The sequence below is a fragment of the Hydrocarboniphaga daqingensis genome (assembly GCF_900129825.1).
GTDB lineage: Bacteria > Pseudomonadota > Gammaproteobacteria > Nevskiales > Nevskiaceae > Hydrocarboniphaga > Hydrocarboniphaga daqingensis.
The window spans coordinates 1-57,671 of the sequence record NZ_FQWZ01000005.1 but is presented as its reverse complement, the minus strand read 5'-3'; the positions used below and the strand labels follow the sequence as shown (position 1 = coordinate 57,671).

Genomic DNA, 57,671 nt, shown 5'->3' with positions numbered 1-57,671 from the left:
GCGGCGCATCGGCACGCCTTGGGCGAGCACCGCGTGGTAATGCCCGTCGGCACCGACGATGCGATGTTCTCGATACCAGGCATTGCCGGTGCGCACGCAATCCTTCCAGGCTGCGATCGTGGCTTCGGCATCGTCTGGATGCAGTGCACTGCTCCAGCCAAACTCGGTGCATTGCGCCTGGCTCAGGCCGGTCAGCGCGAGAAACGAATCACTGGCATACGTGCAGCGTCCCGAATCGTCGGTAATCCACACGCCGTAATCGATCGATTCGCCGATCGCGCGGTAGACGCTCTCGCTGTCGCGCCGCTGCTGCTCGGCCTGCTTCTGTGCGGTGATGTCGATCAACAGCCCGGCCAGTAGCTGCGGCTGCGCATCGGCATCGAACTGTACTTTGCCGCGGGCGATCACCCAGCGCACGCCGCCGTCAGGCTGCACGATTCGGAACTCCACCGACGTCAACGAGCCGCTGCGCAGCGCGTCGGCTTCAGCTGCCTGGAAACGAGCGCGATCCTGATCATGGATCTGCCGATAGCGGCGCTGAGGATCGAGCCGCAGCATCTCGTCGTCGGGATGCCCGTACAGCGCGGCGAAATTGCGATCGGGCGTGAACTCGCCGCTGGCAAGGTCGGTGATCCAACCGCCGATCTCGGCGGCCGCCATCGTCGACTCCAGTCGCGTATTGGCGCGGGCCAGCGCGGTTTGCGTGGCGTAACGCTCGGCGATCTGCGTCATCAACGACAGATTGGACTGTTCCAGAGCCCGGGTCCGCTCCTGCACTTCATCGAGCATCCGATTGAACGCCGTGATAACCAGGTCCATTTCGCCATCGCTGACGGCAGCAACCCGCACCGAGTAATCGCGCCGAACGACGATCCGTCGAGCCGCTCGCGTGATCGCCAACAGCGGCTCACTGACCGCTCGCTGCAAACCCAGCGACAGCCGCAGCGCCAGCAGCAGGCTGAACACGCTGACGACGATCACGGCAATCAGCACTGCCAGCATCTGTGCGCTGCTGAAGAGCGGGGCGCTCCAGGTCGGTTGTCGTCGCGCCAGTTCGTAGCTCAGCAGGGCCACGCCGGCCAGCAGCAGTGCCAGCGTCGTGATGGTCAGCACCAGCCCGATGAAGCGGGCGCGCACGCTGCCGGGCCAGCGCGGCTGATACGCGCTCACGGACGGCGCCCGCGGGACCCTAGGCCGGCGTGGTCATCAGGGCAACAGGGCATCGGCATGGCGCCGCAGACTCAGAAGGGATCCAGCCCAGTCTAAAGCACCGCCGGCTCGTCGCCCGACAACAGCAGCTTGAGCGCGCTGGACTCGAACTGACGGCGCGTGGTGATCGCGTAGAAGTTTTCGAACACTTTGGGCAGCACGCAGTACTGCTGCAGCGCGCCGTCGCGCAACTCGTCCTGGACCACGACCGACGGCACCACGGCGACGCCGGCCGAATCACGCGCCAGCAGACGCAGCATCGCCATGTCGTCGACTTCGGCATGAGGCTCGACTTCGATCCGCAGCGACTCGCATAGCAGGTCGAACTGCGCCCGGATGTCGCTGCTGCGGCCCGGCAGCAGCAGGCGCACCGTGGTCAGGTCCTCCGGATACCGGAACGGCTGGTCAGTCGCGCGCGGACGGCCGACCAGGCACACCGGCTGGCGCGCGACCCGCCGGCAGCGCCAAGCCTGCTGGGCATCCGAGGCCACCGCACTGTTGGACAGCACCAGATCGAGCTTGTGTACCGCCAGCGCGGCCAGCAACTCGTCGATGCTGCCCGACTGCAGTAGCAGCCGGACCTGATCGATACCGACCACCGGCCGCAGGAAGTTTTCCTGGAAGTTTCGCGACAAGGTCGACACGGCGCCGACCCGCAGTCGCTGAACCCCGCCGCCCTCGCCACCCCGGATCGTCGCCAGCAACTCGCTGCCCAGCGAAAAAATGCTGTCGGCATAGTCGAGTACGACGCGGCCGACCTCGGTCAACACCAGGCTGCGGCCCTCACGGACGAACAGCGGCCGTCCAAGTTGCTCTTCGAGCTGACGGATCTGCGCCGACAGCGCCGACTGCGACACGTGGAGTTGCTCGGCAGCGCGTGTCAGGTGGCCTTCCTTCGCCACGACCCAGAAGTACTGCAGATGGTGGTAGTTCAAGCGCCGCAAATCGTTCTCCTGAATCGAACGGTACGTTCTTATCAATCTATTTTATTAATTATTTGGCGGTCAACAGAATGCGCGTACCCCCACTACCCGGAGCGCATGGATGCCTGTTGAATCGCTACTCCCGCTGTTGCTGTCCATCGTCTACGCCGGGGCCGCGCTGCTGGCCTGGGCGCGCCCCACATTGGCCTGGCGCCGTGCTGGCGCTGCGACCACATTGGCCAGCTTGATCACCGCGGCCGGCATCGCCGCCAGCGCCCTCGACTGGATTCGCACGTCCGCGCTGGTGCTGTCGATGCTGACGCTGGTGAGCCTGCTTGGCGCGGTGATCGCGCATTACTCACAGCGCTATCTCGACGGCGAGCAGGGCCAGCCGCGCTATGTCGCGGCCCTGCTGGTCACGCTCGGGTCGGTCAGCACGCTGGTCGCGACCGACCATCTCGGTCTGCTGCTGGGTGCCTGGATCGTCAGCAGTTTTGCGCTGCACCACCTGCTGACCTTCTACCGCGACCGCCCTGCCGCGCAGAGCGCAGCACACAAGAAGTTCATCGCCAGCCGCCTCGCTGAGCTGGCGATGTTCGGCGCGCTGCTGCTGATCTACCGAGAAGCCGGCACGCTGTCGATCGAGCAACTGACCACCCAATGGCGCGCGCTGCCGACGCTGACCTGGTCGCTGCAAGCCGCCGCAGTCCTGATGGTCTTCGGCGCGATGCTCAAGTCGGCGCAGCTGCCGCTGCACGGCTGGCTGATCCAGGTCATGGAGGCGCCGACGCCGGTGTCAGCGCTGCTGCATGCCGGTGTCGTCAACATCGGCGGCTACGTGCTGATCCGTCTGGCGTCGCTGCTTGAGCTGGCCCCTGCGGCCCAAGCGCTGCTGGTCATCGGCGGCAGCCTGACCGCGGTGCTGGCCAGCCTGGTGATGATCACGCGAATCAGCATCAAGGTCCGTCTGGCCTGGTCCACCTGCGCGCAGATGGGCTTCATGCTGATGGAATGCGGCCTGGGCTTGTACGAGCTGGCATTCCTTCACCTGCTGGCCCACTCGCTGTACAAGGCCCACGCGTTCCTCAGCGCCGGCAGCACCGTCGACCAGCGCCGTCGCGCCGATCTGGCGCCGGTGATCCACCTGCCCTCACCCCGCCGACTGATCGTCGCCGGCGCGGTGGCGATGCCGCTGACGATGCTGATTGCCCAGGGGTCGGCGCTGCTGTGGCAGGTGCCGCTGCCCGGCGTCGAGCTGCCGGCGGTCGCCCTGGTGGTGGCCGCCCTGGGTCTGGCCCCGCTGCTGTGGCCGGTCCGGTATCGCGGACGGTGGCGCCTGGGCCTCGGCTTGGTGCGGGTGCTGCTGCTGACCCAGACCTTGCTGGCGCTGCATGCGCTGGCCTGCCTGCTGGTCCCGCCCGCTGCCAGCTCGCCGCCGCTGCTGCTGTCGCTGTGGGTCGCCGCACTGTTCACCGCGCTGTATGCAGCCCAGTTGTGGCTGACCGCCTATCCGCGCGGCCGCCTCGCGCTGGCCTTGCACCCGCGCGCCTACGCCGGCTTCCACCTCGACCAGCGCTTCACGCGCCTGAGCTTTCGCATCTTGCCGCCAGCCCGCGCCGCCGCCCACGACTTCGGAGATCACTAATGAACGCCGCCACCCTGCCCCGACCGCTGGCACCTCAACGTCTGGAAACGGATATCGAGTCCGCTTGCCAGCGCATCGCGCCGACCTGGCCGCTGGACCGCTACATCGCCGTCAACCCGCATTGGGGCCGTATCGGCCAGACACTCGAAGCCGTCGACGATGAGCTGGCGCTGCGTGCTGGCAGCCGGCTGACGATGCCCTATCAGTACTTTCGTGAACGCTGGCAGGCAGGCGCGATCCAGCGCAGCGATCTGCAACTGGCGCTTAACGAGGTCAGCAGCAGCGCAACGCCCGACGATCTGATCACCGCCATCGCGGGCGACGAGCCGCAGCGGCCGCGCTTGCCGCTGCTGTCGGATGCTCACGAGCCGCAGCGCCGGCGCCGCCAGCAGCTGCCCTGGGCCGACACGATTAGCCAGCAGATCAGCCAGTTCTGCGCGGCCTACTTCGATCAAGATCAGTCGGACTGGCGACCGGCGACCGGTGCGGGTCTTTATGCGAGCTGGCGCCAGGCGCTGATCGACGATCTGACGTTGGACGGGCACGAACCGGCTCTGCAGGCGCGTGCCGAGAAGCTGCCGCTCCACCCCCGTGCCACGATCGTCGCCGTACTGTCGATGTTCGATATCGACGACGCGGAGCGCGTCACGCTGCTAGAAACGGCGCTGCTCAGAATCAACGGCTGGGCAGCCTGGTGCGCCTACCTGCGCTGGCAGGCACGACTGGCCAACGCCGACGACGACCATATCGCGCAGTTGCTGGCAATCCGGCTGGCCTGGGAGCTGCTGATCGACGACGGTGCGCGCGGCGTCGGTTCGGCCTGGAGCCGCTGGTGCAGCAACTGGCACTCCGCGACGCTGGCGGCCAGCAGCAACGACGGTGGTCTAACCGGTGACGGCCACTCGATCCGCGGCCTGTGGTTGCGCGCGCAAGAGATTGCCTACCAGCGTCCGCTGGTCAGCGCGCTGTCGCAGCCCCGCGATCCGGAGCTGCCGATGACGCCGACGGTGCAAGCGGTGTTCTGCATCGACGTGCGGTCCGAGCCGATGCGGCGCGCCCTGGAAACCGTGCTGCCGAGCGCGCAGACACTGGGCTTTGCTGGCTTCTTCGGCCTGCCAGTTCGGTACACGCCGCTGGGCACTTCGTCGTCTCGACCGCAGCTGCCGGGCTTGCTGGCGCCGGCGATGGACGTCGTGGACCGCAGCAGCAGCAGCGCAACCGATGCGCTGCTCGCCACGCGGCGCCAGCAGCGACTCGCGGCCGGTGACGTCTGGGATCGGTTCGAGCGCATGCCGGGCACGGCCTTCACCCGGATCGAAACCACGGGTCTGGCGCTGGCGGGTGCGCTGCTGCGGCGCAGCCTGCCGCGCATCCGCGCGCCGCAGCAGCCGAGTTCGGCCGGCTTGAAACCCTACGAGGCGCAATTGCTGCGCCCGCTGCTGACGTCGGGCCCCGGCGCGACGCCGATCGAACGCGCTCAACTGGCCGCGCGCATCCTCAAAGCCATGAACCTGGGTCCGCGGTTCGCACGCATCGTGTTGCTGGTCGGCCACGGCAGTACCAGCGCCAACAATCCACACGCCGCCTCGCTGGACTGCGGCGCCTGTTGCGGACAGACCGGAGAAGCCAACGCCCGCGCGCTGGCGATGTTGCTGAACGACGCCGACGTTCGCGCGGCACTGGTCGCCGAAGGCGTCACCGTCCCGCGCACCACGCGCTTCATCGCCGCGCTGCACAACACCACGACCGATCAGATCGAGCTGTTCGACACCGATCTGGCGCCGCCGGGCAGCCCCACCGATCTGCGCGCCTTGCAGGCCACGCTGGACAGCGCCGGCCGCATCGCCCGCGCCGAGCGCTGCGGCAACGGGCAGCTCAGCGGGGCGCGGCTCGACCCGCGCCTGGACGCCGACCAGGCCGACAAGCGCCTGCTGCAACAACTGCAGCGGCGCGCCTGCGACTGGTCGCAAACCCGCCCGGAATGGGGTTTGGCGAACAACGCGGCCTTCATCGTCGCGCCGCGTTCGCGCACGCGCGGCCTGCGTCTGGCCGGCCGCAGCTTCCTGCACGAATACGATCCGCAGCGTGACGTCGACGGCAGCGTGCTGGAGCAGATCATGACCGCGCCGATGGTGGTCGCGCACTGGATCAACCTGCAGTACTACGCCTCGACGGTCGACAACCTGCGCTTCGGCTGCGGCAACAAGCTGCTGCACAACGTCGTCGGCGGCCGCATCGGCGTGTTCGAAGGCAATGCCGGCGACCTGCGGATTGGCTTACCGCTGCAGTCGCTGCATGACGGCGAACGCTGGCGTCATGAGCCACTGCGGCTGTCGGTGTTCATCGAAGCGCCCCGCGAACGGATCACCGCCATCACCGCTCGCCATCAGGTGGTTGCGCAGCTGGTCGGCAACCGGTGGCTGCATCTGTTCCGGATCGACCCGCTCGACCGCCACATCGAGCACTGGAACCAGGGCCGCTGGGAGACCTGGTTGCCACAAGCCAGTGAGGCCCGCGCCGCGTGAATCCCGCCGGCACCCCCGCCACAGATTTAGGCAATCGATAACGATTGCGATTTAGACTCGCACTTGCCGATAATCGCGGCGCCCGGTCCAGCCGGGCGCCGCGCCGGGAATGCGGCTCTATAAAACCTAGAACCTGACGGGGTTACGCCATGAACTTGCTGAAGTCCGCGCCCTGGGCGCTCGCCTTGCTGCCGGCTGCCGTGCTGGCCCAGTCGAACCCGACACCGCCGAAAACGGACGCGCCCGCCGCCGTCGTTCTCGGCGCCGTTACCGTGCTCGGTGACGAGGCCGCATCCGACGAACTGCCCGGCGCCACGACGCTGATCGACCAGGCCACGCTCAAGCAGAGCCGCGTTTTCACCACCAACGAGGCGCTGCGCAAGGCGCCGGGCGTCAATGTCCGCGACGAAGAAGGCCTGGGCCTGCGGCCCAACATCGGCATCCGCGGCCTGAACCCGACGCGCTCGACCAAGGTGTTGCTGCTCGAGGACGGCATCCCGCTCGCGTACGCGCCCTACGGCGACAACGCCAGCTACTACCACCCGCCGGTGACCCGTTTCGAACGGATCGAAGTGCTGAAAGGCTCGGCGATGAACCAGTACGGCCCGCAGACGATTGGTGCCGTGATCAACTACGTGACGCCGACGCCGACGCAGGAAACCCAGGGCGTGTTCAGTGTCGCCGGCGGCAACCGCGGCTTCTTCGACGCCCAAGGCCGCTTTGGCGCCAACGGTTTGCTGCTGGATTTCTCGCGCAAGATCAGCGACGGCGCCCGCGACAACACCGACAGTAAGCTCGAAGACTTCAATCTGAAGGGCTTGTTCGAGCTCAGCGCCAACCAGACGCTGGTGCTGCGCGTGAACCAGTACCGTGAAGAATCCAACGTGACGTACACCGGCCTGACCGACGCGGAATACGCGAACTTCGGCCGCGAGTACAACCCGTTCGACAACGACACCTTCGACGCCACGCGCTACGGCGGCTCGGTGACCCACGAGCTGAGCTTCGGCAGCGACGACCTGCTGACGACCAACGTTTACGTCTCGCATTTCACGCGCGACTGGTGGCGCCAGTCGAGCACGACCACTGACACGCAGTGCAATGCGACGACCTATACCGTCGGCGACCAGACACTGAACTTCCAGCAGGCGCGCTTTGCCGGCGTCGCCGTCGACCCCGACCAGTGCAACTCGGCACAGGGCCGTTTGCGGGACTACTACACCTACGGCGTCGAGCCGCGCGTGCGTATCACCCACGCCAGCTTCGGCCTCGACAACGAACTGGTCGCCGGCCTGCGCGCTCACCGCGAAACCCAGGATCGCATCCAGGAAAACGCCACGACGCCGCAAGGTCGCGGCGGCGCGCGCAGCGAGAACAACAAGCGTGAGCTGACTGCGTATGCGGCCTTTGCGCAGAACCGCTTCGGCTTCGGCCGGCTGGCGGTCACGCCGGGCCTACGCCTGGAATCGATCGACTACACGCGCCGCAACCGGCTGCTCGGCCGCGAAGGTGAGGAAAGCCTGAGCCAGCTGATCCCCAGCCTGGGCGCGACGTTTGCGGTCGACGAGCGCTACACGCTGTTTGCCAGCGTGCACGAAGGTTTTGCACCGCCGCGCGTCGAAGACATTCTCAGCAACGGCAGTGCGACGGCCGACATCACGGCCGTCGAGATCGACGCCGAGAAGAGCATCAACGCCGAAGCCGGCGTCCGCGCCCGGCCGTTCGACGCGCTGCGCTTCGAGCTGGTTGTGTTCCGCAACGACTTCGACAATCTGATTTCGGTCGGCTCGATCGCCGGTGGCGGAGTGCCGCTGTCGCAGGGCGAAGCGCTGTTCCAGGGTGTGGAACTGAGCGGCCGCGCCGATCTGGGCAAGTTGATCGGCTGGAGCGTCAACCCGTTCGTCGAACTGAGCTACACCGGCCTGCCAACCGCCCGCAGCGAGGGCGCATTCACCCGCGCCGACAACGGCGCCGTCGTGCCGGGCACCGATGTCAGCCGCCGCCTGCCGTATGCGCCGCGCCATCTGTTCACCGGCACGCTCGGCTATGAACTGCCGCTGGGCATCACCGCGCGGCTCGAAGCGGTCTACATCGGCGACCAGTACGCAGACTTCTTCAACGCGCGCTCACCCGAGGACACGGCGATCCCGACCGCGTCGCGCGGCTCCGGCCAGTTCGGCGAGATCGACGACGTGCTGGTCTGGAACGCGGCGATCAACTGGCGTCGTCCGGGGTCACACTGGACGCTGTTTGCGACCACCAAGAACTTCACCGATGAGGACTACATCGTCGACCGCACGCGTGGCATCCAGACCGGCTCGCCGCGTCTGATTCAGGCCGGTATCGAATACCAGCTATAAAGACGCCCCGACACCGCAAGGACTCTGCATGGCCGCCCCCGTCACCGACCCCGCCGTCGCGCCGCTGATCGAGCACGCCGCGCTCGGTGACGTGACGCTGGGCTACGTCAGCCGCGGCCAAGGGCCGCTGGTGATCTGCCTGCACGGGTTCCCGGACACGCTGGACGGCTTTCTGCCGGTGCTCGACGCGCTGGCCGCTGCCGGTTTTCGCGCCGTGGCCCCCGGCATGCGCGGCTATCTGCCGAGCAGCCGCGCGATCAGCGGCCGCTACCGGGTCGAAGAACTGGCGCAGGACGTGGTCGGCCTGGCCGATGCACTCGGCGCCGATACGTTCTCGATCATCGGCCACGACTGGGGCGCGGTCACGGCGTACGCGGCGGCCAATCTGGCGCCGCAGCGGGTGCGCCGGCTGGTCACGGCTGCCGTGCCGCATACCGCGCATTTCCTGCGCAGCCCGACGCTGCAACAGCTGCGGCGCTCGCATTACATCTTCCGCTTCCAGCTGCCGGGCTGGGCCGAGCGGCGCATCCCGCGCGACGACTTCGCGTGGCTGCGCGGCCTGATCCGCAGCTGGTCACCGGACTGGCCGTATCGCGAAGCCGACCTCGCCCGTCTGCTGGCGACGATGTCGGACCCGGCACGACTGAAGGCCACGATCCAGTACTACCGCGAACTGCCGCGCGGCCTGGCCAGTGCGCAGACTCGCCGCCTGGTGTTCGGCACCGTGGCGGCGCCGACGCGGATCATCTACGGCGGCCGCGACGGCTGCATCGGCAGCGAGATGTTCCCTGGGCAATCGGCCCATTTCGCGACCCCGCCCGATCTGTGTTTGATCCCGGACGCCGGGCACTTCATGCAGTGGGAGCAGCCGCAGCGCTTCGCCGAGCTGGCGGTCGAGTTCCTGTCCCGCTGAGGGCGGCCGGGGTGCGCCCCGAGGCGCGCGCCGGCAACGCCGCCTGACGTGGATCGAACGCAGCGACCGCGATGCGGTCCCAGCCTGCGGATGCTCGATCCACCGTCGTTAGTGAAAAACTAAGTAGTGAATCGTTAAATTCCATTTCACCTATCGCCCCGATCTGTCTACGATGCGGGCTCCCAACATCCATTACGGGTTGCACACATGTCTCTGATCAACACCAAAGTCCCCGAATTCAAAGCCAACGCTTTCCATAACGGCAAGTTCGTCGAAGTGTCCAACGAATCGATCAAGGGCAAGTGGTCGGTCGTGATCTTCATGCCGGCGGCCTTCACGTTTAACTGCCCGACCGAAGTCGAAGACGCGGCTGCCAACTACGCCGAGTTCCAGAAGGCCGGCGCCGAGGTCTACATCGTCACCACCGACACCCACTTCTCGCACAAGGTCTGGCACGAAACCTCGCCGGCCGTTGGCAAGGCGCAGTTCCCGCTGGTCGGCGATCCGACCCACAAGCTGACGCGCGCGTTCGGCGTGCACATCGACGAAGAAGGCCTGGCGCTGCGCGGCACGTTCGTGATCAACCCGGACGGCGTGATCAAGACGATGGAGGTTCACTCCAACGAAATCGCCCGTGACGTGTCCGAGACGCTGCGCAAGCTGAAGGCCGCCCAGTTCACCGCCGCCAACCCCGGCCAGGTCTGCCCGGCCAAGTGGAAGGAAGGCGAGAAGACGCTGAAGCCGTCGCTGGATCTGGTCGGCAAGATCTGATCACCGGGCCTTCGGACCCCGCGGCACGCAGTACAGAGCCTCACCCGTCATTCCCGCGCGAGCGGGAATCCAGGCAACGAAGCAGCGCAGCGGTCCCCGCCCTGCGCTGCGGACTGGATGCCCGCCTTGCGGGCATGACGGGCTTTTTTTGCCCGACGGTTTTCAAGCCGGCGGGGCATGACCCCAGTTTCACTACCCGATGCAACGGAAGCCTGATCTGGTCAGGCTTTCGAAACGAACAGGAGCTTTCCCATGTTGGATGCCGATCTCAAGGAACAACTCAAGGCGTATCTCGAGCGCGTGACGCGGCCGATCGAGATCACGGCTTCCGTGGACGACAGCAGCGGCTCGGCCGAAATGCTGGCGCTGCTGGCCGATCTGACCGCGCTCAGCGACAAGATCAGCGTGCGCCAGGTGCGTGACGACGCCGAGCGCAAGCCCTCGTTCGCGCTGAGTACGCCGGGCCAGGCTATCGGCCTGCGCTTCGCCGGCATCCCGCTCGGTCACGAGTTCACGTCGCTGGTGTTGGCGCTGCTGCAGGTCGGCGGCCATCCGTCGAAGCTGGCACAGGACGTGATCGAACAGATCCGCAACCTCGACGGCGACTATCAGTTCGAAACCTACTTCTCGCTGTCGTGCCAGAACTGCCCGGACGTGGTCCAGGCGCTGAACCTGATGGCGGTGCTGAACCCGCGCATCCGCCACGTGGCGATCGACGGCGCGCTGTTCCAGGCCGAAGTCGAATCGCGCAAGTTGATGTCGGTGCCGATGGTCTTCCTCAACGGCGAAACCTTCGGCGCCGGCCGCATGGGCGCAGAAGAAATCCTCGCCAAGCTCGACACCGGCGCTGCCGCGCGCGAAGCCGCCAAGCTCGGCACCAAGGCGCCGTTCGACGTGCTGATCGTCGGTGGTGGCCCGGCCGGCGCGGCGGCGGCCGTGTATGCCGCCCGCAAGGGCATTCGCACCGGCATCGCCGCCGAGCGCTTCGGTGGCCAGGTGCTCGACACGATGGGCATCGAAAACTTCATCTCGGTCACCGAGACCGAAGGGCCGAAGATGGTCCAGCAGCTGGAGCAGCACGTGCGTCACTACGACGTCGACGTGATGAACCTGCAGCGCGCCGACAAGCTCAGCCACGACGGCGAGCTGGTCCACGTGCAGCTGGCCAGCGGCGCGACGCTGAAGGCACGCACCGTGATTCTGTCGACCGGCGCTCGCTGGAGGCAGATGAACGTGCCCGGCGAAAACGAGTACCGCAATAAGGGCGTGGCCTACTGCCCGCACTGCGATGGCCCGCTGTTCAAGGGCAAGCGCGTGTCGGTGATCGGTGGCGGCAATTCGGGCGTTGAAGCCGCGATCGACCTGGCCGGCATCGTCAACCACGTCACGCTGATCGAATACGACAGCCAGCTGCGTGCCGACGCGGTGCTGCAGCGCAAGCTGCACAGCCTGCCCAACGTCAGCGTGATCACGTCGGCGCAGACCACCGAAGTCACCGGCGACGGCAGCAAGGTCAACGGTCTGGTCTACAAGGACCGCGTCAGCGGCGAGACGCGGACGATCGCGCTCGACGGCATCTTCGTGCAGATCGGCCTGCTACCCAACAGCGAGTGGCTCAAGGGCTCGCTGGAGCTGTCGCCGCGCGGCGAGATCATTGTCGATGCCAAGGGCGCGACGTCGATGCCCGGCGTGTTCGCCGCCGGCGACGTCACCACGGTGCCGTACAAGCAGATCATCATCGCGATGGGCGAAGGCGCCAAGGCTGCACTCAGCGCCTTCGATCATCTGATCCGCCAGCAGGCACCGGTCGCCGACGTCGCCAAGGCGGCCTGAGCCGGCGTCGTTGATCGGCACACCATCGGTGCGGCGGTCGCTGTCAGGCCGCCGCACCGGTATCGGCTCTGATGATGTTTAGGGGCTGCGCAGGTTCAGCACGATCGACTATCGTGGACGGATTCCACGTCCACGAGCATCACGATGTCGGTCCGCAAGCCCTACGCTGTCTGGGACGCACCCACCCGCGCCTTCCACTGGATCAATCTGCTGTGCGTGCTGCTGCTGGTCGCGCTCGGCACCACGATCCTCAACGGCAAGTCACTCGGTATCAGCAACGACGGCAAGGTGCTGCTGAAGACCTTGCATGTCTGGGTCGGCTACGCCTTCATCCTGAATCTGCTGGTGCGCATCGGCTGGGCCTTTGCCGGCAATCACTACGCGCGCTGGGCGCAATGGTTGCCGCTGGGACGCTCGTTCGCCGCGCAGTGGCGCCAATGGCGTGCATCGCGGGGCACTGCGGCGCTCGAATTTGCGGGCCACACGCCGCCCGGTCGGATCGCGATCGGCGCGATGCTGCTGCTGATGATCTCGCAAAGCACGACCGGCCTGCTGCTGGCGGGCACCGATCTGTACTACCCGCCTTTCGGCAGTTGGATCGCCGAATGGATCGCCGCGCCCGGCGTCGATCCGGCAACGCTGGTGCCGTATCAGCCCGACTTGGTCGATGCGGCAGCGGTCAGCGAGATGCGCGCGATGCGCAAGCCTTACGCGCAATTCCATGTCTGGGGCTTCTACGCGCTGCTGGCGGCCGTGGCCGTGCATCTGGCCGGCGTGATCTGGGCCGAACGGCGTCACGGCAGTGCGCTGGTGTCAGCGATGATCACCGGCCGCAAGTGGCTGGCCTCGGATCCGGTGGACCCCAAGCCCTGAGCGCCGGAATGTCGGCCGCCATCACGGATGCCGTTGCGTCGCACGCGATCGGCAACCACTTCCCCTGATGCGGCCGACAGGCCCAACGATCAAGTCGAGGCCGTCATGCTGCGACGCCGCTTGCTGCTGATCATCGCCGGTTACGTGCTGACGGCCGCAGCATGGATCGTCGTCAGTGACGGCGTCCTGTTCGTGCTGCTGAAGGATATCGAGCAACCCTATCGGGTCAGCGTGCTCAAGGGCGTCGGATTCATTGCGTTCACGTCGGCCGTGCTCTACGTGTTGCTGAGAAGTCTGGCGCGGGCCGAGCAGCGCGCCGAAAAGCTGGACTCGATGCTGACCGAGCTGACGCCGCAGTTGTTTAGCTCGGTGCCGGTGGTGATGTACGCGGTCGAGGTGCCGGTCGAGGTGCCGGTGGAGGTGCCGGTCGACGCGCCAATGGCGCTGGAGCCGCTGTGGGTCAGCCACAACATCGGCGAGATCCTCGGCTACACGCCCGAGCAGGCGCTAGCGCCGTCATGGTGGAGCACCCATCTGCATCCGGATGACCGTGCCACCACGCTGCGCCACGCGATGGCGATCCGCGACGGACAGTCGAACACGGCCCGGCATGAATATCGGTTGCGCCACGCCGATGGTCATTACCTGCATGTTCTCGACGAACTGCGCCGCGTGCCCGATGCCCACGGTCGGCTTCGGCGCTACATCGGCGCCTGGACCGACATCACCGAGCAGCGCGCCGCCGAGCAAACGCTGCGTCGGTATTCCCAGCAGATCGAAGACGCAATGCTCGGCACCGTCACCGCCATGGCGACGATGGTCGAGCAGCGCGATCCCTACACGGCCGGGCACCAGCGCCGCGTCGGTGAATTGTCAGCGGCCATTGCGCGTGAGATGGGCCTCGACGTGTCACGGCAGAAGGGCCTGACCATCGCCGGGGTTCTGCACGACGTCGGCAAGATCCGCGTGCCGTCGGAGTTGCTGACCAAGCCCACCCGGTTGACCGCCGCCGAATACGCGCTGATCCAGGAGCACGCGCAGGCTGGCTACGAGATCCTGAAGAACATCGACTTTCCGTGGCCGATCGCGGAGATCGCCCGTCAGCACCATGAGCGGATCGACGGCAGCGGCTATCCGCGCGGCTTGGTCGGCGATCAGATTCTGCTGGAGGCACGCATTCTGGCGGTCGCCGACGTGATCGAGTCGATGGGCAGCCCTCGCCCTTATCGCAGCAGCCAGGGCCTGCCAGCCGCGCTCGACGAGATCGAGCGCAACGCGGGCCGCTTGTACGACGCCGAGGTCGCCGCTGCCAGCCTGCGGTTGATGCGCGACAAGGCCTATCCGCTGCCGGTCTGAAGCCGACTCGGCGCCGGCGTCGCGGGCGGATCGCCGACCGGCTGCACGACCAGCAGCAGATCGCCATTGCGGATCACGGTCGCCTCGCCTTCCCAGAAGCCGACCGCCACGCCGTTGCGGATGATCCGCAACGCCAGTTCAGGCTCGACATCGCGCATCCGCTTGCCGGCTTCGTCCGGGCGCGCGGGACGCTCGTGCAGGCGCACATGGCCGACCGAGTTCAGCAGGTCGGTCACGTAGTCGGCCACATGCTGAGTACGGACCGCATCGGCCATCAAATACCCGCCGACCTGCGACGGCTGCACGGTGGCATCGGCACCGGCCTGGGCGATCAGCTTGACGTTCTCCAGCGCGCTGACATGGCAGACGATGCGCAGGCCGGGATGCAGGTGGCGAGCCGTCAGCGTCGTCAGCACGGCCGCATCGTCGCGACCCAGGCAGATCAGCAAGGCTTCGGCGCGGCCGATCTCGGCTTCCATCAAATCGGCTTCACGCGTGGCGTCGCCGCGCAGGCCGATGTGTCCGTCGTCGGCTGCGGCCTGTGCCGCATCCGGATCAGCGTCGATGATCACGACGCGATGGCCTCGCAAGGCCAGTTCCGAGGCCGCATAGCGACCGCTGTGGCCGTAGCCGCAGACGATCACATGCCCGGACAGTTGCTTCTGCATCCGCGTCATCCGCCACCTCTCGATCCAGCGTTGCAGCACCAACTCGTAAGCGGTGCCAACGAACAGCAGCCACATGAACAAGCGCATCGGCGTGACGAACGCCGCATCGACCAGCCGGGCGCGGTCGGTCACCGGCACGATGTCGCCATAGCCGACCGTGGTGATGCTGACCGCGGCGAAATAGATCACGTCGATGAAGCTGATGTGCCCGTCGATCTGGTCACGCAGCCCGGCGCGATCCCACCACAGCACGGCAACCAGCAGCGCGATCGCACCGATGACCAGCATCAGGCGCACCAGCAACAAGCGGCCGACAGCGCCATCGCTGCGCGTAAATAAGCGCGTCGGCATCGTGCGCGTTGCAGGCGGCCGGCCGCCGGGCGATCTCATCTCCGCATCACACCAGGAACAGCGCGGCCGCGACTGCCGTCGGCAGCAGCGCGCCCAGCAGCAGCCCGCCGGCCCCAATCGACTGCTGGTCGAAGCCGTCGCGCAGCAGCGCCACGCCGGCTGGATTCGGCGCATTGGCGATCACGGTTAGCCCACCGCCAGCGACCGCACCCGCCACCAGCATGTACTGGGACTGTTCGCTGATGCCTTCGATCAGCGAGCCGAGATAGGTCAAGGCCGCGTTGTCGGTGATCGCGGTCAGGCCCAGCGCGCCGAAGAACAAGGCCAGCGGCGGCAGCGACGAGATGATCGGCTGCAACCACCATTGCTGCAGTCCGCCGAGCACGACCAGGCCGGCCAGGAAGAACCCGACCAGCAGTCCCTCCTTCAGGATCAGCGGGCTCTGGTGCCGCGAATAGGCTTGCGTGTAGCCAAGAAAAAACAGGAACAAGCCCAGAAACAGCACCGGGTGGTGCGCCAGCAGCACGACGCCCGCCAGAAAGGCGAAATGCACCAGCGCCACGATCAGCGGCACCGGTGCGCCGCGGTCGGCCTGCGGCGGCGCCACGGTCAGATGTCGGCGCAACACCCAGCAGCAGACGGTGGCGTTGATCAGCACGGCGGTGACCGCGCGCCAACCGAAGGTCTCCACCATGAAGGCCGAATCCCAGTTCCAGGTCGCGGCCACCATCAGTACCGGCGGCGCCGCGAACGAGGTCAGCGTGCCACCGATCGAAATGTTCACGAACAAGACGCCGAGCGCGCCGTACTTGGCGCGCTCCGGAATCTCGGGGCGGAACATCGTCGGCAGCAGCATCAGCGCGGCCAGCGTCATCGCCGCTGGCTCGGTGATCAGCGAGCCAAGCAAGGGCACCGCCGCCAGCCCGAGCCAGACCTGCACCAGCGTCGTCGGCAGCGGCACGACACGCGCAATGGCGTCGATCACGCCGCGCATCGACTCCAGTATCGGTCGCGACGCCGCCACCACCATCACCACGAACACGAATAGCGGCTCGGTGTAGTGGCGGGATTCGACGTATTCGATCGCCGTTGCACCGCCCGCCATCAAGGCCATCACGACGATCAGCACCGCCGCCCAGAAGCCAAACACCACCTCGACTTCGCCCAGCAAGTGCAGCAGCCCCGCATGCCGGGGCGATCGGTGCGACAGCGCGTCGAACTGCTTGGCCGTAAACGTATGCAGCAGCGCCAACGCAAAAATGATGACGGCAGCGATCTCGATCGAGTGGTTCAACACCGGCTACTCCTTCGGGTCGGGCCCACAAGGGTACCGGGTTTACCTGGCCTACGAGATTGCAACCAGCACCGGGCGATGCCACGGCAGATCGGCTGAGGCTCAATTCAAGGGCAGACGGTTCGGGCTCAGCGCCAGTTGGCCTGACGCGTAATCATCCAGATTGCGAAGCGTGGTCTCGGCGATCGTGGCCAGCGCCTCGCGCGTGAAGAAGCCCTGATGGCCGGTGACGACGACGTTGGGAAACGTCAGCAGCCGCTGCAGCACATCGTCGGTGACCACGCTCGATGAGTGATCGTCGAAGAACAGCTGCTCCTCCTGCTCGTACACATCCAGACCCAGCGCGCCGATGCGCCCGGCCTTGAGCGCCGCGATCACGGCGCGCGTATCCAGCAGGCCGCCGCGGCTGGTGTTGATCAGCGTGACGCCAGCGCGCATCTGCGATAGCGCGCGGCGGTCGATCACGTGATGCGTCGCTGGCGTCAGCGGGCAATGCAGCGAGATCACATCGCTGGCGGCGAGCAAATCCGGCAGCGTGGTGGCCGTCGCGCCACGCGCCAGCAGATCGGCCGGCAGCGGCAGCGGATCATGGATGCAGACCCGGCAGCCGAAGCCCAGCATGATCCCAGCGAACGCCGCGCCGATGCGGCCGGCGCCGATCACGCCGACGGTCTTGCCATACAGGTCGAAACCTTCGAGCCCGTCGAGACGAAAGTCGTTTTCGCGCGTGCGGTTGAACGCGCGATGCAGGTGGCGGTTCAAGCTCAGCAGCAGCGCAACCGCATGCTCGGCCACCGCATGCGGCGAATACGCGGGCACCCTTGCGATCTGCAGGCCCTGTGCGATGGCGGCCGGTACGTCGAGCTGGTTGAAGCCAGCGCAGCGCAGCAGCAACAAGCGCGTCCCGCCGCGATGCAGCCTTGCCAGCACATCGGCGTCGAGCCGGTCGTTGACGAACACGCAGACCGCCTCATAACCAGCGGCCAGTGCCGCCGTGTCGGCACTCAAATGCGCGTCGGTGTAGTCGATCGCGTGAGGCTGCGAGCGGGCGTGGTTGGCGAGGTCGAGGTAACGGCGATCGTAATCGCGGGCACTGAAGACGAGCAGACGCATCGAGGCACTCCATTGCGGGATCGCGCCAGCCCAGCATAGCCCCATGGCGACGGCATTGACCGCCGACAAGCCCGCGCCGAAGCGGCACCGACGCCGGTCAAAGCCGGACATCCGCGTGGCGCCGAAGCTGTCGCCACGGGATCCGCGCGATCCAACAACAGGGAGTCGAGATGAAACTGGGAATCAAAAGAGCGGCGGCGATGTTCAGCGCCACGATCGTCGGCTGCGGCATCGCATCCACGGCGGCCGCGTATGAGGCAGGCGATTGGATCGCTCGCGTCGGCACGCACTACGTCGACCCGGCCAGCGACAACGGCGACGTGGTGACGGTCGACGCCGCGCCGGGACTGACGGCCAGCGTGGTCTACTTCGTTGCGCCGACGATCGCCGTCGACTTGCTGGTGGCAGCGCCGTACCGGCATGACATCCACCTCAAGGACGGCGGCAGCAAGGTCGCCAGCACCGACCATCTGCCGCCGACGCTATCACTGGTCTGGTATCCGGCCGTGGCCGGCAAGCTCAAGCCCTACGTCGGTGCCGGCCTCAACTACACGATGTTCTTCAACGAGCAGACCACCGGCGCGCTGGCCGGCACGCATCTGAGCCTGGATGACTCGCTGGGGCTGGCCGCCGTGGCGGGCCTGCAAGTCGATCTGGCGCCGCACTGGGGTTTGATGGTCGACCTGCGCTACATGGATATCGACACCGACGCCCGCTTGAACGGTGCTGACCTGGGAACCGTGACCATCGACCCGATCGGCTATGGGCTGGCGCTGAGCTACCAGTTCTAGTGCCGAAAGCCGAACCGCCGAAGCGACCCGGCGGCTACGGCAGGCGCAGTAGCACCGGCAGCCACTGCGCCTGCTGCGCCCACTCGATCGACTCGAGCACCGGAAACATCAGCACGAACACGCTGGCGTCGCGCAGCGTGTTCAGCAGCAACCGCGGCCGCACCGAAATCTCGTCGACGCTGCGCCAGATCGACAGCCGCGGCAGCCACCGCGGCGTGCAGTCGCAATAAGCACCGAAGCTGCTGGGAAAGCTCGCTGCCAGGAAGGCCTCCTCCCGGCGGATCAGGCGGTCGAACACGAGGAAATAGACCAGGCCAAACGTCGCGCCAGCGGCCAAGGACCCGGCCATCAAGCCAAGTCCGATCGTGCCGAGCAGCGAAAAGAAATACAGCGGATTGCGCGATACCGAATACGGACCGACGGTGATCAGTTCGGCACTCTTCCGGCCCCCGATGTACAGCGTGCACGCGACGCGGCCGATCACGCAGGCCACGGCCAGCAACAGGCCGACGGTTTCGATCGCGGCATGCATCGCGCCGCCATCGGTCCACGCCGACCCGCTGAGCAGCATCAATGGCAGCAACACCAGCGTCGACAGCAGCGCCACCACATGGCGGCGGCGCTTCTGCACCCGCCCCAGACGCGGCGGCGGACTGACGACGGTGGAGACAACGGTGGCGTTCGTGCTTAGGGCGGCGGCGTGGTTCATGGGTGTCTCAACGCAAACGGCGGACCAATTCGGGCTATCGGCGCCGAGCTTTAAGACTTCAGCTTGGCCAGCGCCTCGCGGATCTCGATGCGACGGCCGGCATCGGCATCCTCGCGACCCGGCCGTGCCGGCGCCGCCAGTGCCTTGTTCAGGTACGTGACGCCCTCGGCTTTCTTGCCTTGATCAATCAGCAGCTCGCCGTAGAAAAAGTTCGGATCAATGCCGTCCGGGTTGGCGACCAGCGCCTTCTTCAGATACTCGGCGGCGCGCTTCTTGTCGCCGAACGCCAGCGGCCAGCCCGGCGACTTCGCATACAAGCTGCCCAGCGAGGTGTAGACCGAGCCGTCGAGCACGGTGGCGTCGATTTTTTCGGCCGATTCGAGCAGCGTCTTGGCGCGCTTGATCTTGTCGAGCGCACCGAGGCCGCCCTGAAACTTGGCCGCGCTGCTGAGGATGATCGCCTCCCAGACCTTGGGCTCGGCGCGTGCCGGAAACTCGGTGCTCAGCGCCGCCGCGCTGGCCGCCAGCGTCTCGAAGCTGGCTTCCTTCTGCGCGGCAGGCACTTGGTAGTACGAATTGGCCCAGCCGTGTTGCAGCACGGCGACGCGGTCGGATACCGCATCGGCGTGTGCCGGCAGCGCCAGCATGAAGACCAAGCCGGCGGCGAGCAGCGCCAGGGATTTGCTCAGTGTGTTGTTGAACATCGGAAGCTCCTATGAAAGTGGACGGGATTCAAGGCGCCGCGCTGGCGCTGGACTGAGCGAACGGCCGCATCTGCTTGCCCTGCTCGCGCAGGCCGTTGTCGACCAGTCGTGGAAACAAGCCGTTGAGCCGGACGAAGAAGCGTTCGGGCCAACCAAAGAACCGCTCTTTGGCGTCGGCGCGCATCGCCGCGACGATCGCTTGTGCCACCGCTTGCGGTTCGTCCTGCTTCATCGACACGGCCTCGGCCATGCGGCTGACGGCGCCGTCGTTGATGGCGGTCTTGGTATAGCGCGGCGCCACGTACAGCACCTGCAGGCCGCTGCCGTCGAGCTCGCGACGCAGCGCTTCGGAGAATCCGCGCAGCGCAAACTTGCTGGCCGAGTACGCGGCAAAGCACGGGAAGCCGATCGAGCCGAAGATCGAGCCGACGTTGACGATCATGCCCTGCCCGCGCTGCTTGAATGCCGGCAGTGCGGCCTGCGCCAGCTGCATCGGCGCGATCACGTTGGTGCGCCACAGCAGATCGAGTTGCGAAGCCGACAGATCTTCGGTCATGCCGAAGTACGAAACGCCGGCACAGTTGACCAGCGCGTCCAGCGGCTCGCCGTCGCGCGTCGCATCGTCGATCAAACGCTGCGGACCCCCTGGCGCCGACAGGTCGCAAGGCAGCACCCGCGCCTTGCCACCAAGATTGACGATCGCATTGGCGATGTTGTCGAGCACCAGCGTCTTGCGCCCGGACAGCAGCACCGTGGCGCCCTGCGCCGCCAGCGCGAAGGCCAGCTCGCGACCGATGCCGCCCGATGCGCCGGTCAGCAATACGCGGCGGTTCTGGATATTCATCAATGCGTCTCCTGACCAAAGTGGCGCTGATACAGCTCGCCGAAGATCGCGCCGTACAAGCGGTAGAAGCGCTTGGCAGCATCGATGACCGCCTGCTGGTCACGCGGCGTCATCTGCTCGACCAGCTCGCAGAAGAAGTCGACATGCTCGAGATCGAGCGCGCCGTGCGAGTTCAGATAGCTGAACGCCTTTTTCGGCAGCTGCAACGCGGTGGCGATCTGCCCGGCGGCCTGCGTGGCCAGCGCGGTGCTGGTCCCTTCGAGCACGTGCACCATGCCGAAGAAGCCGGCCGGGTTGCCGCGCTGAATCAGGTCATAGGCGTAGGCCACCATCATTTCGGTTTCGAACGACGGCTGGCCGTGGCGCACCAACTCGGCGTCGCCGCCACTGGCTGCGATGTCGTTGAGCACCCACTCGTGATGGCCGTACTCCTCTTCGATGTATTCGGTGATCTTGCCGCGCATCCATTCGCGATCGTCGTTGAGGCGGGCACCACAGGCCATCATCAACGGCACCGTGTGTTTGACATGGTGGTAGGCCTGGGTCAGGAACGCGATGTACAGCGGCACCGTGACGCGGCCTTCGAGGGCGGCAGCGAACAGCGGCTGCGACAGCAGCTGCGCGCGTTCGGCAGCCGTTTCGGTTTGCAAGCGGTCGTAGAAGCTCATCTTGTGGGGACTCGTAAGATGGAAGGAATCAGGCAGGAATAGCGGCGTTGCCGTAGCAGGCATCGATGGCGTCGCCGTAGGCCGCGCGGATCACCGCGCGTCGCAAGCGGCCATTGGCCGTGCCCTGATCATTGGAAGTGGTAAACGGCGCGCTCGCGCGCAGCCAGCGCCGCACGCGTGCGTAATCCGGCAGTTCGGCGTTGACGGCGGCGATGGCGCCGTCGATGGCGGCATCGCTGGCATCACCGCGCGCGACGATCACGGCGACGTTGAACGGAGCGGCTTCACCGAACAGCGCGGCTTGTGCGATCGGCGCTTGCAGACACAGCTCGCGCTCGACCCAGTCCGGCGACACGTTGCGGCCGAACGATGTGACGAAGATGTTCTTCTTGCGTCCGGTAATCTGCAGGAAGCCATCCGCGTCGAGCCGGCCGATGTCGCCCGTGCGCAGCGCCACCGTGCGATCCGGCGCCGGCTCGCCGACATAGCCGCGGAACAGATTGCCGGTGACGCAGATTTCGCCATCAGCGGCGATCAGGATCTGCACGTGTGGCAGTGGCTTGCCGACCGTGTCGGCGCATTCGGCGCCCGGGCGGTTCAAGGCCACGACCGACGAACATTCCGACAGACCGTAGCCTTCAAATACCGGCAAGCCCAGACGATGGGCGCGCTCCAGCAGACGCGGCGAAACGGACGCACCGCCGACGGCGATGAAGCGCAACGTGGTCGGACGCGGTGCGCCGGCTTCGATCGCGGCCACCAGAGCCAGCAGCATCTGCGGCACCAGAATGACGCTCGTCGCGGCGCTGGCGTGTATCGCCGCGATCAGCTTGGAGACGTCCAGCTGCGAAGCACCGCCCAGGCCAACGTCGGCCAGCGGGCGGATGCAGGCGGTGGCACCCGCCAGCAGCGGTGCGTACAGGCCACCGATGTTCTCCAGCAGCGTCGACAGCGGCAGCACGCACAAGTGGCGCGAATCGGCCGCAGCGGCGCTGGCCTCGATCAGCACGGCGGCGACGCGCTCCTGCTCGGCCGTGCCGAGGCAGACGCCTTTGGGCTCGCCGGTGGTGCCCGAGGTGTAGGTGATCTTGCGCGTACCCTCGTGCAGCGGCGTCGCCGCAAACGGCAAGCGCAGCAGCCGCAGCGTGCCGGCGTCGGCGGCGCTCAGCGTCAGTGACGGCAGGCTGGCCAGCGGCGGCGGCAAGACCAGCGCCGGGTCCAGCAACAGTGCATCGATGCCCGCGCTGCGCAGCGCGTGCGCGATCTGCTGCTGCGAGAAAAACGGCGGTAGCGGCACCGACACCAGGCCGGCCGCGCTGATCGCCAGCTCAGCCACCGCCCAAGCGGCGCTGTTGTCGGACAGCAGCGCCACGCGCTGGCAGCGCTGCTCGCGCAACTGCGCAGCGAGCGCATCGATCGCGGCACTGAGTTGCCGGTAGCTCAGCATCAGCGGCGCTGCGTCGATGGCCAGAGCGTCGGGACGCGTCTGGGCGTGGCGCACCATCGCGGCAAGCACCTCGCTCATGGCGCACCCACGCCGGTCAGCGGCGCGAGCCGGTCGTTGAGCGCGGCCGGCGACAGGCGACGCAAGTCACGCAGCGTCTGCGCGGCACTGACGATGTCGCCGGTCATCACCGACGGTTGATGGTCGTAGTAGCGGCCCCAGCGCTGGCGCTCTTCGGCACTGAGCCGCTCCACCGGCGCCGAGGCGATCACCTTCAGCGGCAAGCCCAGCCGCGAAAAGCTGTTGCACAGCCGCGCCGGTCCGGTGAACACGACCCAGTGGTAGCCCTCGCGATGCAGTTGCTCGCAGACCAGTGGGATCAGCTGGCGCAGCGCACCCGGCGTGGCGCCGGCCAGATTGCCGACTTCGACCACGTGGTCGCGCGGCACCGGACGGCCAGCGGCCTGTGCCACCAAGCCCTCGACCGGACGGTCGAGGTAATGCTCCAGAAACAGCGGGTCACGCTCGCTGCCGTGCTGGGCAGGACGCATACCAAACGCCGCCAGCAGCGTGCCTTGCTCGTCGCGCAGACCGAACAGCCGCGGCATGAAGTTGTACAGCGTGGCGCCATAGACCTCGGCGAAGCGTGCCGCGATGAAGGCCTGCAGCTCGACGCGGCCGGCCGCGTCGGCTTCGCGCAGACTCAGAGGGGCCTGGCGGTCGTCGGCGTTGACCGCCACGGTGACGTCATTGCAAGAGGCGCTGAGCATGTCCGATCCTGAATTCGGGCCGCGCGGATCGCGGGGCATGCCATCACTCCGCAACCGTGGTGCCAGCTCAGGATGTCGACGCAACCATCTGATTTAGAATCGATTATTACTGTCCGCCAGCAGCGCTGATGTGCCTGCAAAAACGGTAGCCTGCAAACGGTGTCGACAATTTTTGCAGGGTTTGCGGAATCAACCGCTCAGGGAGTGCCCGGGCAGGCCGGCGCCGCGTCGGGCTTTTGCAGCGCTCCGTCGGCGTCGATCCACAGCACCGCGCGCACGCGCGCGTCCGCGATACAGGCCGGTAGATAGCCGATCGCCGCCGATGTGCCGGCCACGAAGCGCAGCATCGCCTCCTCGGAGCCGAGCACATGCGGCGGTAGCACACCGTGGAAATACTGCTCGTTCCAGTATTCCTGCTGCTGGTCGGCCGTCTGGCGCAGCAGGTAGCGCTGCAAGCGCAGCCGCAGCGGATGGTCGGGCGGCAGATTGACCGGGACCACGCGCGCGCCATCACGCCAGAACAGCTTGCGGCGCTTGAACATCTGGGCGATCTCGTCGTCGCTGGGCTGATCGCCGCGGCTGGCAGCGACGATCACGGCCAGCAAGGGCTCTTGAGCGTGCGCCGCAGGCACCGGGCCGACCAGCAGCGCCGACCCAGCCGCCAGCCAGATCAGGGTCGATGCGACGCGCCGCATCAGAACAGCACCGCAATCGACGCGAGCAAGCCGTCGCGAACGTCGAAGTCGTTGTCGGTCGCGCGGCTGTATTCGGCCTTGAACACCAGCGCCGGACGCGGCCGGTAATTGAGTCCGCCCAGGTACACGTTGATGTCACGCAGCGCGCCGCTGCGACGGAACGTCTCGTAGCGGCCGACCGCATACAGGCGCTCGGTCAGTGGTGCGACCGCTTGCAGATAAACGCCGCGCTCGTTGCTCTGTCCGCTCTGGCTGCTGTCGTTGAGCCGATAGTGGAACTCACCGCTCAGCTCCCAGCGCCGCCAGCTCCAAGTGGCGTCGAGCCCGTACAGTTCACGGTGCTGATCCGGCGTTTCGCGCTGCTCGAAGTTCACGTACGACAGGCCGGTGCGCAGATGCGGCAACGGCATCAGGCTGAGATGCGCGCCGACCGCCTCGCGAAACGTGTCGAGATCGGAATCGCGCGCCAGCTCCTCACCGGGCGAGTAGTAGACCGAGTACTCGACGCCATCGTCGGTCCACGGCAGCGTGCCGTAGGCCATCAACCCGGTCGCATTGGTCGGGAAGGTCTGGTTGGTAATCAGCGGCCGCGACGTGGTCCACACCAGCGGTGCGGCGTGGATCAGGTTCCAGCGGCCGACCGGCGTCAGGAACTTGCCGGCACGCAGCTTGAGCAGATCACCCGGCGTGTAGTCGACATACAAGCGCTCCAGCTCGACTTCGGCGTCTTGCGCGGTCAGCGTGTCGCGGTCGGCCGTGACGATGTCTTCGGCCTCCAGCTCCGAAAACGCGTGCCAGCGGCCGCCGCCATCCCACCACAGGAATCCGCTGAGGGATTCAAGCCGCAGATTGCGATCCTCGTCGGCGTGTTCGGCAACCGATCCCGCCGCATAGCCGCCGAGCACGAAGCCGGTGTTACCCAGCGGCAGACCTTGACCGAGCTGATAGCGCTGCGCCATCGGGTCGAAGCCGACGTCTTGGGCCCCTGCTCCGCCGCCTTGGGCGGCCGCCGGCGCAGCGAATAAGGCCAGCCCCGCGGCGGCAAGCCAGCGCCGTGCGCGGATGGTGAGCGCTATCATCGGCAACGCAATGCTCCCTCGATCAACTCAATTCCTCGCTGTCCGTACCGCGCCCGCGGCTGCCGGGCAGCGCGCTGCGTCGGCAACGGTGGCGGATCGTAAAGCAAACCCGGCCGGCAGCGCGTGACCATACGACGGCTGCTGCTGGGCGCGTTCCTGCTGGTCGGTCTGCTGCCGGCGATCGGGCTGACCTTGCTGGCATTCGGCCAGACCCGCACCGCAATGCTCGGCGAGATCGAGCAAAGCGTGCAGCGTTCGGCCAGCGCGCTGTCGGACGATGTCGACCGCCAACTCTACGAGCGGCTGCTCAACGCCACGACCTGGAGCCATCTCGAAGTCATGGAGGACCTGCGCCTCGACGATGTTGACAAGCGGCTGTCGAATTTCCTGGCCGAGATGAAACGCCGCTACGGCAGCGTTTACCGCGATCTGCTGGCGATCGACGCGCAGGGTCGGATCGTGGCCAGCAGCGACCCGCAGCGGATCGGCCAGACACTGGCGCCGGTGCCGCCGTGGTTCACGACGACGCTGCCCGGCGGCGCGGTGCAGATCGATCCGGTCCGCGACGGCCGTTTGCCGATCCGGACAACGCTGATTTCGCAGTTCACCGACGCCGCACTGGGCGAGCTGGTACTGGAACTCGATTGGCGGCTGTTGGAGAACGCGCTCGATGCCGTGTCCGATAGCACGCGCCAGGCGTTGGTGATCGACGCACAAGGGCGCGTGATCGTCGCATCGGCCGCGCTGCGCGAGCGCGGTGCCCGGCCGCGCGACGACGCCCGAGGCTGGCAACCGCAGCAGCCGGGCACGATCGAACGCCGCAGCGACGGGCCCTGGCTGCCGCAGCCGGTGCTGGTGGGATCGAGCCGATCGGACGGCATCGGCCGCTTCGAGGGCCTGGGCTGGACCAGCCTGCTGCTGCAATCCCGCGACGTGGCGCTGGCGCCGGTGACGCGGATGGGCTGGATCTTCGCCGGCATGCTGGCCGCCACCGCGATCGTGACGATCCTGGCCTCATCCTGGGTCGCCGGACTGATTGCGCGACCGGTCATCGCGCTGACGCAGTTCACACGGCTCTACATGCAGCCCGGCCCGCCACCGCCGGCGCCACCACGCGGGCCCGGTGAAATCGGCGAACTCAACGACAGCTTTGTGCGCTTGGTCGAAGCCCTGCAACGCTCGCAGGCCACGCTGACGCAGGCGTCCAAGCTCGCCGCGCTCGGCGAGATCACCGCGCTGATGGCCCACGAAGTGCGCACGCCGCTGGGCATCCTGCGCTCGTCGGCGCAGATGCTGAAGCTGGAGCCGGTGCTGACCCCGGAAGGCAGCGAGCTGGTCGGCATCATCGAAAGCGAAACCGAACGGCTAAACCGCTTGGTTGGCTCGATGCTCGACAGCGCCCGCACCCGGGCGCCGATCCGTCGTCCTGACGACTTGAACGACATCATTCGCCACTCGTTGACGCTGCTGGCAGCTCAGTCGCGCGACCGCGGCATCCGCGTGGATTTTACGGCCGAAGCCAAACGCCCGATGCTCGACTGCGACAGCGAGCAGATCTCGCAAGTGCTGCTGAACCTGGTCATGAACGCACTACAGCTGTTGCCACGCGGGGGCCATGTCCAAGTCCAGACGCGGGACGACGACACGCGGCTGATCGTCGAAGTCGCCGACGACGGTCCCGGCATCGCGGCCGAAGACCGCAGCCGCATCTTCGAGCCGTTCGTATTCAAGCGCGAAGGCGGCATCGGCCTGGGTCTGGCCGTCGTACGGCAGATCCTGCGCCAGCACGGCGGCGACATCGTTGCCGACGCCTCGCCACTCGGCGGTGCGCTGTTTCGCTTCTGGCTGCCCCGCTCGCTACCGGAGATTGCATGACCACACCGCTGAAAGTGCTGGTCGTCGACGACGAAGCCAACATGCGTCGCGTGCTCGAGATCATGTTGACGCGTCAGGGCTATCGCACACACAGCGCAGCCGACGGCCAGCAGGCGTTCGACCTACTGCGCGAGCAGACCTTCGACTTGGTGATCAGCGACCTGCGGATGCCGCTGATCAATGGCATCGAGCTGTTGCGCAAGTTGCGTGAATCCCAGATCGACGTGCCGCTGATCATGATCACGGCACAAGGCAGCATCGAGAGCGCCGTCGAGGCGATGCGCTTGGGCGCCTGCGACTATTTGCTGCGCCCGTTCGACGTCGAAGCGCTGAACCTGGCGATCCAACGCGTGTTCGCCGTGCGCGACGTGTTGCAGCAGAACGAATACCTGCGCGAGCAGACCGACCGCGACTGGCAGGGCTTGGTCGGCAACAGCGCGGCAATGCAACGCGTACGCGAGCAGATCCAGCAAGTCGCACCGACCCGCGCCACCGTACTGCTGACCGGCGAGACCGGCACTGGCAAGGAAGTCGTGGCGCGCGCGATCCATCGCGCATCCGACCGGCGCGATCAGCTGTTCGTCGCGCTCAACTGCGCCGCGATCCCGGCCGAGATGCTCGAAAGCGAGCTGTTCGGCCACGAAAAGGGCGCGTTCACCGGCGCGCTGCGCGAGCGCATCGGCAAATTCGAGCTTGCTGACAAGGGCACGATCTTTCTCGACGAAATCACCGAAATGCCGTTGGCACTGCAGAGCAAGCTGCTGCGAGTGCTGCAGGAAGGCGTCGTCGAGCGGCTTGGCGGCAACCGCAGCATCACGCTCGACATCCGCGTGATCGCCGCCACCAACCGCGCACCGCAGGCCGCCGTGCGTGACAACCGGCTGCGCGAAGACCTGTACTACCGGCTGAACGTGTTCGCACTGGAGTTACCGCCGCTGCGCGAGCGGCGTGACGATCTGCCCGATCTGATCGCGCACTTCGCGCGACAGCACCTGGGAGCCGGACGCGCACTGCCGACGATCAGCGAGGACACGCTGCGCCAGCTGCAGCAATACCGCTGGCCCGGCAATGTGCGCGAGCTCGGCAACATGGTCGAGCGCGCGCTGATTCTGGGGGGCGGTCGTTCGCTGGAGCGCGAGCACTTTCCGATCGAAATGTCGGGCGCCGGCGCCGGACATCTGGCCCCCGCGTCACGCCCCGACGAGGACACGGCCCTGCCCGAACTGGGCCTCGATGCTTGCGTCGAAGCACTCGAAGCCCGGCTGATCCGCGAGGCGCTACGCCAGACCCAGAACAACAAGACCCGTGCCGCTCAGCTGTTGAAGATCAGCGAACGCTCGATCTGGTACAAGCTGAAGAAGTACGGCTTGGCCGGCGACAGCGATCCGGCCTAAGCCGCGGCGACGCATGGCGTCGCGCGCGGGCTGCTAGGACTTCACGGCCAGCACGTTGCAAGGCGCTGCGTCCAGCATCGCTTCGGCGGTCGTGCCGATCAGCAGGCGATCGAACAAGGTCCGGTGCGCCGATCCGATGACCAGCACGTCACTGTGATGTTCACGCAAAAAGTCGGCGATCGTCGGCGCAGCCGGACCGTGCAGGAAGTGACGCCGGTCAGGCGGAACGCCGTGAGCGTCAGCCAGTTCGTCGAAGTGCTGTTGATGCTGCGGCTGCAACAGCCGCGCGAGCTCGCCGATCGGACCGATGCCGGCGCCAGCAGGATCGATCATCGACTGCGGGCCGCTGAACGCGTAGACCAGATGCAGCTGCGCATCGCATTGAATCGCCATCGACAAGGCTTGGTGAATCACCTGCTCGTTGAGTGCGCGGTGCTCGCTGGATTGAGAACTGGCGTCGACTGCCGCCACGATGCGCCGCGGCAGCGCTTGCGTCAGCGTGTTGACCAGCAGCAGCGGACACGGACAACTACGCAGCAGCTGCCAGTCGAGCGGCGCGATCAATACGCGTCGCAGCAGCGGCTCGTAGTGCACGTCCTTGACGACCAGATCAGGCTTGAACCCGTCGACATGCTGCAGGATCGCGTGCTGCGACGGGCGTGACCAGACCGCTTCGCTGGTGACGTTCAAGCCCTTGCCGATCAGATCATCGGTCTCGCTGTGCAGCCACTGGCGCCTCGGTTCCAGCCACTGCGCGATCGCCGCCTCGGTGTGGCGCGTATCGGTGACCAGCGCTGCGGCACTGATCAGCGGGTCGCGGTCAAACAGCGCGATATGCAGTGCCGCACCGCTGGCGCGCGCCAACCACACGGCCCGCTCGAATGCCGGCGTCCGGCGCAGCGACGGGTCGGCCAACAACAAGATGCGCTGGTACTGGCTCATATCGAAATCTCCTGGGTGTCAGGACGGTGCGTGGGGCTCAGATGCGCGCACGCGGGATGAATGGGGGTGTCGTGGGGGTGTCGATGGCGGCTAGCACATCGCGCCGAGCGCATCGGCGTCGATGATCTGGCAGCGGGTGCCATTGCTGCGCATGATGTTGCGGTTCTGCAGCCGGGTGAAAACGCGTGACACCGTCTCGTTTGCGAGGTCCAGATAGCGCGCCAGATCGGTACGCGACATTGGCAACTCGACTTCGACCGGTCCGCTGGTCTGAGCCGGTTCGGCGTCGATCTGCCGCACCAGGAACGCAGCGACGCGCTGGTCGGCCGTGCAGCGTTCACGGTGCAGCATCTCGTGCAGCCGGTCGAACTCGCGTCCCAGCCGGGTCATCAAGCGGTCGCGGAATTCGGTCGACTCGCTCATCCGGCTGCGCACGGCGGCAATCGGCAGACGGCAGACCCAGGTGCGGGCGATCGCCTTGGCATTGGTGCGGTGCGTGTTGCCGCACAGCGAATCAAGGCCGGCAACATCGTTGGCCAACTGGAAGCCTCGGATCTCCTCGTCGCCCGACTCGCTGACGACATAGGTCTTGCTGGCGCCGCCGCGGATCACGTAGATCGAATCGACGGTGTCACCGACGCGCCACAAGTGGCTGCCCTTGTCGATCGCCGTACGCGTCACCGATGCTTGGTCGCTAAGGCCACCGCCGAGGCAGGATTCGCGACGCGCACAATCGGCGCAGGGCGAAACGGCAGCAGAAGAGACAGTGGCATGCGGCATGGCGGACTCCATCGGTTGATCGACGACGCCAGTGTCCCGCAGCAGTGGCCCGCTCTCTATTCGGTCTTTCCGCAAGCACCTTGTGGAAACTACGTAGGCGCAAGATTGAGGCAGGCGCCAACGGCCTCTTGGAAGGCGGCAGCACCGAAGGGCTTGAGCAGCACGCCGGCAACACCGCTGCGCCGCAGCCGTTCGAGCCGGGGACCGTCGCGGTCGCCGGTGATCACCAGCACCGGCAGCGGTGAGCCGCTGGCCCGCAGCAGATGCAGCACCGCCTCGCCGTCGAGCCCGGGCATCAGCAGGTCGAGGACGACGCAGGCCTGCCAGGGACGCGGAGCCTGCGTCAGGAACTGCTCTCCGTTGGCGAAGACGTCGACGCGCCAGCCGAACGATCGCACCAGCAGTGCCAGTGCGTTGCGCACGGCCGCGTCGTCCTCGACGAGGTAGACCAGCGGGTCGCGCACGATGCCCGAATGGGGCGGCATATCATCCATGCGCCACGCTAAGCGGCCCGTTTCGGGGCTGCATTGATCTGCGTCAGTCGCGCTGCAGGTCGGCGATCGTCTGTACCAGGTGGGCCAGCGTGCGCGCTCCCATCTTGTCCATGACGTGCGCACGGTGAACTTCGACGGTGCGCTCGCTGATGCCGAGGTCGGCTGCGATGACCTTGTTCGCCTGACCCTGAACCAGGCGTTCGAGGATCGCCTGCTCACGTGCCGTCAGCCGCGCCAGGCGCTCCTCGATCTCGACGCGGACACGGCGGCGCTCGGCGCGGTTCAGCGACTGCTGCAGCGCCTCCTGCACGCGGTCCAGCAAATACTGCTCGTTGAACGGTTTCTGGATGAAATCCAGGGCGCCTCGTTTCATCGCGCGGACCGCCATCGGCACGTCGCCATGGCCGGTCAGCAGAATCACCGGCAGTTCGTATCCCAAGGCCTGCATCCGCTCCTGAAGATCCAGGCCACTGAGCCCCGGCATCCGCACGTCCAGCAATAGACAACCCTGAGCGTCGGTCGGCACGTCGTCGAGAAAGGCCTGGGCGCTGGCGAAGCTGCGCGACGCCAATCCGCAGCTGGCCAACAGCAAGCGCAGCCCGGAGCGGACCGCATCATCATCGTCGATGATGTAGACCTGCGGAGCGTTGGACGGTGTGTTCATCAGCGTCGCTGCGGCAGCCAGAACCGGAACCGGGCGCCCTGTGGCTGCGCCGCTTCGGCGGCGATGCCGCCTTCGTGGGTCTCGATGATCGACTGGCAGATTGCCAAGCCCTGCCCCATGCCGCCCGCCTTGGTCGTGAAGTAGGGCTCGAACAGCTGCGCCGGCTCAAGCCCATTGAAGCCGATGCCGCGGTCCTCGACGACAAAGGTCACCGCTGGCGATCCCGCTGACATCGTCGAGAGCTCGGTGCGCAGCCACAAACGACGCTGGGACTCGGGCGTATCGCTCATCGCCTCCAGAGCGTTGCGCACCAGATTGAACACCACTTGTTCGATCTGCACGCGGTCCATCATCACCTCGGGCAGTTCCGCGGCCAGTGACAGATCCAGGTGCACGCGGCTGCTGCGGATCTCGTGAGCCAACAGCCACAGCACCTCCTGTACGACGGTATTGAGCTGAGCCGGTCGGAACGCCATCTCGCTCTTGCCGACGAAGCGGCGCAGCTGGCGGATCACTTCGGCCGCGCGTTCGCCCTGCCGCGCGATTTGCGTCAACGAGTCCTGCAACTGGGCTTCCAGCGAGTCGCCGGTTGGCGGCGCGCCGGCGGGCCGCCGCGCCGCCAACAGCCGCAAGCAGGCGCCGGCATGGCTGATGATCGCAGTCAGCGGCTGGTTGACCTCGTGAGCCAATGCGGTGGCCATCGTGCCCATCGTTGCCACGCGCGACACATGCGCCAGGTCATTGAGCCGTCGCTGCGCTTCGGCCTCGACCGCCTTGCGGTCCGATATGTCACGCGTGATGCCAGTGAACAGCCGCCGCCCCGGCAAATGAACCTCACCGACCGACAAGTCCATCGGAAACACCGAGCCGTCTCGACGACGCCCTTCGACTTCGCGGCCGATACCGATGATCTTGGCCTGGCCGGACTGCCGATACGCCTCGATATAGCGATCGTGCTGGTCGCGATCCGGTGCCGGCATCAACAGGCTGATGTTCTGCCCGAGCACCTCATCGACGCCGTAGCCAAACATCCGCTCGGCCGCACGATTGAATGACTGGATCAGCCCGCGCTCATCGATCGTGATGATGCCGTCGACGGCCGTGTCGAGAATCGCCCGGTAGTGTTCGAGCGACTCGGCGAGGCGTCCTGCCAGCGCGATGTGCGCGGCGCTGCGAGTGTGGGGATCGAGTTCGCGGTCCATGTGCCGAGCATGCCACAGCGCGTCGTCGGTACCGAACAGCGGCACGACGATGCCCGCCGGTTCGCGTGGCCGCCCGCTCAGCTCAGGCGCGAGTAGCGCGGGGCATCCCCGCCAGCCGCCAGATGGCGGTCGAACACCATCGCCACAACGCGCAGCAGCGAGCGTCCGGACTCCTTGACCTTCAGCCCCCAGCGACCCGACTCAAGCCATTGCCCGGCCGCATCGAGTGCTTTGAGCTTGATCAGTTCCGGCGCGAGTCGGTCGGCCAGAGCCTCGCCGTGCTGACGACCGAGGCGCTCGAAATCGACCTCGCCTCGGCACATGATCGACTCGATGATGTCGGCGCGCAGCCGGTCGTCGGCGGTCTGACGGTAGCCACGCGCGCACGCGAGCCGGCCCTGCTCGATCGCCTCCAGGTATGACTCGACATTGACCAGGTTCTGCGAAAAGCAGCCGTTGACCTGCGAGATGCTCGACGCACCAATGCCGATCAAGTCGCAGCCCTGCATCGTCGAGTACCCCTGAAAATTGCGTCGCATGGTGCCGTCGCGATGCGCTTCGGCCAGCGGGTCGGTCGGCAGCGCGTAATGATCCAGACCAATGGCTTGGTAGCCGGCCAGCGTCAGCCGGCCATGGATCATCTGGCGCAGCACCTGACGCTGCTCGGCATCGGGCAAGTCGGCTTCGCTGATCGCGCCCTGCGCCGGGAATCGATGTGGCAGGTGAGCGTAGTGATAGGCGGCGACGCGCTCCGGTTTTTGATCAAGCACGAAATCCAGCGTTCCGGCCAGTCTTGCCGGCGTCTGCAGCGGCAGCCCGTACACCAGATCGTAGTTGAGGCTGGCGAAGCCGGCGCGCCGCGCGGTGGCGGTCAGCATCGCGATGTGATCGCCGTTCTGCACACGATTGATGGCGCGCTGCACGTCCTCGTTCGTGTCTTGAATACCGAACGACAATCGGTTGAATCCCAGTGCGCGCCAACCGAACAGATCGCTCGGCTCGCAGATTCGAGGATCGACCTCCATCGACAGTTCAAGCCGGCCGGCCTCGGCGACGCGAAACCGACGCTGCACCGTCGCCAGCAGACGTGCGAACTGACCGACGTTGAAGCTATTGGGCGTACCGCCTCCGAAGTGGATCTGGACGATCTCGGGGCCACGTCCGATCAGCGCACTTTGCAGCCTCAGCTCGGCCAGCAGGGCGTCGAAGTAGCGATCGATGCGATCGCGGCTGCGCGTCACGATGCGATGACAGCCGCAGTAGAAGCAGTTGGACGCACAGAACGGCACGTGGACGTACAAGGACAACGGCGATGTGCCGCAGGCCAATTCGCGAACCGCACCGACATAGTCGGGTACACCGAACGCGTCGGTGAAGGACAGCGCCGTCGGATACGAGGTGTAGCGAGGACCGCGCATTTCTCGTGCAAACAAATCGGCGGGCAACGCGGTCGGCTTCGGCATGGTGGTGTCCCCAGGGTGTGACCACACGGTAAGCGGCAGGACCAGTCGCGGCTTTGACTCACGTCAATGCCGACGTTGCCACCGGCTCAGACACTGCCGGCCACCTCATCCGACTTTGCAAGCCGCCATGTCCGCTGCCCACGCTCCACCTGTTCCCCGCTACGACGATGAAGTCGTCCGCCGCTTCGCGCTGACCACTGTGCTCTGGGGGGTGGTCGGCATGCTCGTCGGCGTGCTGATCGCCGCCCAGCTGTTGTGGCCGGTGCTGAACTTCGACACGCCGTGGCTGACGTACTCGCGGCTGCGTCCGCTGCACACCAACGCCGTGATCTTCGCGTTCGGCGGGTCGGGCTTGTTCGCCACCAGCTACTACATCGTGCAGCGAACCTGTCGCACCAGCCTGTTTCTGCCGCGGCTGGCGATGTTCACATTCTGGGGCTGGCAGGCGGTGATCGTCGCCGCCGCCATCACGCTGCCGCTGGGCATCACCCAGGGCAAGGAATACGCCGAGCTCGAATGGCCGATCGATCTGCTGATCGCCGTGGTCTGGGTCAGCTACGCGGTGGTGTACTTCGGCACGATCATCAAGCGCCAGGTCGATCACATCTACGTGGCGAACTGGTTTTTTGGCGCGTTCATCCTGACGATCGCCGTGCTGCATATCGTCAACAACCTGTCGATGCCGTTTTCGATGACGCAGTCGTACTCGGTCTACGGCGGCACCGTCGATGCGATGGTGCAATGGTGGTACGGGCACAACGCGGTTGGCTTCTTCCTGACCGCTGGATTTCTCGGGATGATGTACTACTTCATCCCCAAGCAGGTCGGTAAGCCGATCTACAGCTACCGGCTGTCGATCGTCCACTTCTGGGCGCTGATCTCGACCTACATGTGGGCCGGCCCGCATCACCTGCAATACACCTCGTTGCCCGACTGGGTGCAGAGCTTGGGCATGGTGTTCTCACTGATCCTGCTGGCACCGAGCTGGGGCGGCATGATCAATGGCGTGATGACGCTGTCCGGCGCCTGGCACAAGCTGCGTGAAGATCCGATTCTGAAGTTCCTGATCGTGTCGCTGTCGTTCTACGGCATGAGCACGTTCGAGGGTCCGATGATGTCGATCAAGACCGTCAACTCGCTGTCGCACTACACCGACTGGACCATCGGACACGTTCACAGCGGGGCGCTGGGCTGGGTCGGGTTGATCACGATGGGCTCGCTGTATGCGCTGATACCCAAGCTGTACGGCAAGCCCGCGATGCACAGCATCCCCGCGATCAATCTGCACTTCTGGCTGGCCACGATCGGCATCGTGCTCTACATCGTCGCGATGTGGATCGCCGGCGTCATGCAAGGACTGATGTGGCGCGCCACCAACGCCGACGGCACCTTGACCTACAGCTTCATCGAGTCGCTGGTCGCTACGCATCCTTTCTACGCGGTTCGTCTTGCTGGCGGCGCTCTTTATCTAGCCGGCATGGTGGTCATGGCCTGGAACGTCTGGAAGACCGTACAAGGCGCTGCGATCACCATCCCCAACGCCAACGTGCCGAACACACAACTGGCAGGAGCCCTCAAATGAGTCGCGGACACGAAAAACTCGAGCGCAACATCGGCTTGATGGCGGTCCTGATCGCGGCGGTCATCTCGGTCGGGGGCTTTGTCGAGATCGTGCCGCTGCTGGTCGGCAGCCACATGGAGCAGCCCGCACCCGGCGTGCGTCCGCTGTCGGCGCTGGAAGTTGCCGGCCGTAACGTCTATGTGCGCGAAGGCTGCTACGGCTGCCATTCGCAGCAAGTGCGCTCGTTGGATGATGAAACCTTGCGCTACGGTCCATATGCCCTGGCCGGTGAGTCGGTCTACGACCATCCGTTCCAATGGGGATCGAAGCGTACCGGCCCGGATCTATCACGTGTCGGCGGCCGCTACAGCAACGACTGGCAGCGCGTGCACTTGCTCAATCCGCGCGACGTCGTGCCTGAATCGAACATGCCCGGCTATCCCTGGCTGGCCGACGATCGTCTCGATGGCACCGAGGTCGCGGCGATGATGACGGCGCTACGTCGCGTCGGCGTGCCCTACGACGACGCGACGATCGCGGCAGCGGCCACGCAAGTCGACGGCAAGAGCAAGCTCGACGCGCTGATCGCGTACCTGCAAAGCCTCAAGGCATCGCCACGCGAGCCGTTGGCCGCGACCAGCGCCAGCGCCCTCCCCAGCCGGATGGCGCCATGAACGTGCACTTCCTGCATCACGGGCTCGTGCAAGCACTGGTGACGATCCTCGCCTTCGCTAGCTTCCTGGGCATTTGCTACTACGCCTATTCCCCGTCCCGTCGGTCGAGCTTCGATGACGCTGCGAAGCTGCCGATCCAGGACGAATCCCCAACCCCACTGGAGCTGCCGTCATGACGCCGTTCTGGAGCATCGTCGTTATCGTCCTGGTGGTGGCCAACATCATCGGTTGTCTGTGGCTGCTGATCTGGACCGCAAAGCGCACACCCGGCGAGTCGGCCGATACCGGTCACGTCTGGGATGATGACCTGCGCGAGTACAACAATCCGCTGCCGCGGTGGTGGCTCAATCTGTTCGTCATCACGATCATCTTTGGCGCCATCTACTTGGCGCTGTATCCAGGCCTTGGCAATCTCCCCGGCCGCCTCGGCTGGTCATCGGCCGCACAGCACGATCAGCGCGCCGCTGTGACGCAAGCGCAGCGCCAGGCGCTGTACCAGCCGTATGACCAACGCGAGATTGCCGATCTGCGTCACGACGCGGCTGCCGTCGAACTCGGCGGCAAGCTGTTCCAATCCAACTGCGCCGGCTGCCACGGCGTCGATGCACGCGGTGCCAAGGGCTTTCCGAACCTTGCGGATGGCGATTGGCTGTACGGCGGCGACGCCGAGCGGATTTACGCATCGATCACGCAAGGTCGTGGCGGGCAGATGCCGACGTTCTTCGGCACGCTCGACGAAGAACAGCTCAAGTCGCTGGTGGCTTATGTGCGCGACTGGCATACCAAGCGGACCGACGGCACCGAATATCAGGTCGGTGCCCGCAAGTTCGCGGGCACGTGCGCCGCCTGTCACGGCGCCGATGGCAACGGCAACCCGCTGCTCGGGGCCCCGCGCTTGAACGACGATATCTGGCTGTATGGCGGCAATGACGCGGCAATCCGCGAGACGATCCTGTACGGACGCAAGGGCCAGATGCCGAGCTTCGAAGCGACGCTGAGCGACACGCAGCGCCGCTTGCTGACCAGCTACGTGCTCAGCCTGAATGCCCCGGCTGTCGCGTCCGCAGGCCAGCCGTGAGCCGTCGGCCAGCGGCATCATCGCGCTGGATGCTGGCCATCGCGGGCTGGAGCAGCTTCATCGGCGCGGTGATCGTCACGATGCTGCTCCTGGTGCTGGCACCACGGCTCAACAGTGAAGGATTCAGCTGGGCCTTGCTGGGTCGCTGGTTCTTGCTGTGCTGGCTGTGCTGCTTGGTGCCGGTGGTCTGCGCGCTGAGCTTGGCGGCACCGCCGGATCGTTGCGATCAGGACGCCCGACCATGAAGAACCCGCCACCGATCGAGGGGGCGCTGTACGCGTCCGAGGCCAAGATCTATGCGCGTGCCGCGTCGGGTCGCTATGCCAGCTTGCGCCGCTACGCAGCAGTAGCGCTGCTGGCCATTTACTACTTGCTGCCTTGGCTGCAATGGGACGGGCGCCCGGCGGTTCTGCTCGACCTGCCGTCGCGTCGCTTCCACTTACTGTCGGTCACGTTGTTTCCGCAGGATCTATTCTTGCTCGCGGTGCTGCTGGTCGTCGCCGCGATGACGCTGTTCTTGTTCACGACGCTGGCCGGACGACTCTGGTGCGGCTATGCCTGCCCGCAGACCGTGTGGACCGAGGCTTTCATGTGGATGGAGCGTCTCGCTGAAGGCGAGCGCCACCAACGTCAAAAGTTGGATCAGGGCCGCTGGACCGCAAAGAAAATCGCGCGCAAGAGCGCCAAGCACGCCATGTGGGCCGGGTTCGCTCTGCTGACGGGCCTGACGTTCGTGGCCTACTTCATTCCGGCTCGCGAACTACTGCATCAAGTGGTGCAAGGCAGCCTCGCCGGCTGGCCGCTGTTCTGGGCGCTGTTCTACGGCTTCGCCACCTGGGGCAACGCCGGCTTCATGCGCGAGCAGGTCTGCAAGTACATGTGCCCTTATGCCCGCTTCCAATCGGCGATGTTCGACCGCGACACGCTGATCGTCGCCTACGATGAACGACGCGGCGAACCGCGCAAGACGGGTGCCCGGCTCACCGATCGGCCCGCCGGTGATTGCATCGACTGCACGCTCTGCGTGCAGGTATGCCCCACCGGCATCGATATCCGCAAAGGCTTGCAGTACGAATGCATCGCCTGCGCTGCCTGCGTCGATGCCTGCGACAGCGTGATGGATCGCGTCGGCAAGCCACGCGGCCTGGTGCGTTACACCAGCGAGCGCCATACGCAGACCGGGACCGCCCGCGTGCTGCGGCCTCGCTTGATGGGCTACGCCTTGGTCTGGGCGCTGGTGCTGGCCGGCTTCTCGAGCTTGTTGCTGACACGATCGCCTTTGGGCTTGGACGTGTTGCGAGACCGTCGGCAGCTGTATCGCGAATTGGCCGACGGCCGCATCGCCAATCTGTACACGCTGAAAATTGCGAACAAGAGCGACGACGCGGTCGACCTGCATATCGAGGCGCTGCGCGCCGACGGTCAGCTGCTGGAACTGTCCGAGACACAAGTGCGCGTTGCGGCATCGAGCACCGAGAGTCTGGTCGTCGGCGCGCTGCTGCCGGCGCAGCAGGCACGCGGCGTACAGAAGATCCGATTCGTATTGAGCGGCGTCAATGCGCCGGAGCTGCGCCAGACGCACGATGCGAGCTTCATCGGAGCCTCGCAATGAAACCCAAAGCCGAAGTCACAGGCGTCACGCCTTCCAAGTCAGGCAGGATCTGGTCGCTGGAGTTGGTGCTGGTTGTCGGACTGCCGTTCGTCGCGGTGGTTGCCTGCGCGATCACATTGCTGCTGGCCTTGAATTCCCCGGCGCACGAGAGCGTGCGCGTCGATCGCTTCGGTCATGTCGTCCAGGCCGGTCATTGAGCGACTTGCCATGGGTGACAAACTCGACTGGTCGGCCTATGACGCCGCGCCGCTGATCGATCAGGTCAGTCATATCGGCGGCTCGGGCGGTCGCGAGATGCTGCTGCGAGTGCACGGGATGCACTGCAGCAGTTGCGTCGGACGCATTGAGCAGGCGTTGGCCAGCCGATGCCGGCGCGTTCAAGTCAATCTGGGCACGGGCAGTGTCGAGTTGGGCTGGGACGAAGCCGCGGCACGGCCGTCCGAGCTGATGCAGGCGATTGCCGATTGCGGGTTTCGGCCGGAACCCATCGATGACCGGCCCGATATTCGTATCGCGCAGCGTGAGCGTCGCCAGCTGCTGATACGCGTGGGCATCGCCGGCGTACTCGGCATGCAGGTGATGATGCTGGCGGCCACGCGCTACACCGAATCCGGCACGATCGAACCGGCGATGGAACTGACGATGCGCTACGCCCAATGGGCCATGAGCACGCCGGTATTGGTTTACAGCGGCTGGCCGATATTGCGACAAGCACTCGCCGACGTCAGAGCGCGACGGTTCGGCATGGACGTGCCGATTAGCCTGGCGCTGCTGCTGGCCTACGTGGCCAGCGGAGTCAATCTGCTGCTGCAGCGCGGCCATGTCTACTACGACTCGGTGACGATGTTCGTTTTCCTGCTGCTGCTGGCGCGCTGGTTCGAAGGCCGTGGCCGGGCACTGGCACAGCAGCGACTACGCGAACTGGCAGGCGCACAGCCGTTGACGGCAAGTCGTGAGCGTGGTGATGGCAGCGTCGAGCAAATCGACAGCAAACAGTTGTGCCACGGCGATATCGTCGTGGTCCCGCCCGCCGTTGCCGTTCCGGCCGACGGCCGCTTGCTCAGCCACTGCGCCGAGGTCGACGAGTCGCTGCTGACGGGCGAAGCCGATCCCGCGGTACGATGCGCTGGCGAGATGGTCATGGCCGGCTCGATCAATGCTGGAAGCTCGGCGCTGCGCGTACAGGTCACTGCCGTGTGCACCGCAACGCAGCTGTCCCATATCCAGCGACTGATTCACCACGCGCAGCAGTATCGACCGCAGGTGCAACAGCGTGCCGATCGGATCGCACGGTGGATCACGGTAACGGTGCTGGCCTCTGCAATAGCGGGTGCCATCCTGTGGTGGCCGACCGGTCCCGATGTCGCGTTTGAAGTGATGCTGGCCGTGCTGGTGGTGACTTGTCCCTGTGCGCTGTCACTGGCAACACCCGCAGCGCTCGCCGCAGCCGGCTCGTCACTCGCCTCCAGTGGCGTCCTGCTGACTCGCGCCGACGCTCTGCTGCAGCTGCCGCGCGTCGACACCGTCTGCTTTGACAAGACGGGAACGCTGACAACCGGTCAAATGCGCTGCGTTTCGGTACAGCCGGCCGACGGCTACAGCGCCGACGACTGCCTCGACATGGCCGCTGCGCTGGAACGCGACATACAACACCCAGTGGCAACCGCTTTTCGGGATCGGCAGCCGATGATCAAAGCCGACCGCGTTGAAACGCTGGCGGCACGCGGCGTACGAGGCTGGATCAACAATGCGTCGATGCAGTTGATCAGCAGCGAGCCCCGCGATCACCAGGCGGGTGGCTTGACTTGGCTAGACCTGATCCGCGATGGCCGCTGCATCGCTCGCTTCGGCCTGTCACATCAGCTGCGTCCTGGCGCTCGTGCTGGTATCGAGGCGCTTCGCGCCGAAGGCCTGCGTCCGGTCATTCTGAGTGGTGACAGCGCCAGTGCAGTTGCCACGGTTGCCGAAACGCTCGGCATCACCGACTACCGCGCCGCACTGAAGCCAGGCGACAAGCTGGCGCTGCTACGCCGCTTGCAGACGGCCGGATCGCGTGTATGGATGATCGGCGACGGCATCAACGACGCGCCGACGCTCGCCGCCGCCGATGTATCGACATCGCTGGTCAGCGGTAGCGCGCTGGCTCAGACGCACGCTGCGCTGCTGCTGACCACGGCCAGTTTGTCGGCGCTGCCGGAGGCTTACCGAATTGCGCAGCGCACCCGGCGCATCATTCGACAAAATCTCGCATGGGCGGCGTTATACAACGTAGCGGCGATTCCCCTGGCATTGGCCGGTAGCGTGACGCCGTGGCTTGCCGCCCTCGGCATGGGCATCAGCTCGGTCGTCGTCGTCGCCAATGCACTACGGCTCTCGGTTCCATCGCACCGCGTAACGGCGACGACGTCGCCCGACCTGGCCTGCGCATGAGCAGCTTGTACGTCCTGGTGCCGCTGGGCGCACTGTTTGCAGCGATCGCCGCTGGATTCTTCGTCGTCGCCGTCAACGGACGGCAGTTCGAGCGACTCGACGAGTTAAGCGGGCAACTGCCCGACGAAGAATCTTGAGCAGCTGGCTGCCAGCGGCCGGCATCGTACTCGGCGTACCCGCGATGCTGGTCATGGGCATCAGCGCCAGCCCTCATTGCGCGCTGATGTGTGCGCCGTTGACCCAGCTGGCCGGCACTCAGCGATCCGCTCAATGGCAGCTTCATGGCGGTCGTCTGCTCAGCTATCTGCTGCTCGGCGCGTTGGCTGGCGGGATCGGTGGGAGCTTGATGCTGCAGATGCAGCGCTACGCTCATCCTGATCAGGTGCGTCTGGCCGCTGCTGTGGCGTTGCTGATCTTCGGGGCGCTTCAATGGCGTGCAGCGCGCCCGCGTCCGGCTTGCTGCAAACCGCCGTGGTCATTGCGGGCAGAATCGGTGCCGGCTTGGATGCGAGGCCTGCTTTGGGGACTGCTCCCTTGCCCGTTACTGTGGGCAGTACTCGGCCTTGCGACGCTGGCCGGTGACGCGATCCAGGGCGGCATGCTGACTTTGGCATTCGGCATCGGCACATCACCGCTGCTGCTGGCGATGTCAGGGATCGGCCCGCGTCTAGCGCGACGCTGGTCCGTGGCACAGCGTCGCCATACCGGCGCGACCATGCTGATGCTCAGCGGCCTGTGGATCGCCTCCGGAATGCCGGTGCTAGGCGAACTGGCATCGACATGGTGCAGCTTACGCTGACGACCGATGCCAGTGGGTGAACGCCGCGACATCTGACACTGACGACGCCCGCTGTCGGCGACGATGACGGCTCCGTAGCGATGATCTACTACAAATGAAGCACACTCGGCATCGCCTCATCGCGGTACTTTGAAGCGTGTCGTCGAAGGGGGACGATTCTTGCGTCAGGCTGTACTGGCGAAGTCCGACGCGCTCAAGGGGTTTGTCGCATGGGGTTGTACCGCCGCATTCTGCTGCTGGCCTCGCCGGCGTTGCAGCAAACATCTGCGTTCCATCGCGCCAGCTGGCTGGCATTGACGACGGGCGCGAGCCTGCACATAGCGCTGATTGACCGCGACGCCACCGTCGACGTCGAAGCCTTCCTGCAACAACGTCGCCAATGGCTCGACGAGCAGGCCAATGTGTTGCGTGCGCATCGGATCGGTGTCAGTACCCAGGTCATCTGGGCCGACAGCCCAACCGACATGGCGCTGGCGCTGATTGCCGACAGTGAACACGACTTGGTGATCCGAGACGTCGAGCGCGATACGCCGCTGCTGCCTTTGACGCTGTCGCCATTGGACTGGCAGTTACTGCATCGCTCGCAGCGGCCGGTACTGCTGGTTGGGCCAGCACAACGTCCGGTTCCAAAAGTCGTGATCGCCGCCGTCGACGTTTCGGTGTCGGGCGACCAGCAGTTGAATCAGCAAGTGGTCCGGCAAGCTTGCGAGCTGGCGGACGCCTGCGACGCCGTACTGCATTTGTTCTATGGCTTTTTGGTTCCCAGCGGTATCGCCGATGATTTTGGCGGCAGCTTGTTCGCTGCGTTGATGCGCAACGATCGCGAAGCACTTGAGGTACTGGCGCAGCAGTTCCGTCTACCCGCCGCTCAAGTGCATTTCCGCGCCGGCCCGGCCGTATCCGGCCTTAGCGAGCTGGCGGCCGATTTGGCCGCCGATGTGCTGGTAATCGGTGTCGACGGAGGCGGTGATGCGAGCCAACCGGCACAGCTCGGCAGTACCGTCAGGGCACTGATGCATCGGGCGCCCTGCGATGTGTTGGCGGTCAAGCGCCTCGATGGGCGCAGCAGCGGGCTCAGCGCCGCGCGCTAGTTGCCTTGCGCTCCGTAGAGACTCATCAACGGCAGCCATTTGCGCTGCACAGGCGACGAGTCAACGCCGCTGCTGCCATCAATCAGCGTCGTGCGCACCGGCGTGATGCCCACCAGTTTCAGCAGCGGCTGCAGCCAACCACGTAGCCCTTGAGCCCACATCAGCGTGCGATAAATCAAGGTCGGCATATCGGTCGTCACCACGAGCCGCGCACTGCGCGCGGGTCGGTCGAGCTTGGCGCGCCGTGACATATCCAGTGCAAATGCTGGACGGAATACCTGCTCGACGAAATCGTGTAGCGATGTCGGCATCGCGCCATGGTGCAGCGGATGGACCAATAGCAAATGATCGGCCCACAGAATGACATCCTGAGCCGCACGTACCGTATCCGGCAGCGGCTCGCTGTCCCAGTCGGCCAGTGTGCGCAGCGACGGGATCTCCAACTCGTCGACGATGATCTGACGGACATCGTGACCGGCGCGCTCGGCGGCGAGGCGGTAGGTGTCGGTCAACAGCGCCGCAACCTCGGCCGCCGGTGTGTCGACCTGAACGGCAATCACCGCAATGCGCTTCGACATGCCTTTCATCCCACGAGAGCGAGCCCACATGTTGGAGGCCCACGCCGCCGGCCGCCTTGATGTCGGTCAAGCGCGGGACACCTCAAACCCGGCGTCGGCATCAACAAGCGTTACGATGAGCGGCGACCGGGTTTGCAATAGCATGGACGACGGACAGCGAGGAATGAACCGATGCAACCGCGGCTCATCGTAGGACTGACGGCAGTGCTGCTGACATTGAGCCTACGCGCTCATGCGTTCGATGCGGCCGCTCACCGGCTCATCGGCGCGATCGCTGACCAACAGCTGAACCCGGTCGCGCGGCAGCACGTCTTGACCGACCTGGGGTATGACCTGCGCACAGCCGGACCGTGGGCCGATTGCGTACGGAATGTGAAGCGGGATGGCGATCAGTACCGGTACACCCTCGATCCGCAGCATCCCGAATACCATGCACCCTGCACGGCATTCGAATCACCTCAGGAACAAGCCCGGCTCGAAGACTACGCACGTCGTCATTGGCAGACTTGCGACGGAGCCGGCGGCGGCCCTTGCCATGGCCGGTATCACTACACCGACGTGGCCATCCAGCACCGCCGTTACGAGCGGCGTTGGCTGGGAACGCGTGACGACGACATCGTGGGTGCCATTGCAGCGGCAATCGCGGTCTTGCAGGGCAAGCCCTGCCCGCCACCGTTCAGGATCGCTGACACCAAGGAAGCGCTGTTGATGCTGGCGCACTTCGTCGGTGACCTGCATCAGCCACTGCATGTCGGCTCGGTCTACCTGAACACCGATGCGCAGCCATTCGACCCGGATGCCAACGGAAAGACGCTGCATTCGGATGCCGACACACATGGCGGCAATGCGCTGCGGGATCCGCAGACCGGACGCAATCTGCACGCCGCTTGGGACCGCATTCCGGACGGTCTCGGCGATATTGCCGACGCCACCTTGGTTCGACAGGCGCAACGCGTGCCGCCGAGCCCAGCGCCGATCGACCGCTGGCCGATGATTTGGGCCACCGAGAGCCTGCAGGTCGCAAGGCGCGCGTTCAATGGGCTCGCCTACACTGCAGATCCGCAGCGTCCTGGACAATGGCAATTGCAGTTCGTCGACCGCGCGCGTTACCAGCGCGATCAAGCCGCGTTGCAGCAGCAAGCGATCATCCGGGCCGGCGCGCGGCTGGCGCAACTGCTGAACACCGTCTGGCCGTCACAAGATCATGCAGGTCATGGCGACGGCGGCAGCCGATGATCCCGTCGGAGTCGACATCGTGACGTCGACCGCAGCCGATGCCGAATGGATGCGCGACGTGTTCGATCAGTCGCCCGCCTCGATGGCGCTGATCGGCGCCGACCTGCGGTTAAGCTTGATCAACGCCGGCTTTGCCCAGCTATTCGGCTACCGCGCGATACCGGGCGCGACGATCCGCGATCTTCTCCCGCCTGCGGTCGCGGCCGATCATTTGGCACTGGTGCAGCAAGCCCGTCTCAGCGGTCGCTTGGTGACCGCACCGGCAACACGCTGTCTGCTTCAGCTGCAAGCCGATAGCACTTGCGTCGAACGCTGCATCGACTTCGCCTACCGGCCACTGCGCGACGCCAGTGGCGTATTGGTATTGGCCACCGATGTCACCGAGCGGGTCGCGGCCGATGCCGCGCTGCATGATCGGGGTCGCCGGCTTCGGCTGCTCGACCAGATTGGCCAGGTGACGCGCATGGCGGCGGACCCGCGCGAGATCCTGCAGTCGACGACTTATCTGCTCGGTGAACATCTAGGCGTCGCTCGCTGCACTTACGCGGATATCGAACCGGAGCAAGACCGCTTCACGATTCGCCACGAATGGGCAGCGCCGGGTTACCCGACCATCGTCGGCGAGTACTCGCTGGCCAGCTTCGGTCATCAGGCTGCAGCGATACTCGAACGCGGCGAAAGCTTCGTCGTCGATGATGTCGACGCCGAGCCAGCGATGACGGCAACCGGTCGCGATCTGCTCAAGCGGCTGCTGACACGCGCGCTGATCTGGTGTCCGATGATCAAGGGTGACGGTCTTCGCGGCATCATGGCCGTGCACGCATCCAATGCGCGCCATTGGTCACAAAGCGAGATCGCGCTGGTGCAAGCGGTTGCAGAGCGTTCGTGGGCGCATCTTGAGCGCGTCCGCGCCGAGACTCTGTTGCGAGCCAACGAGGCGCGCTACCGCGCGATGGCCGAAAAGCTCAGTGATTCGAACCGCCTCAAGGATGAATTCCTGGCCACTCTGGCGCATGAACTGCGCAACCCGCTGGCACCGATCCGGAACGCGCTCGAACTGATGAACCTGGCGCCGGACCATCAAGACGTGATCGCGTCTGCACGCGAAATGATGGGGCGCCAGCTGGCACAAATGGTGCGCCTGATCGACGACCTGCTCGATATTTCGCGCGTCAGCCGCGGCATCGTCGAGCTGCGCCGCAGCCGAATGATGCTGAAAACGGCACTGGAAGACGCGATCGAAACCAGTCGGCCGCTGATCGAGCAGGCGGGACACCATCTACACGTCAATCTACCAGACGAGCCCATCGAACTGCTGGCCGATCCAACGCGAATCGTTCAGATCTTTGCCAACCTGATGAACAACGCAGCCAAGTTCACCGAGCGCGGTGGCAGCATCGAACTGCACGCCGATGTGCTGCGTGACCAGCAGCAAGTACGGATCGCCGTTCGCGACAACGGCGTCGGCATTGCCGAAGGCATGCTGGAACGCGTCTTCGACATGTTCACCCAAGTCGATCGATCGCACACGCAGATCGGCGGCGGCCTGGGCATCGGTCTGACTCTGGTGCGGCGCTTGGTCGAGATGCACGGCGGTCACGTCGAAGCCCGCAGCAAAGGGCCTGGTACCGGTAGCGAGTTTGTTGTCGTGTTGCCGTTGGCCGATCCCGCACACGCCGAGGCACCCGTTGCGACCGCACCTCGACGGGAGCGACCAACAATCGCACTGCAGATACTGGTCGCTGACGACAACGTCGATGCCGCGCGCAGCTTGTCGATGATGCTGGACTTGATCGGCCATCACGCATCGGTCGCCAATGATGGGATTCAGGCACTGGATCTGGCCCGGTCGCTGCAACCGGACGTCGTGATACTCGATATCGCGATGCCGGGCATGAACGGCTACGAGGTCGCGCGGCAGATTCGCAGCGCAACCTGGGGACGCGGCTGTCTGCTGATCGCTGCCAGCGGCTGGGGCCACGTCGAAGATCGGCAGCGCTCGCTGGAAGCCGGGTTCGATCATCACTTGGTCAAGCCGATCGAGTTGGGCGAGCTTGACCGACTTCTTCGCGAACACGGCGCCGACCAGTGGGTGGAGCGCTGGTAGGCGGGTCGTCGGATGGCCGGGTCCTGCTGGCCGGCGCGGCTCTGAATGCGCGCCAAGTTGGTTCAGCGTCTTCCTGCCTCAGGATGCCGCCACGTCGGGGATTCATGCCCGCGCAAGCAAGGCGTTGGCACGCTAAGCCCGTCTCCCCAAGACGCGCCTGTCCCCTCGACCCGTACAGGCATTGACAGCCCCGCTACTGCGGGGCTTTTTTTACGGCGGCCGCTGCGTCGCGGCGGCCGCATTGGGCTATCTTGTGTGGCAACGCGGACCCAACCCGGCCGCGTCGCCACCAGGACCCGCATGAGTACGACCGCACCCGATTCCCTGCAGTTGCTGCCGCCTCCCGGCCAGCTCGGCGAGCTCAAGCGTGCCTACAATCAAGCCAACGATGCACTGCTGGCTTTGCGCTTCGAGGCCGAGGAGTTCAGCCGCGAATCACTGCGCGTGGCCCGCGAACGGATTGCGGCCGAGGTCGAGCAGCGTTACGGCGCCGCACAGGCACAGCTGCGCGAGGCTATCGCAGCCACCGAGCGGGCACTCGAAGACGAGAAAGATCGCCTGGCACGCGCCGGCATTCCCAGCTCCCCGGTGTTCGCCAACTCCGCGCCATTGCCGGCGGTGGGAACCGTGATGATCGAAGACGAAGAGGCGATCAGCCGGCTCAAGCGGGCGCCACGCCGTGCCGTCGTCGAGATCGTCAACCGCGATACGTTCACCGAAGCCACCAACAAGCTGCGATCCGGCCTTGGCGATGTGGTGCTCCGATTGCTGCGCGCCGATGGCACGCTGACCAGCGAGTACGCGCCGATGGACCGCTACCGCTGGCGCGTCGACGCCGGTTGATCCGCGCCGCACTTACGACCGGCGTCGGCAATTCGAGGCTGCAGTAGCTCAGCGGATCAGCGGCAGATCGACATAGCTACTGCTGTACCAGCGAATCTTCATCGGCGAGCGCATATCGGACGCTGCGACTTCTTTGACGTCGCGCGCGCTACCGTAATTGGTCGGGCGGTCGGCGCGCCGAATGACGCCGACGACCAGCACCAGACGGCTGCCTACGGCGATGCGCCGCACGCTGAGCGCTTCGCTGCGAAACGGCAGCTGCTGCCGTACGCCCGCTTGAAGCAAGCGTCGATGTCGCGGATCAGCCGCGTAGCTGGCGCGCCATTCGTAGGGGTCGTTGATCAGCAAATAGTCGCCGCTGGCGCTGAGTTCGTACAAAGCCAAACTCAGATCGACGTCCATGCGGTTGATCGTGAAGTCCAGCATGCCGGCAATGCGACCGGCGACATCCGTCGGCTGCGCGAGCGGATCACTGACATAGACCAGCGCTGACGCCGCATCGATCTGACGCGTCAGCAGCGCCGGGGGTGGCGGCAGCGGGGCGTCGCGGCGGTCGGCCAAGGCGATGCGTTGTTCGTGGCTGCGTTCAACGGCCGGCGCCGCTCCCCGCAGCGCTCCGCGTTCGCGACCCGGCTCGGGGGGAACCAGGTGAAGCCGCATCCGTGATGACGACAGTGCATCGACGCTATTCGCGTGGCGCCACTGATTGGCACCGGCCAGCTGCACGTTGACGGCGTCGCGCAGCATCGTTGGCAGCGGCGCCTTGCCCAGCACGTGATCGAACCACTGCAAGCGCAGCTCACGGGTATCGATCAGCGCCGCCGCATCGATCGCAAGCCCGCGCAGCACCGGCTCCGGCTGTGCAGCATCGGTGTAGGGCCCGATCAGCCAGCGGTGCTCGGCCTGCGGTCGCTGCCGTCGATGTTGTTCGAACAGCCAGCCGGCACCGATGCCCGCATCGGCGTAATAGCCGCTGATGTTGAGTACCGGAACCGCCAGTTGCGCGAATTGCCGGGCCGTAGGCAAGCGGTTTTGCCAATAGCGATCAAAGCTCGGATGGGTCAGCCAGGTTCGCCACGCGGCGCTGTCGACCCGCGCTTGACGCTCCAGCGCGGTGTACGGCTTGCCGCTACGAAACCACGCTCGGTCGACCGCCGCCCATGCGGTGTCGGCCGCCGGGTCGGGACCGCCTCGGGCAAAGTCGCTCAGCCAGCGCAGCGCGCTGCTGTTCATGACTCGACCCTCCATTGGAAAGTTGACGCCCGGCACCATCGGATCGCTGATCGCGATGGCCGCCAACTGCGGCGGCGGCTTGCGCGCCGTCATCCATGCCGAGACAGCGCCGTACCCACTGCCCGTGATGCCGACACGGCCATCGCTCCAGGTTTGACGCGCGACCCAGCGCATGACGGCACGCGCATCGTCGTCTTCGGTCTGAAACGGCATGGGCCGCAGCGACTTACCTGCGGTCGACACGGCGCTGTCGCGTGCAGTGACCATCAGGCCTGCGTAACCGTGCGCCGCACTAGCGCGCGCGGCTTCAATCGCGCCCGGTCCCACCGTGAATTCCAGCAAGGTCGCGACACGGCGTTCGGCGCCGGCATCGCGCGGGCGCAACAAATACGCCTGCAGTGTCCGCTTGCCCCCGACCGGTATCGTCAATGCCGCGTCGACGCGGTAGCGCTTGGCATCGTCCTCGGCAATCAGCGGCGCGACGTGGACCGTGAAACTGCGCTGAGCCTCGTAGGCGAGATATGCGCGGATCAACTCGAGCGCCTCGGCTTGGGTCAGCGAATTGCGCTGGCTGCGAGCGTGTTCGAACGCGCGCTGTACGGGGTCGCGAAGCGGTGCTGCGGAGGCCCGCAGGGACACGCCGAACTGATAGGCCTGCTGATCGCTGAGCGCCGCTGCGGTGTCGCGAAACGCTTGCGCCAGCGCATCGGCGTAAGGCCGCTGTTCACGAACGGCGATTGATCGGGCGCTGGCGTAGAGATCGACCCGGCGTCCGGTGCCAGGATCATGGCCGGCATCGATGTGCCGGCGCCGTTGTTGCAGCGACTGGCGCGTGTCGGCGGCCGCCTGATCGTTACCGGCCACCAGCTGCAGCATCGACAACGTCGCCAGATAGCGCTGGATGTCGGGATCTTGATAGACCGGCAGCAAGCGCACCGCCAGATCTCGCATGGCAGCGGGCGTGGCGGCGTCTTCGACGGTCGGCGGCGGCGCGAACTCGAAGGTCTGCGCCAGCACCATCGGCGCCCACAGCCACAACAGCAGGCAGCACGACAGACGTGCCATCCAGCCACGCCGCGTCGCCGGTGATGTACGTCGCGTCACGCTGGGGCTCCGCGAGCTTTGACCAAGTGCAGCGTGCGAGTAAAGAAAGCCTCGCTTCCCTGCACAGAAGCGCCGATATGCACGACGCCGGTCTGCGCCAGTTCGTGGCGCAGAATGTCGAGCACGCGGGCCAACACGTCCTCGTCGAGCGAGCCCAGCGCATCGTCGACGATCAGCCAAGGCGGCGCCTGAAGCAGAACGCGCGCGAATGCGAGGCTTTGCTGCTCATCCTGACTGAGCTCGCGATCCCAGCGCCGTGTCTCATCCAGCTGCGGCAAGAGCCGCTCCAAACCCAAGCGTTGCAGCACCCCGGTGTATTGCACATCGTCATAGACGGTCGTCGTCGCGGGATACGCCAAGACTTCGCGCAAGCTTCCGCTGGGTAGATACGGCGTGCCGCGCGGCATGTAGGCCATCGCCTCGCCCGCTGGATTGGCGATGCGCCCGCTACCCCAGGGCCATAGTCCGGCAAGACCACGAAACAGCAGCGTCTTGCCGGTCCCCGGCTCGGCCGCGATCAGCACGCGATCGCCACGTCGCAGTTCGATGGCCGACTCCAAAAGCCGGTCTCGCCCGGCCGGCGATTCGAGTTGAAGATCGTCGATGCGCAGCACGCCGGCCTCGCCTTGCACGTATTCGATCCGGCTCGCGAAATCGACTTGCTGATGATTGGCGACGAGTGCCTGGCGGAAGTTGGCGACGCGCAACAGCGTCGCGCGCCAGTCGGCAATGATGCTGAAGTTGTCGACGAACCAACGCAGAGACGACTGCGCTTGCGTGAACGCCGCCGCTGCAGCGATCAAGCCGCCGAATGAGATCTTGCCGGAGAAGAACAGCGGAGCAGCCACTAGAATCGGTGCGACGGTCGTGAACCAGCCGAAGCTCGCGGTAACCCAGGTCAGATTCGTCAGACCGCGCACCAGCCGCTGCATCGCGCCGAGCACGTCGTCCAGATGCGCATCGAGTCGGCGTTTCTCGTCGGCTTCGCCGGCCGCCAGCGAGATGCCGTCGAGATGCTCATTGATACGGACCAACGCAAAGCGCAGATCGGCCTCGCGCGCGTAGCGCTCCGAGTTGCGACCGATCAAGCTGCGTCCGACCCAGTAACTCAGCAGCGAGCCGGCACCGGCGTACAGCATCGCCGCCCACAGCATGAATCCTGGCACGCCGTAATCGGCGTCACCGATACGGAAGCTGAAGTCGTTGGACAGCACCCACAGAATGCCGGCAAAGCTCAAGAACAGAATCGAGGCCTGCAGCAAGCCCACCGCCAAATCCGCCGACAGATTGCACAGGTTATGCGCGTCGTCGGACATGCGCTGATCAGGATTGACGCCCATCGCGCCGGCGTGGGCCAGCCAGAAAGCACGCCGCGGCAGCATCCAATGGCCGACGAGGTCACGCACCAGACCCTCGCGCAAACGTAGCTTCAGCGTTTCGACCAGCCACTTCTGGGCAACGTTCAAGATCAGCAATCCACCGGCGATCACGACAAACACGCCGAGCTGCAATCGGAAGTCGGAGAAGTCTCGACGCGACAATGCATCGAAGAAATTCTTGTTCCAGATGTTCAATCTCACTTGCCCGTAGCCGGTCGCGAGCACCACGGCGACGATCGCGGCCGCCAGCAGCATCAGCACCTTGCCGACAGGCGAACCGCGCAACGCCGCCAGTAGCGAGCCGATCTGTCGCCCAAAGCCGGCTTCGCGCGCTGCCGCCAGCTCCGCGTCAATGACGGCGCTGGCAGCCGATCCTGAGCGGGTGCTCGACGTCATCCGACCGGCAGCAGTGCGCGGCGCCGTGCATCCGCGCTGCTGATCAGCCCGGCGTAGCTCCAAGCCAGATGTCGCGCCGACGTCTGCGCACCGTCGTGCTGGTCGAACTGCTCGGACAGCGCACCGTCAGGTGCCGTATAGCGGCGTACCGTGCGTAGATAGCCGTCTCCGCGTTCGATCCAAGGACGGCCGTCAGCAGCATGTCGCGCAGCCTTGTAGCAAAACTCGGCCGCGCCGAGCGTCGAGAAGAAGTAAGCGCCGCCCGAATAGTAGACGTCGCCATCATAACGGCCGAGCGCTGGTCCCTCGCCGTCCGCGCGTAGACGGTTGATCGAGTAACGTGCGTCGAACAAGGCATCGAGTCGCGCCAACGTCGATTGCATTCTCGGATCGTCGACCGTGTGCGTGCCGGTCGTCTCGCCGCAATGCACCGCAGACAGAATCACGGCGATGTCGAGCGCCTTGGGCGACGGACGATCACCTTCGCCGAAGCGCGACTGATAAAACTGCTGATCTTCGAACCAAAACGCATCCAACTTCCCGCGTAACTGCGCTGCGCGCTGCTGATACCGCTGCGCAAGAGTCGGATCACGGGACTGTAGCCAGGCTGCGCCTTGTCCAAGTGCAGCGGCGGCGACACGCAGCGTGTAGTAATGCAGGCCGCATTCTTCCTCCCAGATATCAAAGGATGGAAGATCGGCATGCTCGCAAGTGAAGGCCAAATCGTGATCGATCAGCGCTGACAATCGCGACGCCAATCCAGCCGGCAATGTCGTCATCGGCGATTGATGCCAGCGCAGCATCGCCAGCGCGCGCAACGGCGCACCGTCGTACTGCGGGCGCGCCCATCGTGTTCGATCCAGGCTTCCGTCGGGATTGACCCGAGTTTCGCCGAGCACCGACGATCCGTGGACCGCAGCGAGCTCTTCGTTGCTGCGCAAGTACTGGACGAAGTCGGGCTGCACCTGTGCCCGCCAGTTGGAGTCCAGAGCCAGCGCTCGGCCGTCGAGCTGCATCAGCTTCTCGGCGAAGTCGACAGCGTCGGCGATCAAGCTCTCTGCTTGCTGCTGGTCGATCACGCCTTGTTCGAACAACAAGCGCATCGCATCGATGACGACGGCGGAGTCGCGAAACCAATGGAAGGCGTAGTCCGGGTCCGGGTCATACGCCGCAAACACCGGGGACGCGATGATCGAGCCGCGCTCGGGGCGAATCGACTGACCAAAACCGGGCCGGTGTTTGACCCGGTCGACAGCCGAGATGCTGCGCTGCATCCACTGCGCGCTCAGGCTGACCTGCTGGGTCAGCCAGTGATCGAAGTCGGGCGCGGTATGTGTCACCGTCATGTGGCGTTGGCTGTCAGGTGGGGACTGGAGAAGCCGAGGCGGCGCAGACCTTGCTGGATCTCCGGTATCCCCATGAACAACTTCCACAGTAGCCCGCTGCGGTGGTTCTCCATCATGACGATGATGGGACCCTGGTCGATCGCCAGGAACGTATCGGCTGCCCAGTCGTGCTGCTCGCTGAAGGCGTCGACGAAACCATAGCGCCCCCAGATCCGGTCGCCATGACGATTCAGAAAGCCACGTAGCGTCTGCAGCACGGCGTCAGGTGCATACGGCAGGCTCGACAGCGCTGCCGTCGGTGAAATCGTACCGTTGTCGTTGTCCGGCGCATGCGCCGAATAGCCGAACGGATCATCGCTGGCCGTCAGTCCCCAGCAGTCCGCGCCATAGCCTTTGTGCTGCTTCGGGTTATCGACACAGTAGGCGCGATTGATCTGTACGTGAGCGCAGTTGAGCTGCCAATAATCAGCGTAGCGATCGCGCAAACCACGCGGATCAATGCCGCAGAACGAATAGTGCGCAAAGAACAACGGGCCGCCGTATGGCTGTCCCAGCGGCAGTTCGACGTCGTAATAGCGCTTGCCGTTGATGAAGTCGCGGCCATTGGCGTACCCGCGGTGATAGACCAGCGGATCGACCGGATAGCGAGGCGCGGACGCCGCCAGCACATAGGCGATCAAGCATTCGTTCCAGCCATGAATCTCATGGTCCATCGCCCAGCCGTTCCACGGGCTCCAATGCCAGTACAGCAGCTTGCGGCCGTCGCGCGTATACCAATCCCATTCCATCTCAGCCCACAAGCCGGTAACCCGGCCGCGTATCGACGCCTCGGCCGTCGTATCCGCGTCAAAGTACTGCCGCGCACAAAGCAAGCCTTGGAAGAGCAACGCCGTCTCGACCAGGTCGCCGCCATCATCCTTACGGCTGAACGGAATCGTCGCGCCGGTCAGGCCGTTCATGAAATGCGGGAACGCGCCGTGATAGCAGGTGGCGCGGCATAGCACGTCGAGCATGCGGTTGATGCGCGCCACGCCGGCGTCGCGCGTGACCCAGCCGCGCTCTACGGCGACGATGATGGCCATCACGCCGAAGCCCGAACCGCCGATTGCCACGAGATCGTCGACCGGCGCATCGCGCGTCGTGCGACGGTCCGGCGCAAGACCGCTGACCGGATGCGCGCCGTGCCAGAAGAACTCGAATGTCTGGCGCTGCACCGCATCGATCAGTGCCTCATCGGACAGCCCGGCGAGTTCCTTTGCAGACCATGTTTTGTACATCGGAGCGGCATCAGCCGAATCTGCTGCAGACATTGCTTCTCCTGTCGGACGCGGTCGAACGGACGGGCCGACAGCTTGGCATATCAAGCCTCGTCATTGGCAAGGCGGGCCGCGCTGCAGACCCACCGGGTGGACGGGTCAGCGTTGGTTCACCACCCGCCGTTCACTGCTGACGCGTGCTAGAGCAAACGATGATGGCTCGTCCTATCATCACCAAGAACCGCCGTCCGACGACAGGATCCAGCCGATGAGCCGCATCGAACAACTGATACGCGACATGACGCTGTCCGAGAAGCTCGGGCAAATGACGATGACCGCCTCAGGCTATGCGGTCACCGGCCCGATCATCGTCGGTGATTCGACCGACTCGATCCGCGACGGCAGCGTCGGCAATCTGTTGAACATCGTCGGCCCCGGTCCGACGCGTGAAGTACAGAAGATCGCCGTCGAAGAATCGCGTCTCGGCATCCCGCTGCTGATCGGCCTCGACATCATCCATGGACATCGAACGCTGTTCCCGCTGCCGATCGCCGAAGCGGCGACGTTCGACCCTGAATTGTGGGAGCTGACAGCAAGCGAAGCCGCCGCCGAGGGCGCAGCCGATGGCTTGGCGATGACCTTTGCTCCTATGCTCGATGTGTCCCGCGATCTGCGATGGGGCCGCACCGCTGAGGGATCGGGCGAGGACGCTTTCGTTGCGTCGCGAATGGCACAGGCCAAGGTCAAGGGCTTCCAAGGCAGCGATCTTGCCGCCGCTGACCGGATCGCAGCCTGTGCCAAACATTTCTGCGCCTACGGGCCGGTCAACGCCGGGCGCGAGTATGCGTCGGTCGACATCTCGGAGCGAACGTTGCGCGAGGTGCACTTGCCTCCGTTCGTTGCGGCCGTCAACGCCGGCGTCGCGACGATCATGCCGGCCTTCACCGATCTGAACGGCATCCCGATGAGCGCGCACAAAGGCTTGTTGCGCGACTACCTGCGTGGCGAGCTGGGATTCGATGGCGTGCTCGTCAGCGACTACAACGCGATCGGCGAACTGATCCGTCATGGTGTGGCCGCAGACCTCGTCGAAGCCGCTGTGCTCGCGCTCAATGCCGGCATCGACATCGACATGATGGCCGACGCCTACCGTAAAGGCCTGCCGATCGCACTGGAACGCGGCTTGGTGACGATGGATCAGATCGACGCCAGCGTCCGTCGCGTTCTGAAGCTCAAAGAGCAGCTCGGTTTGTTCGATGACCCGTACCGGCGCAGCAGCCGCGTCGAGACGGCCGACGCGCTACTGCATCGCCGCCAGATCGCACGCCGCGTCGCTGCAAAGTCGATCGTCATGCTGAAGAACGACGGCGAGACGCTGCCGTTGCCACGCACGACGCGTCGCATCGCCGTGCTGGGGCCACTCGCCGACGCTGCCAGCGAGATGTGCGGTTGCTGGTGGGCCGCAGGTGAAAACGAACCCAACGTCAGCGTGCTGGCCGGCTTGCGCCACGCCATGCCCGACGTCGAATTGCGCTATGCGACCGGGACGTCGATACAGGGCGACGACCAAGACGGCGTCGATGCTGCACTGACGCTGATCGACGGCAGTGAGGCTGTCGTGTTGTGCGTCGGCGAAGCGATGCGAATGAGCGGTGAAGCCGCCAGCCGCGCCTACCCGAGCTTGCCCGGACGGCAATCCGAATTCGCGCAAGCGGTGCTCGAGCGCGCGGCCCAGGCCGGCATACCCGTGGTCAGCATCGTGTTCTCGGGTCGGCCGCTGGTGATCCCTGAGTTGGCCAGCAGGAGCCACGCGCTGCTTGCCGCCTGGTTCCTTGGTACCGAGGCCGGCAATGCGATCGCCGACGTCGTGACCGGCGCCGTATCACCGAGCGGACGCACGCCGATGAGTTGGCCGCGCGCGCTCGGACAAGTGCCGATCTTCTACGGTCAAAGGCCGAGCGGTCGCCCGTTCAGCGAAGGCGACTTTTTCACCAGCAAGTATCTCGATGTCGGAAACGAACCGCTGTATCCGTTCGGACATGGTCTGAGTTACGGCCGCTTCGAACTCAGCGACTTGCAAGTGACGCCTGCCCTCGCAACGCGTAATGACCGTATCCGGATCCGGGTCACGGTCACCAATCACGGTACACACACCGCCGAGCAGACCTTATTCATCTTCAGCCGCGACCCGGTCGCCAGCGTCGCCCGCCCCGTGCTCGAACTGCGCGGATTCGGCAAGATCGGGTTGAACGCCGGTGAACAACGCGTCTTCGAGCATCACTTCGAGGCCCGCGATCTGGCCTTTCTCGGCGTCGACCTGAACCCTGTCTTCGAGACCGGTGACATCGAGATCCGCGTCGGGCCGAGCGCCGATCAGCGACTGCAGCAAGTGCAGAAAATCCAGGTCGTTAAAAGCTGATCGGGCCGTCGAAAGCGAATTGATCAAAGGCCCGTATCACTGACGCTTACCAGTCGGTAACCACGGTTATCGAAAAATCCTACGGACAAAAGAAAACCCCCGAGCATTGACTCGGGGGTTTGGGTTTAAGAGCCTGGCAGTGTCCTACTCTCGCATGGTCTCGCCACACTATCATCG

50 protein-coding genes (1 of these 50 running past the window's edge) are annotated in these 57,671 nt (G+C 65.6%); 26 read left to right on the top strand and 24 right to left on the bottom strand.

All coding sequences use genetic code 11. The annotated features are described in order from the left end of the window. Both BUB09_RS10865 and BUB09_RS10860 read right to left on the bottom strand, forming a co-directional pair. On the bottom strand, positions 1-1,170 hold the beginning of the coding sequence (locus BUB09_RS10865) for a hybrid sensor histidine kinase/response regulator (RefSeq protein ID WP_072897607.1). It extends 1,209 nt beyond the left edge of the window; 1,170 of the gene's 2,379 nt are visible here — the first part of the coding sequence; its start codon is at positions 1,168-1,170; its stop codon lies off the left edge, out of view. Positions 1,171-1,262: 92 nt separating this feature from the next. Continuing rightward, positions 1,263-2,153, bottom strand: coding sequence for a LysR family transcriptional regulator (locus BUB09_RS10860; protein ID WP_072897605.1), 891 nt, complete (start codon positions 2,151-2,153; stop codon positions 1,263-1,265). Positions 2,154-2,253: 100 nt separating this feature from the next. Between BUB09_RS10860 and BUB09_RS10855 the strand changes: the two genes are divergently transcribed. From BUB09_RS10855 to BUB09_RS10820, 8 genes are all read left to right on the top strand, one after another. Continuing rightward, positions 2,254-3,777 carry an NADH-quinone oxidoreductase subunit L gene (locus BUB09_RS10855; protein ID WP_072897604.1) on the top strand — a complete coding sequence of 508 codons (1,524 nt, stop codon included), beginning with the start codon at positions 2,254-2,256 and terminating at the stop codon, positions 3,775-3,777. After that, on the top strand, positions 3,777-6,302 hold the full coding sequence (locus BUB09_RS10850; RefSeq protein WP_072897602.1) for a YbcC family protein: 2,526 nt from the start codon (positions 3,777-3,779) through the stop codon (positions 6,300-6,302). The genes BUB09_RS10855 and BUB09_RS10850 overlap by 1 nt, the downstream gene beginning before the upstream one ends. A 149-nt stretch (positions 6,303-6,451) precedes the next feature. Continuing rightward, a complete protein-coding gene (locus BUB09_RS10845; RefSeq protein ID WP_072897601.1) occupies positions 6,452-8,662 on the top strand; it encodes a TonB-dependent receptor family protein in 2,211 nt (736 codons plus the stop codon). A 28-nt stretch (positions 8,663-8,690) separates the two neighbouring features. After that, complete coding sequence (locus tag BUB09_RS10840; RefSeq protein WP_072897599.1) at positions 8,691-9,575, top strand: alpha/beta fold hydrolase; 885 nt, start codon at positions 8,691-8,693, stop codon at positions 9,573-9,575. Positions 9,576-9,782: 207 nt separating this feature from the next. Beyond that, entirely contained in the window at positions 9,783-10,346 is a 564-nt protein-coding gene (ahpC, locus tag BUB09_RS10835) for an alkyl hydroperoxide reductase subunit C (RefSeq protein ID WP_072897597.1), read from the top strand. A 252-nt stretch (positions 10,347-10,598) separates the two neighbouring features. Next, on the top strand, positions 10,599-12,179 hold the full coding sequence (gene ahpF / locus BUB09_RS10830) for an alkyl hydroperoxide reductase subunit F (RefSeq protein ID WP_072897595.1): 1,581 nt from the start codon (positions 10,599-10,601) through the stop codon (positions 12,177-12,179). A gap of 144 nt (positions 12,180-12,323) precedes the next feature. Continuing rightward, positions 12,324-13,052 (top strand): cytochrome b/b6 domain-containing protein, encoded by a 729-nt coding sequence (locus BUB09_RS10825; RefSeq protein WP_072897593.1) that lies wholly within the window; start codon positions 12,324-12,326, stop codon positions 13,050-13,052. A 105-nt stretch (positions 13,053-13,157) separates the two neighbouring features. Further along, positions 13,158-14,408 carry an HD domain-containing phosphohydrolase gene (locus BUB09_RS10820; protein ID WP_072897591.1) on the top strand — a complete coding sequence of 417 codons (1,251 nt, stop codon included), beginning with the start codon at positions 13,158-13,160 and terminating at the stop codon, positions 14,406-14,408. On the opposite strand, the gene BUB09_RS10815 is transcribed toward BUB09_RS10820, so the two are convergent. The 3 genes from BUB09_RS10815 to BUB09_RS10805 form a co-directional block, all read right to left on the bottom strand. Next, positions 14,390-15,427 (bottom strand): potassium channel family protein, encoded by a 1,038-nt coding sequence (locus BUB09_RS10815; RefSeq protein WP_139250253.1) that lies wholly within the window; start codon positions 15,425-15,427, stop codon positions 14,390-14,392. The two genes, BUB09_RS10820 and BUB09_RS10815, sit on opposite strands and share 19 nt — an antisense overlap. A 46-nt stretch (positions 15,428-15,473) precedes the next feature. Then, positions 15,474-16,724: a putative Na+/H+ antiporter gene (locus BUB09_RS10810; RefSeq protein ID WP_072897587.1), complete on the bottom strand. Its 1,251-nt coding sequence runs from the start codon at positions 16,722-16,724 to the stop codon at positions 15,474-15,476. Between the two features lie 99 nt (positions 16,725-16,823). Further along, on the bottom strand, positions 16,824-17,834 hold the full coding sequence (locus BUB09_RS10805) for a 2-hydroxyacid dehydrogenase (RefSeq protein WP_072898011.1): 1,011 nt from the start codon (positions 17,832-17,834) through the stop codon (positions 16,824-16,826). Between the two features lie 170 nt (positions 17,835-18,004). Between BUB09_RS10805 and BUB09_RS10800 the strand changes: the two genes are divergently transcribed. Further along, entirely contained in the window at positions 18,005-18,625 is a 621-nt protein-coding gene (locus BUB09_RS10800; RefSeq protein ID WP_245793255.1) for an OmpW/AlkL family protein, read from the top strand. A gap of 34 nt (positions 18,626-18,659) precedes the next feature. Here the strand turns inward: BUB09_RS10800 and BUB09_RS10795 are convergent, their stop codons facing one another. The 8 genes from BUB09_RS10795 to BUB09_RS10760 all read right to left on the bottom strand — a co-directional run bounded on the left by BUB09_RS10795 (position 18,660) and on the right by BUB09_RS10760 (position 25,538). Beyond that, complete coding sequence (locus BUB09_RS10795) at positions 18,660-19,334, bottom strand: methyltransferase family protein (protein WP_084083361.1); 675 nt, start codon at positions 19,332-19,334, stop codon at positions 18,660-18,662. 50 nt (positions 19,335-19,384) lie between these two features. Continuing rightward, on the bottom strand, positions 19,385-20,038 hold the full coding sequence (locus tag BUB09_RS10790) for a tetratricopeptide repeat protein (RefSeq protein WP_139250252.1): 654 nt from the start codon (positions 20,036-20,038) through the stop codon (positions 19,385-19,387). A 28-nt stretch (positions 20,039-20,066) separates the two neighbouring features. After that, the gene (locus BUB09_RS10785) at positions 20,067-20,882 is read right to left on the bottom strand and encodes an SDR family oxidoreductase (RefSeq protein WP_072897583.1); all 816 of its coding nucleotides are present in this window, start codon (positions 20,880-20,882) and stop codon (positions 20,067-20,069) included. Then, entirely contained in the window at positions 20,882-21,550 is a 669-nt protein-coding gene (locus tag BUB09_RS10780; RefSeq protein WP_072897581.1) for an iron-containing redox enzyme family protein, read from the bottom strand. Before BUB09_RS10780 ends, BUB09_RS10785 begins: the two co-directional genes overlap by 1 nt. Positions 21,551-21,578: 28 nt before the next feature. After that, a complete protein-coding gene (locus BUB09_RS10775; RefSeq protein ID WP_072897579.1) occupies positions 21,579-23,075 on the bottom strand; it encodes an AMP-binding protein in 1,497 nt (498 codons plus the stop codon). Beyond that, complete coding sequence (locus BUB09_RS10770) at positions 23,072-23,764, bottom strand: thermostable hemolysin (protein ID WP_072897577.1); 693 nt, start codon at positions 23,762-23,764, stop codon at positions 23,072-23,074. Before BUB09_RS10770 ends, BUB09_RS10775 begins: the two co-directional genes overlap by 4 nt. A gap of 197 nt (positions 23,765-23,961) precedes the next feature. Next, positions 23,962-24,459 carry a hypothetical protein gene (locus BUB09_RS10765; RefSeq protein WP_084083360.1) on the bottom strand — a complete coding sequence of 166 codons (498 nt, stop codon included), beginning with the start codon at positions 24,457-24,459 and terminating at the stop codon, positions 23,962-23,964. Next, positions 24,459-25,538 (bottom strand): porin, encoded by a 1,080-nt coding sequence (locus tag BUB09_RS10760; protein ID WP_072897576.1) that lies wholly within the window; start codon positions 25,536-25,538, stop codon positions 24,459-24,461. The genes BUB09_RS10765 and BUB09_RS10760 overlap by 1 nt, the downstream gene beginning before the upstream one ends. Before the next feature lie 123 nt (positions 25,539-25,661). Between BUB09_RS10760 and BUB09_RS10755 the strand changes: the two genes are divergently transcribed. Beyond that, positions 25,662-27,413: a sensor histidine kinase gene (locus tag BUB09_RS10755; RefSeq protein WP_072897574.1), complete on the top strand. Its 1,752-nt coding sequence runs from the start codon at positions 25,662-25,664 to the stop codon at positions 27,411-27,413. Beyond that, on the top strand, positions 27,410-28,807 hold the full coding sequence (locus tag BUB09_RS10750) for a sigma-54-dependent transcriptional regulator (RefSeq protein ID WP_072897573.1): 1,398 nt from the start codon (positions 27,410-27,412) through the stop codon (positions 28,805-28,807). The genes BUB09_RS10755 and BUB09_RS10750 overlap by 4 nt, the downstream gene beginning before the upstream one ends. A gap of 33 nt (positions 28,808-28,840) precedes the next feature. Here BUB09_RS10750 and BUB09_RS10745 read toward each other — a convergent pair whose 3' ends face one another. The 6 genes from BUB09_RS10745 to hemN all read right to left on the bottom strand — a co-directional run bounded on the left by BUB09_RS10745 (position 28,841) and on the right by hemN (position 34,352). After that, positions 28,841-29,749 carry a universal stress protein gene (locus tag BUB09_RS10745; RefSeq protein WP_072897571.1) on the bottom strand — a complete coding sequence of 303 codons (909 nt, stop codon included), beginning with the start codon at positions 29,747-29,749 and terminating at the stop codon, positions 28,841-28,843. Between the two features lie 90 nt (positions 29,750-29,839). Continuing rightward, entirely contained in the window at positions 29,840-30,529 is a 690-nt protein-coding gene (locus BUB09_RS10740) for a Crp/Fnr family transcriptional regulator (RefSeq protein ID WP_175550177.1), read from the bottom strand. Between the two features lie 89 nt (positions 30,530-30,618). Beyond that, entirely contained in the window at positions 30,619-31,014 is a 396-nt protein-coding gene (locus BUB09_RS10735) for a response regulator transcription factor (protein WP_072898007.1), read from the bottom strand. 52 nt (positions 31,015-31,066) lie between these two features. Continuing rightward, a complete protein-coding gene (locus tag BUB09_RS10730; RefSeq protein ID WP_072897567.1) occupies positions 31,067-31,687 on the bottom strand; it encodes a response regulator transcription factor in 621 nt (206 codons plus the stop codon). Then, positions 31,687-32,934 (bottom strand): two-component system sensor histidine kinase NtrB, encoded by a 1,248-nt coding sequence (locus BUB09_RS10725; RefSeq protein ID WP_084083358.1) that lies wholly within the window; start codon positions 32,932-32,934, stop codon positions 31,687-31,689. The genes BUB09_RS10730 and BUB09_RS10725 overlap by 1 nt, the downstream gene beginning before the upstream one ends. Before the next feature lie 32 nt (positions 32,935-32,966). Beyond that, on the bottom strand, positions 32,967-34,352 hold the full coding sequence (gene hemN, locus BUB09_RS10720; RefSeq protein WP_072897565.1) for an oxygen-independent coproporphyrinogen III oxidase: 1,386 nt from the start codon (positions 34,350-34,352) through the stop codon (positions 32,967-32,969). A gap of 127 nt (positions 34,353-34,479) precedes the next feature. Between hemN and ccoN the strand changes: the two genes are divergently transcribed. The 11 genes from ccoN (at position 34,480) to BUB09_RS10665 (ending at position 43,597) form a co-directional block, all read left to right on the top strand. Beyond that, on the top strand, positions 34,480-35,934 hold the full coding sequence (gene ccoN, locus BUB09_RS10715; protein WP_072897563.1) for a cytochrome-c oxidase, cbb3-type subunit I: 1,455 nt from the start codon (positions 34,480-34,482) through the stop codon (positions 35,932-35,934). Continuing rightward, positions 35,931-36,587 carry a cytochrome-c oxidase, cbb3-type subunit II gene (ccoO, locus tag BUB09_RS10710; RefSeq protein WP_072897561.1) on the top strand — a complete coding sequence of 219 codons (657 nt, stop codon included), beginning with the start codon at positions 35,931-35,933 and terminating at the stop codon, positions 36,585-36,587. Before ccoN ends, ccoO begins: the two co-directional genes overlap by 4 nt. Beyond that, positions 36,584-36,763, top strand: coding sequence for a CcoQ/FixQ family Cbb3-type cytochrome c oxidase assembly chaperone (locus BUB09_RS10705; protein WP_072897559.1), 180 nt, complete (start codon positions 36,584-36,586; stop codon positions 36,761-36,763). The genes ccoO and BUB09_RS10705 overlap by 4 nt, the downstream gene beginning before the upstream one ends. After that, on the top strand, positions 36,760-37,665 hold the full coding sequence (ccoP, locus tag BUB09_RS10700) for a cytochrome-c oxidase, cbb3-type subunit III (protein ID WP_072897557.1): 906 nt from the start codon (positions 36,760-36,762) through the stop codon (positions 37,663-37,665). The genes BUB09_RS10705 and ccoP overlap by 4 nt, the downstream gene beginning before the upstream one ends. Further along, positions 37,662-37,910 carry a hypothetical protein gene (locus BUB09_RS10695; RefSeq protein ID WP_139250251.1) on the top strand — a complete coding sequence of 83 codons (249 nt, stop codon included), beginning with the start codon at positions 37,662-37,664 and terminating at the stop codon, positions 37,908-37,910. Before ccoP ends, BUB09_RS10695 begins: the two co-directional genes overlap by 4 nt. Next, positions 37,907-39,277: a cytochrome c oxidase accessory protein CcoG gene (gene ccoG / locus BUB09_RS10690; protein ID WP_072897552.1), complete on the top strand. Its 1,371-nt coding sequence runs from the start codon at positions 37,907-37,909 to the stop codon at positions 39,275-39,277. The genes BUB09_RS10695 and ccoG overlap by 4 nt, the downstream gene beginning before the upstream one ends. Then, positions 39,274-39,474, top strand: coding sequence for a hypothetical protein (locus tag BUB09_RS10685; protein ID WP_072897550.1), 201 nt, complete (start codon positions 39,274-39,276; stop codon positions 39,472-39,474). The genes ccoG and BUB09_RS10685 overlap by 4 nt, the downstream gene beginning before the upstream one ends. Before the next feature lie 10 nt (positions 39,475-39,484). Beyond that, positions 39,485-41,707, top strand: coding sequence for a heavy metal translocating P-type ATPase (locus BUB09_RS10680; protein ID WP_072897548.1), 2,223 nt, complete (start codon positions 39,485-39,487; stop codon positions 41,705-41,707). Continuing rightward, positions 41,704-41,844, top strand: a complete 141-nt coding sequence (gene ccoS, locus BUB09_RS17005) for a cbb3-type cytochrome oxidase assembly protein CcoS (protein WP_072897546.1) — start codon at positions 41,704-41,706, stop codon at positions 41,842-41,844. The genes BUB09_RS10680 and ccoS overlap by 4 nt, the downstream gene beginning before the upstream one ends. Then, complete coding sequence (locus BUB09_RS10670; RefSeq protein ID WP_072897544.1) at positions 41,841-42,506, top strand: sulfite exporter TauE/SafE family protein; 666 nt, start codon at positions 41,841-41,843, stop codon at positions 42,504-42,506. The genes ccoS and BUB09_RS10670 overlap by 4 nt, the downstream gene beginning before the upstream one ends. A 209-nt stretch (positions 42,507-42,715) precedes the next feature. Then, a complete protein-coding gene (locus BUB09_RS10665) occupies positions 42,716-43,597 on the top strand; it encodes a universal stress protein (protein WP_072897542.1) in 882 nt (293 codons plus the stop codon). Here BUB09_RS10665 and BUB09_RS10660 read toward each other — a convergent pair. Beyond that, positions 43,594-44,175, bottom strand: coding sequence for an NAD(P)H-dependent oxidoreductase (locus BUB09_RS10660; RefSeq protein WP_175550176.1), 582 nt, complete (start codon positions 44,173-44,175; stop codon positions 43,594-43,596). The genes BUB09_RS10665 and BUB09_RS10660 overlap by 4 nt on opposite strands. A 171-nt stretch (positions 44,176-44,346) precedes the next feature. On the opposite strand from BUB09_RS10660, the gene BUB09_RS10655 reads away from it, so the two are divergent. From BUB09_RS10655 to BUB09_RS10645, 3 genes are all read left to right on the top strand, one after another. Next, on the top strand, positions 44,347-45,411 hold the full coding sequence (locus tag BUB09_RS10655) for a S1/P1 nuclease (protein ID WP_072897539.1): 1,065 nt from the start codon (positions 44,347-44,349) through the stop codon (positions 45,409-45,411). Between the two features lie 19 nt (positions 45,412-45,430). Next, a complete protein-coding gene (locus tag BUB09_RS10650) occupies positions 45,431-47,518 on the top strand; it encodes an ATP-binding protein (protein WP_175550175.1) in 2,088 nt (695 codons plus the stop codon). Positions 47,519-47,818: 300 nt separating this feature from the next. After that, entirely contained in the window at positions 47,819-48,361 is a 543-nt protein-coding gene (locus BUB09_RS10645; RefSeq protein ID WP_072897535.1) for an intermediate filament family protein, read from the top strand. A gap of 48 nt (positions 48,362-48,409) precedes the next feature. On the opposite strand, the gene BUB09_RS10640 is transcribed toward BUB09_RS10645, so the two are convergent. The 4 genes from BUB09_RS10640 to BUB09_RS10625 are packed head-to-tail and all read right to left on the bottom strand — an operon-like array spanning position 48,410 to position 55,096. Further along, positions 48,410-50,698, bottom strand: coding sequence for a CocE/NonD family hydrolase (locus BUB09_RS10640; RefSeq protein ID WP_139250250.1), 2,289 nt, complete (start codon positions 50,696-50,698; stop codon positions 48,410-48,412). Next, entirely contained in the window at positions 50,695-52,473 is a 1,779-nt protein-coding gene (locus BUB09_RS10635; protein WP_084083355.1) for an ABC transporter ATP-binding protein/permease, read from the bottom strand. Before BUB09_RS10635 ends, BUB09_RS10640 begins: the two co-directional genes overlap by 4 nt. Next, entirely contained in the window at positions 52,470-53,819 is a 1,350-nt protein-coding gene (locus tag BUB09_RS10630; RefSeq protein ID WP_072897531.1) for a glycoside hydrolase family 15 protein, read from the bottom strand. Before BUB09_RS10630 ends, BUB09_RS10635 begins: the two co-directional genes overlap by 4 nt. Continuing rightward, complete coding sequence (locus BUB09_RS10625; protein ID WP_072898004.1) at positions 53,816-55,096, bottom strand: glucoamylase family protein; 1,281 nt, start codon at positions 55,094-55,096, stop codon at positions 53,816-53,818. Before BUB09_RS10625 ends, BUB09_RS10630 begins: the two co-directional genes overlap by 4 nt. Positions 55,097-55,343: 247 nt before the next feature. Between BUB09_RS10625 and BUB09_RS10620 the strand changes: the two genes are divergently transcribed. After that, complete coding sequence (locus tag BUB09_RS10620) at positions 55,344-57,494, top strand: glycoside hydrolase family 3 N-terminal domain-containing protein (protein ID WP_072897530.1); 2,151 nt, start codon at positions 55,344-55,346, stop codon at positions 57,492-57,494. Positions 57,495-57,671 lie beyond the last annotated feature (177 nt).

What these genes read in the sequence shown, in the direction of transcription:
- BUB09_RS10855 (WP_072897604.1), top strand. Translation starts at nt 2,254, where the DNA reads ATGCCTGTTGAATCGCTACTCCCGCTGTTGCTGTCCATCGTCTACGCC.
- BUB09_RS10850 (WP_072897602.1), top strand. Translation starts at nt 3,777, where the DNA reads ATGAACGCCGCCACCCTGCCCCGACCGCTGGCACCTCAACGTCTGGAA.
- BUB09_RS10845 (WP_072897601.1), top strand. Translation starts at nt 6,452, where the DNA reads ATGAACTTGCTGAAGTCCGCGCCCTGGGCGCTCGCCTTGCTGCCGGCT.
- BUB09_RS10840 (WP_072897599.1), top strand. Translation starts at nt 8,691, where the DNA reads ATGGCCGCCCCCGTCACCGACCCCGCCGTCGCGCCGCTGATCGAGCAC.
- ahpC (WP_072897597.1), top strand. Translation starts at nt 9,783, where the DNA reads ATGTCTCTGATCAACACCAAAGTCCCCGAATTCAAAGCCAACGCTTTC.
- ahpF (WP_072897595.1), top strand. Translation starts at nt 10,599, where the DNA reads ATGTTGGATGCCGATCTCAAGGAACAACTCAAGGCGTATCTCGAGCGC.
- BUB09_RS10825 (WP_072897593.1), top strand. Translation starts at nt 12,324, where the DNA reads ATGTCGGTCCGCAAGCCCTACGCTGTCTGGGACGCACCCACCCGCGCC.
- BUB09_RS10820 (WP_072897591.1), top strand. Translation starts at nt 13,158, where the DNA reads ATGCTGCGACGCCGCTTGCTGCTGATCATCGCCGGTTACGTGCTGACG.
- BUB09_RS10815 (WP_139250253.1), bottom strand. Translation starts at nt 15,427, where the DNA reads ATGCCGACGCGCTTATTTACGCGCAGCGATGGCGCTGTCGGCCGCTTG.
- BUB09_RS10805 (WP_072898011.1), bottom strand. Translation starts at nt 17,834, where the DNA reads ATGCGTCTGCTCGTCTTCAGTGCCCGCGATTACGATCGCCGTTACCTC.
- BUB09_RS10800 (WP_245793255.1), top strand. Translation starts at nt 18,005, where the DNA reads ATGAAACTGGGAATCAAAAGAGCGGCGGCGATGTTCAGCGCCACGATC.
- BUB09_RS10795 (WP_084083361.1), bottom strand. Translation starts at nt 19,334, where the DNA reads ATGAACCACGCCGCCGCCCTAAGCACGAACGCCACCGTTGTCTCCACC.
- BUB09_RS10790 (WP_139250252.1), bottom strand. Translation starts at nt 20,038, where the DNA reads ATGTTCAACAACACACTGAGCAAATCCCTGGCGCTGCTCGCCGCCGGC.
- BUB09_RS10785 (WP_072897583.1), bottom strand. Translation starts at nt 20,882, where the DNA reads ATGAATATCCAGAACCGCCGCGTATTGCTGACCGGCGCATCGGGCGGC.
- BUB09_RS10780 (WP_072897581.1), bottom strand. Translation starts at nt 21,550, where the DNA reads ATGAGCTTCTACGACCGCTTGCAAACCGAAACGGCTGCCGAACGCGCG.
- BUB09_RS10775 (WP_072897579.1), bottom strand. Translation starts at nt 23,075, where the DNA reads ATGAGCGAGGTGCTTGCCGCGATGGTGCGCCACGCCCAGACGCGTCCC.
- BUB09_RS10770 (WP_072897577.1), bottom strand. Translation starts at nt 23,764, where the DNA reads ATGCTCAGCGCCTCTTGCAATGACGTCACCGTGGCGGTCAACGCCGAC.
- BUB09_RS10765 (WP_084083360.1), bottom strand. Translation starts at nt 24,459, where the DNA reads ATGCGGCGCGTCGCATCGACCCTGATCTGGCTGGCGGCTGGGTCGGCG.
- BUB09_RS10760 (WP_072897576.1), bottom strand. Translation starts at nt 25,538, where the DNA reads ATGATAGCGCTCACCATCCGCGCACGGCGCTGGCTTGCCGCCGCGGGG.
- BUB09_RS10750 (WP_072897573.1), top strand. Translation starts at nt 27,410, where the DNA reads ATGACCACACCGCTGAAAGTGCTGGTCGTCGACGACGAAGCCAACATG.
- BUB09_RS10745 (WP_072897571.1), bottom strand. Translation starts at nt 29,749, where the DNA reads ATGAGCCAGTACCAGCGCATCTTGTTGTTGGCCGACCCGTCGCTGCGC.
- BUB09_RS10740 (WP_175550177.1), bottom strand. Translation starts at nt 30,529, where the DNA reads ATGCCGCATGCCACTGTCTCTTCTGCTGCCGTTTCGCCCTGCGCCGAT.
- BUB09_RS10735 (WP_072898007.1), bottom strand. Translation starts at nt 31,014, where the DNA reads ATGCCGCCCCATTCGGGCATCGTGCGCGACCCGCTGGTCTACCTCGTC.
- BUB09_RS10730 (WP_072897567.1), bottom strand. Translation starts at nt 31,687, where the DNA reads ATGAACACACCGTCCAACGCTCCGCAGGTCTACATCATCGACGATGAT.
- hemN (WP_072897565.1), bottom strand. Translation starts at nt 34,352, where the DNA reads ATGCCGAAGCCGACCGCGTTGCCCGCCGATTTGTTTGCACGAGAAATG.
- ccoN (WP_072897563.1), top strand. Translation starts at nt 34,480, where the DNA reads ATGTCCGCTGCCCACGCTCCACCTGTTCCCCGCTACGACGATGAAGTC.
- ccoO (WP_072897561.1), top strand. Translation starts at nt 35,931, where the DNA reads ATGAGTCGCGGACACGAAAAACTCGAGCGCAACATCGGCTTGATGGCG.
- BUB09_RS10705 (WP_072897559.1), top strand. Translation starts at nt 36,584, where the DNA reads ATGAACGTGCACTTCCTGCATCACGGGCTCGTGCAAGCACTGGTGACG.
- ccoP (WP_072897557.1), top strand. Translation starts at nt 36,760, where the DNA reads ATGACGCCGTTCTGGAGCATCGTCGTTATCGTCCTGGTGGTGGCCAAC.
- ccoG (WP_072897552.1), top strand. Translation starts at nt 37,907, where the DNA reads ATGAAGAACCCGCCACCGATCGAGGGGGCGCTGTACGCGTCCGAGGCC.
- BUB09_RS10685 (WP_072897550.1), top strand. Translation starts at nt 39,274, where the DNA reads ATGAAACCCAAAGCCGAAGTCACAGGCGTCACGCCTTCCAAGTCAGGC.
- BUB09_RS10680 (WP_072897548.1), top strand. Translation starts at nt 39,485, where the DNA reads ATGGGTGACAAACTCGACTGGTCGGCCTATGACGCCGCGCCGCTGATC.
- ccoS (WP_072897546.1), top strand. Translation starts at nt 41,704, where the DNA reads ATGAGCAGCTTGTACGTCCTGGTGCCGCTGGGCGCACTGTTTGCAGCG.
- BUB09_RS10665 (WP_072897542.1), top strand. Translation starts at nt 42,716, where the DNA reads ATGGGGTTGTACCGCCGCATTCTGCTGCTGGCCTCGCCGGCGTTGCAG.
- BUB09_RS10660 (WP_175550176.1), bottom strand. Translation starts at nt 44,175, where the DNA reads ATGTCGAAGCGCATTGCGGTGATTGCCGTTCAGGTCGACACACCGGCG.
- BUB09_RS10655 (WP_072897539.1), top strand. Translation starts at nt 44,347, where the DNA reads ATGCAACCGCGGCTCATCGTAGGACTGACGGCAGTGCTGCTGACATTG.
- BUB09_RS10645 (WP_072897535.1), top strand. Translation starts at nt 47,819, where the DNA reads ATGAGTACGACCGCACCCGATTCCCTGCAGTTGCTGCCGCCTCCCGGC.
- BUB09_RS10635 (WP_084083355.1), bottom strand. Translation starts at nt 52,473, where the DNA reads ATGACGTCGAGCACCCGCTCAGGATCGGCTGCCAGCGCCGTCATTGAC.
- BUB09_RS10630 (WP_072897531.1), bottom strand. Translation starts at nt 53,819, where the DNA reads ATGACGGTGACACATACCGCGCCCGACTTCGATCACTGGCTGACCCAG.
- BUB09_RS10625 (WP_072898004.1), bottom strand. Translation starts at nt 55,096, where the DNA reads ATGTACAAAACATGGTCTGCAAAGGAACTCGCCGGGCTGTCCGATGAG.
- BUB09_RS10620 (WP_072897530.1), top strand. Translation starts at nt 55,344, where the DNA reads ATGAGCCGCATCGAACAACTGATACGCGACATGACGCTGTCCGAGAAG.